At 66.5% G+C, this 55,704-nt stretch carries 55 protein-coding genes and 1 pseudogene; 30 read left to right on the top strand and 26 right to left on the bottom strand.

All coding sequences use genetic code 11. The features are described from left to right. Nucleotides 1-143 precede the first annotated feature (143 nt). Complete coding sequence (gene pncB / locus BMX16_RS14145; RefSeq protein ID WP_089904941.1) at nt 144-1,436, bottom strand: nicotinate phosphoribosyltransferase; 1,293 nt, start codon at nt 1,434-1,436, stop codon at nt 144-146. A 184-nt stretch (nt 1,437-1,620) separates the two neighbouring features. On the opposite strand from pncB, the gene BMX16_RS14140 reads away from it, so the two are divergent. The 3 genes from BMX16_RS14140 to BMX16_RS14130 are packed head-to-tail and all read left to right on the top strand — an operon-like array spanning nt 1,621 to nt 2,935. Continuing rightward, nucleotides 1,621-1,884, top strand: coding sequence for a PepSY domain-containing protein (locus tag BMX16_RS14140; RefSeq protein ID WP_089904939.1), 264 nt, complete (start codon nt 1,621-1,623; stop codon nt 1,882-1,884). 3 nt (nt 1,885-1,887) lie between these two features. Further along, complete coding sequence (locus BMX16_RS14135) at nt 1,888-2,457, top strand: cytochrome b/b6 domain-containing protein (RefSeq protein WP_089904937.1); 570 nt, start codon at nt 1,888-1,890, stop codon at nt 2,455-2,457. Continuing rightward, the gene (locus tag BMX16_RS14130) at nt 2,426-2,935 is read left to right on the top strand and encodes a helix-turn-helix transcriptional regulator (protein WP_089904935.1); all 510 of its coding nucleotides are present in this window, start codon (nt 2,426-2,428) and stop codon (nt 2,933-2,935) included. The genes BMX16_RS14135 and BMX16_RS14130 overlap by 32 nt, the downstream gene beginning before the upstream one ends. Before the next feature lie 6 nt (nt 2,936-2,941). On the opposite strand, the gene BMX16_RS14125 is transcribed toward BMX16_RS14130, so the two are convergent. From BMX16_RS14125 to BMX16_RS14110, 4 genes are all read right to left on the bottom strand, one after another. Further along, nucleotides 2,942-3,394 (bottom strand): tellurite resistance TerB family protein, encoded by a 453-nt coding sequence (locus BMX16_RS14125; protein WP_089904933.1) that lies wholly within the window; start codon nt 3,392-3,394, stop codon nt 2,942-2,944. A gap of 70 nt (nt 3,395-3,464) precedes the next feature. Beyond that, on the bottom strand, nt 3,465-4,520 hold the full coding sequence (locus BMX16_RS14120; protein WP_245731577.1) for an AbrB family transcriptional regulator: 1,056 nt from the start codon (nt 4,518-4,520) through the stop codon (nt 3,465-3,467). Further along, nucleotides 4,517-5,422 (bottom strand): oxygen-dependent tRNA uridine(34) hydroxylase TrhO, encoded by a 906-nt coding sequence (gene trhO, locus BMX16_RS14115; protein ID WP_089904931.1) that lies wholly within the window; start codon nt 5,420-5,422, stop codon nt 4,517-4,519. Before trhO ends, BMX16_RS14120 begins: the two co-directional genes overlap by 4 nt. Before the next feature lie 33 nt (nt 5,423-5,455). After that, nucleotides 5,456-6,682, bottom strand: coding sequence for an Hsp70 family protein (locus tag BMX16_RS14110; RefSeq protein WP_089904929.1), 1,227 nt, complete (start codon nt 6,680-6,682; stop codon nt 5,456-5,458). A 128-nt stretch (nt 6,683-6,810) separates the two neighbouring features. Here BMX16_RS14110 and pncA point away from each other — a divergent pair, with 128 nt between their 5' ends. From pncA to BMX16_RS14090, 4 genes are all read left to right on the top strand, one after another. Then, on the top strand, nt 6,811-7,416 hold the full coding sequence (gene pncA, locus BMX16_RS14105) for a bifunctional nicotinamidase/pyrazinamidase (protein WP_143058044.1): 606 nt from the start codon (nt 6,811-6,813) through the stop codon (nt 7,414-7,416). Continuing rightward, complete coding sequence (locus BMX16_RS14100) at nt 7,413-8,591, top strand: NAD(P)/FAD-dependent oxidoreductase (protein ID WP_089904927.1); 1,179 nt, start codon at nt 7,413-7,415, stop codon at nt 8,589-8,591. Before pncA ends, BMX16_RS14100 begins: the two co-directional genes overlap by 4 nt. Nucleotides 8,592-8,606: 15 nt before the next feature. Continuing rightward, nucleotides 8,607-9,440 (top strand): NAD-dependent epimerase/dehydratase family protein, encoded by an 834-nt coding sequence (locus BMX16_RS14095; protein ID WP_177174679.1) that lies wholly within the window; start codon nt 8,607-8,609, stop codon nt 9,438-9,440. A gap of 139 nt (nt 9,441-9,579) precedes the next feature. Further along, complete coding sequence (locus BMX16_RS14090) at nt 9,580-10,155, top strand: L,D-transpeptidase (protein ID WP_089904923.1); 576 nt, start codon at nt 9,580-9,582, stop codon at nt 10,153-10,155. A 39-nt stretch (nt 10,156-10,194) separates the two neighbouring features. On the opposite strand, the gene BMX16_RS14085 is transcribed toward BMX16_RS14090, so the two are convergent. Continuing rightward, nucleotides 10,195-10,845 carry a peroxiredoxin gene (locus BMX16_RS14085; protein ID WP_089904920.1) on the bottom strand — a complete coding sequence of 217 codons (651 nt, stop codon included), beginning with the start codon at nt 10,843-10,845 and terminating at the stop codon, nt 10,195-10,197. 136 nt (nt 10,846-10,981) lie between these two features. Between BMX16_RS14085 and BMX16_RS14080 the strand changes: the two genes are divergently transcribed. Then, a complete protein-coding gene (locus BMX16_RS14080) occupies nt 10,982-12,421 on the top strand; it encodes an aldehyde dehydrogenase family protein (protein ID WP_089904918.1) in 1,440 nt (479 codons plus the stop codon). Nucleotides 12,422-12,430: 9 nt separating this feature from the next. Here the strand turns inward: BMX16_RS14080 and BMX16_RS14075 are convergent, their stop codons facing one another. Then, complete coding sequence (locus BMX16_RS14075; protein WP_089904916.1) at nt 12,431-13,078, bottom strand: pseudouridine synthase; 648 nt, start codon at nt 13,076-13,078, stop codon at nt 12,431-12,433. After that, on the bottom strand, nt 13,075-13,728 hold the full coding sequence (locus BMX16_RS14070; protein ID WP_089904949.1) for a YggS family pyridoxal phosphate-dependent enzyme: 654 nt from the start codon (nt 13,726-13,728) through the stop codon (nt 13,075-13,077). Before BMX16_RS14070 ends, BMX16_RS14075 begins: the two co-directional genes overlap by 4 nt. Nucleotides 13,729-13,872: 144 nt before the next feature. On the opposite strand from BMX16_RS14070, the gene BMX16_RS14065 reads away from it, so the two are divergent. The 5 genes from BMX16_RS14065 to BMX16_RS14045 all read left to right on the top strand — a co-directional run bounded on the left by BMX16_RS14065 (nt 13,873) and on the right by BMX16_RS14045 (nt 19,890). Further along, complete coding sequence (locus BMX16_RS14065) at nt 13,873-15,225, top strand: porin (protein WP_143058043.1); 1,353 nt, start codon at nt 13,873-13,875, stop codon at nt 15,223-15,225. Nucleotides 15,226-15,375: 150 nt separating this feature from the next. Next, nucleotides 15,376-15,768 carry a DUF3576 domain-containing protein gene (locus BMX16_RS14060; protein ID WP_089904912.1) on the top strand — a complete coding sequence of 131 codons (393 nt, stop codon included), beginning with the start codon at nt 15,376-15,378 and terminating at the stop codon, nt 15,766-15,768. 63 nt (nt 15,769-15,831) lie between these two features. Next, nucleotides 15,832-18,390 (top strand): leucine--tRNA ligase, encoded by a 2,559-nt coding sequence (gene leuS / locus BMX16_RS14055; RefSeq protein ID WP_089904910.1) that lies wholly within the window; start codon nt 15,832-15,834, stop codon nt 18,388-18,390. Beyond that, nucleotides 18,380-18,871 (top strand): LPS assembly lipoprotein LptE, encoded by a 492-nt coding sequence (gene lptE, locus BMX16_RS14050; protein WP_143058041.1) that lies wholly within the window; start codon nt 18,380-18,382, stop codon nt 18,869-18,871. Before leuS ends, lptE begins: the two co-directional genes overlap by 11 nt. Next, on the top strand, nt 18,868-19,890 hold the full coding sequence (locus tag BMX16_RS14045) for a DNA polymerase III subunit delta (protein WP_089904904.1): 1,023 nt from the start codon (nt 18,868-18,870) through the stop codon (nt 19,888-19,890). Before lptE ends, BMX16_RS14045 begins: the two co-directional genes overlap by 4 nt. Before the next feature lie 105 nt (nt 19,891-19,995). Here BMX16_RS14045 and BMX16_RS14040 read toward each other — a convergent pair whose 3' ends face one another. Further along, nucleotides 19,996-20,199 carry a hypothetical protein gene (locus BMX16_RS14040; RefSeq protein ID WP_089904902.1) on the bottom strand — a complete coding sequence of 68 codons (204 nt, stop codon included), beginning with the start codon at nt 20,197-20,199 and terminating at the stop codon, nt 19,996-19,998. Nucleotides 20,200-20,667: 468 nt separating this feature from the next. Continuing rightward, nucleotides 20,668-21,867, bottom strand: a complete 1,200-nt coding sequence (locus tag BMX16_RS14035) for a TIGR03862 family flavoprotein (protein ID WP_089904947.1) — start codon at nt 21,865-21,867, stop codon at nt 20,668-20,670. 70 nt (nt 21,868-21,937) lie between these two features. On the opposite strand from BMX16_RS14035, the gene BMX16_RS14030 reads away from it, so the two are divergent. After that, nucleotides 21,938-22,234, top strand: a complete 297-nt coding sequence (locus BMX16_RS14030; protein ID WP_089904900.1) for an HNH endonuclease family protein — start codon at nt 21,938-21,940, stop codon at nt 22,232-22,234. Here BMX16_RS14030 and BMX16_RS14025 read toward each other — a convergent pair. Both BMX16_RS14025 and BMX16_RS14020 read right to left on the bottom strand, forming a co-directional pair. Then, nucleotides 22,231-22,845, bottom strand: a complete 615-nt coding sequence (locus tag BMX16_RS14025; RefSeq protein WP_089904898.1) for an enoyl-CoA hydratase/isomerase family protein — start codon at nt 22,843-22,845, stop codon at nt 22,231-22,233. The genes BMX16_RS14030 and BMX16_RS14025 overlap by 4 nt on opposite strands. Next, the gene (locus tag BMX16_RS14020) at nt 22,842-23,600 is read right to left on the bottom strand and encodes an SDR family oxidoreductase (RefSeq protein WP_089904896.1); all 759 of its coding nucleotides are present in this window, start codon (nt 23,598-23,600) and stop codon (nt 22,842-22,844) included. Before BMX16_RS14020 ends, BMX16_RS14025 begins: the two co-directional genes overlap by 4 nt. 117 nt (nt 23,601-23,717) lie before the next feature. On the opposite strand from BMX16_RS14020, the gene BMX16_RS14015 reads away from it, so the two are divergent. The 6 genes from BMX16_RS14015 to lpxK all read left to right on the top strand — a co-directional run bounded on the left by BMX16_RS14015 (nt 23,718) and on the right by lpxK (nt 29,836). Then, complete coding sequence (locus BMX16_RS14015) at nt 23,718-25,256, top strand: DUF2125 domain-containing protein (RefSeq protein WP_089904895.1); 1,539 nt, start codon at nt 23,718-23,720, stop codon at nt 25,254-25,256. Nucleotides 25,257-25,350: 94 nt separating this feature from the next. Continuing rightward, on the top strand, nt 25,351-26,694 hold the full coding sequence (locus BMX16_RS14010; protein ID WP_089904893.1) for a TldD/PmbA family protein: 1,344 nt from the start codon (nt 25,351-25,353) through the stop codon (nt 26,692-26,694). Then, nucleotides 26,681-27,454: a 3'(2'),5'-bisphosphate nucleotidase CysQ gene (locus BMX16_RS14005; protein ID WP_089904891.1), complete on the top strand. Its 774-nt coding sequence runs from the start codon at nt 26,681-26,683 to the stop codon at nt 27,452-27,454. The genes BMX16_RS14010 and BMX16_RS14005 overlap by 14 nt, the downstream gene beginning before the upstream one ends. 73 nt (nt 27,455-27,527) lie before the next feature. Continuing rightward, a complete protein-coding gene (locus BMX16_RS14000) occupies nt 27,528-27,773 on the top strand; it encodes a DUF4170 domain-containing protein (RefSeq protein WP_089904890.1) in 246 nt (81 codons plus the stop codon). A 9-nt stretch (nt 27,774-27,782) separates the two neighbouring features. Beyond that, a complete protein-coding gene (locus BMX16_RS13995) occupies nt 27,783-28,859 on the top strand; it encodes a hypothetical protein (protein WP_089904888.1) in 1,077 nt (358 codons plus the stop codon). After that, a complete protein-coding gene (gene lpxK, locus BMX16_RS13990; protein ID WP_089904886.1) occupies nt 28,859-29,836 on the top strand; it encodes a tetraacyldisaccharide 4'-kinase in 978 nt (325 codons plus the stop codon). The genes BMX16_RS13995 and lpxK overlap by 1 nt, the downstream gene beginning before the upstream one ends. 48 nt (nt 29,837-29,884) lie before the next feature. Here the strand turns inward: lpxK and BMX16_RS13985 are convergent, their stop codons facing one another. From BMX16_RS13985 to BMX16_RS13975, 3 genes are read right to left on the bottom strand one after another with little or no spacing between them, the layout of a single operon-like run. Beyond that, nucleotides 29,885-31,012 (bottom strand): CaiB/BaiF CoA transferase family protein, encoded by a 1,128-nt coding sequence (locus tag BMX16_RS13985; RefSeq protein WP_089904885.1) that lies wholly within the window; start codon nt 31,010-31,012, stop codon nt 29,885-29,887. Beyond that, the gene (locus tag BMX16_RS13980; protein ID WP_089904883.1) at nt 31,009-31,674 is read right to left on the bottom strand and encodes a DsbA family protein; all 666 of its coding nucleotides are present in this window, start codon (nt 31,672-31,674) and stop codon (nt 31,009-31,011) included. Before BMX16_RS13980 ends, BMX16_RS13985 begins: the two co-directional genes overlap by 4 nt. 11 nt (nt 31,675-31,685) lie before the next feature. Beyond that, on the bottom strand, nt 31,686-32,201 hold the full coding sequence (locus tag BMX16_RS13975; protein ID WP_089904945.1) for a DUF721 domain-containing protein: 516 nt from the start codon (nt 32,199-32,201) through the stop codon (nt 31,686-31,688). Nucleotides 32,202-32,259: 58 nt separating this feature from the next. Between BMX16_RS13975 and mutY the strand changes: the two genes are divergently transcribed. Next, a complete protein-coding gene (gene mutY / locus BMX16_RS13970; RefSeq protein WP_089904881.1) occupies nt 32,260-33,315 on the top strand; it encodes an A/G-specific adenine glycosylase in 1,056 nt (351 codons plus the stop codon). 41 nt (nt 33,316-33,356) lie between these two features. After that, nucleotides 33,357-34,502: an alkane 1-monooxygenase gene (locus BMX16_RS13965; protein ID WP_089904879.1), complete on the top strand. Its 1,146-nt coding sequence runs from the start codon at nt 33,357-33,359 to the stop codon at nt 34,500-34,502. Between the two features lie 313 nt (nt 34,503-34,815). Here BMX16_RS13965 and BMX16_RS13960 read toward each other — a convergent pair whose 3' ends face one another. The 3 genes from BMX16_RS13960 to BMX16_RS13950 form a co-directional block, all read right to left on the bottom strand. Continuing rightward, entirely contained in the window at nt 34,816-35,847 is a 1,032-nt protein-coding gene (locus BMX16_RS13960; protein WP_089904877.1) for an NADP-dependent oxidoreductase, read from the bottom strand. Between the two features lie 232 nt (nt 35,848-36,079). Beyond that, complete coding sequence (locus BMX16_RS13955) at nt 36,080-37,192, bottom strand: site-specific DNA-methyltransferase (RefSeq protein WP_089904875.1); 1,113 nt, start codon at nt 37,190-37,192, stop codon at nt 36,080-36,082. A gap of 98 nt (nt 37,193-37,290) precedes the next feature. Continuing rightward, nucleotides 37,291-37,920 (bottom strand): ribonuclease HII, encoded by a 630-nt coding sequence (locus tag BMX16_RS13950; RefSeq protein ID WP_089904872.1) that lies wholly within the window; start codon nt 37,918-37,920, stop codon nt 37,291-37,293. Nucleotides 37,921-38,039: 119 nt separating this feature from the next. Here BMX16_RS13950 and BMX16_RS13945 point away from each other — a divergent pair, with 119 nt between their 5' ends. From BMX16_RS13945 to arsJ, 5 genes are all read left to right on the top strand, one after another. Next, nucleotides 38,040-38,324 (top strand): hypothetical protein, encoded by a 285-nt coding sequence (locus BMX16_RS13945; protein ID WP_089904869.1) that lies wholly within the window; start codon nt 38,040-38,042, stop codon nt 38,322-38,324. Then, nucleotides 38,302-39,000: a winged helix-turn-helix domain-containing protein gene (locus tag BMX16_RS13940; RefSeq protein WP_425434038.1), complete on the top strand. Its 699-nt coding sequence runs from the start codon at nt 38,302-38,304 to the stop codon at nt 38,998-39,000. Before BMX16_RS13945 ends, BMX16_RS13940 begins: the two co-directional genes overlap by 23 nt. 69 nt (nt 39,001-39,069) lie before the next feature. Continuing rightward, nucleotides 39,070-39,894: an arsenate reductase/protein-tyrosine-phosphatase family protein gene (locus BMX16_RS13935; protein WP_089904864.1), complete on the top strand. Its 825-nt coding sequence runs from the start codon at nt 39,070-39,072 to the stop codon at nt 39,892-39,894. Then, entirely contained in the window at nt 39,891-40,889 is a 999-nt protein-coding gene (locus BMX16_RS13930) for an ArsJ-associated glyceraldehyde-3-phosphate dehydrogenase (RefSeq protein ID WP_089904861.1), read from the top strand. Before BMX16_RS13935 ends, BMX16_RS13930 begins: the two co-directional genes overlap by 4 nt. After that, nucleotides 40,886-42,154 (top strand): organoarsenical effux MFS transporter ArsJ, encoded by a 1,269-nt coding sequence (gene arsJ / locus BMX16_RS13925; protein WP_281242611.1) that lies wholly within the window; start codon nt 40,886-40,888, stop codon nt 42,152-42,154. The genes BMX16_RS13930 and arsJ overlap by 4 nt, the downstream gene beginning before the upstream one ends. A 3-nt stretch (nt 42,155-42,157) precedes the next feature. On the opposite strand, the gene BMX16_RS13920 is transcribed toward arsJ, so the two are convergent. The 7 genes from BMX16_RS13920 to bglB all read right to left on the bottom strand — a co-directional run bounded on the left by BMX16_RS13920 (nt 42,158) and on the right by bglB (nt 51,075). Beyond that, complete coding sequence (locus tag BMX16_RS13920; RefSeq protein WP_089904855.1) at nt 42,158-43,204, bottom strand: ABC transporter ATP-binding protein; 1,047 nt, start codon at nt 43,202-43,204, stop codon at nt 42,158-42,160. A 28-nt stretch (nt 43,205-43,232) separates the two neighbouring features. Then, entirely contained in the window at nt 43,233-44,288 is a 1,056-nt protein-coding gene (locus BMX16_RS13915; RefSeq protein WP_089904852.1) for a carbohydrate ABC transporter permease, read from the bottom strand. Continuing rightward, nucleotides 44,285-45,295: a carbohydrate ABC transporter permease gene (locus BMX16_RS13910; protein WP_089904849.1), complete on the bottom strand. Its 1,011-nt coding sequence runs from the start codon at nt 45,293-45,295 to the stop codon at nt 44,285-44,287. The genes BMX16_RS13915 and BMX16_RS13910 overlap by 4 nt, the downstream gene beginning before the upstream one ends. Nucleotides 45,296-45,298: 3 nt before the next feature. Further along, the gene (locus BMX16_RS13905) at nt 45,299-46,576 is read right to left on the bottom strand and encodes an ABC transporter substrate-binding protein (RefSeq protein ID WP_089904846.1); all 1,278 of its coding nucleotides are present in this window, start codon (nt 46,574-46,576) and stop codon (nt 45,299-45,301) included. A 64-nt stretch (nt 46,577-46,640) separates the two neighbouring features. Continuing rightward, nucleotides 46,641-49,142, bottom strand: coding sequence for a hypothetical protein (locus BMX16_RS13900; protein ID WP_089904843.1), 2,502 nt, complete (start codon nt 49,140-49,142; stop codon nt 46,641-46,643). After that, nucleotides 49,139-49,981 carry a 5-dehydro-4-deoxy-D-glucuronate isomerase gene (gene kduI, locus BMX16_RS13895; protein WP_089904840.1) on the bottom strand — a complete coding sequence of 281 codons (843 nt, stop codon included), beginning with the start codon at nt 49,979-49,981 and terminating at the stop codon, nt 49,139-49,141. The genes BMX16_RS13900 and kduI overlap by 4 nt, the downstream gene beginning before the upstream one ends. Next, the gene (gene bglB, locus BMX16_RS13890; RefSeq protein WP_089904837.1) at nt 49,978-51,075 is read right to left on the bottom strand and encodes a beta-galactosidase BglB; all 1,098 of its coding nucleotides are present in this window, start codon (nt 51,073-51,075) and stop codon (nt 49,978-49,980) included. The genes kduI and bglB overlap by 4 nt, the downstream gene beginning before the upstream one ends. Nucleotides 51,076-51,173: 98 nt before the next feature. Between bglB and BMX16_RS13885 the strand changes: the two genes are divergently transcribed. The 3 genes from BMX16_RS13885 to BMX16_RS13875 all read left to right on the top strand — a co-directional run bounded on the left by BMX16_RS13885 (nt 51,174) and on the right by BMX16_RS13875 (nt 55,211). Continuing rightward, on the top strand, nt 51,174-52,193 hold the full coding sequence (locus tag BMX16_RS13885; protein WP_218139908.1) for a LacI family DNA-binding transcriptional regulator: 1,020 nt from the start codon (nt 51,174-51,176) through the stop codon (nt 52,191-52,193). A 187-nt stretch (nt 52,194-52,380) separates the two neighbouring features. Continuing rightward, nucleotides 52,381-52,929, top strand: coding sequence for a YaeQ family protein (locus BMX16_RS13880; RefSeq protein ID WP_089904834.1), 549 nt, complete (start codon nt 52,381-52,383; stop codon nt 52,927-52,929). Nucleotides 52,930-53,045: 116 nt separating this feature from the next. Next, nucleotides 53,046-55,211 carry an esterase-like activity of phytase family protein gene (locus BMX16_RS13875; RefSeq protein ID WP_089904829.1) on the top strand — a complete coding sequence of 722 codons (2,166 nt, stop codon included), beginning with the start codon at nt 53,046-53,048 and terminating at the stop codon, nt 55,209-55,211. Between the two features lie 277 nt (nt 55,212-55,488). Here the strand turns inward: BMX16_RS13875 and BMX16_RS13870 are convergent. Next, a pseudogene (locus BMX16_RS13870) lies at nt 55,489-55,704 on the bottom strand (IS5/IS1182 family transposase); the annotation flags it as partial.

Genomic DNA, 55,704 nt, shown 5'->3' with positions numbered 1-55,704 from the left:
ATCAAGGCAGAACGAGCTTGGCGACATTGAAAAATGGTATGGTGATAAGATGGAGCCGCGCCTTGGGAGTGTTGCAGTTGGCGCCATTGCGAGGGAGTTGTTCGCGCTGATGGAGAACCTTTACGCGAAAACTAAAGATTAGACTAAACCACGACCTCCACGCCCGCCTGCGCGCCCACCCCGAACACCCGCTTGTACCGCGCAACCTCCTCCACAGGCCCCATCGCCTTGTTGGGATTGTCGCTCAGCTTCACCGTGGGGCGACCGTCCGCAGCCACGGCCTTGCACACCAAGGAGAACGGCGCGAGCGCGTCGTCGGGCACCAGACCGATGAAGTCGTTGGTCAGCATCGTGCCCCAGCCGAAGCTGACGCGGACGCGGCCGCGGAATTGGGCGTGCAGCTCGATGATCTTGTCCACGTTCAGCCCGTCCGAGAAGATCACCAGCTTGTCGCGCGGGTCCTCGCCACGGGACTGCCACCAGGCGATGGCGTTTTCGGCTCCGGTCGCAGGATCGCCGCTGTCGATGCGGATGCCGGTCCAGCCGGCCAGCCAGTTGGGCGCGCCCGCAAGGAACCCCGGCGTGCCGAAGGTGTCGGGCAGGATGATGCGCAGGTTGCCGTCGTGTTCCGCCTGCCAGCCCGCCAGCACGTCGTAGGGGGCCTGCCGCAAGGCGGCGTCCGTGTCGGTCAGCGCCGCATAGACCATCGGCAGCTCGTGCGCGTTGGTGCCGATCGCCTCCATGTCGCGATTCTTGGCGATCAGGCAGTTCGAGGTGCCGGTAAAGGCGCCGCCCAGCCCCTCCTCCAGCGCCTGCACGCACCAGTCCTGCCACAGGAACGAATGCCGGCGCCGGGTGCCGAAGTCGGCGAGGCGCAGCCCGTCGAGGGTGCGCAGGCATTCGACCTTTTCCCAGACCTTCGTCATGGCGCGGGCATAGAGAACCTGCAGTTCGAACCGCCCCATGTCGCGTAACACGGCGCGGGACCGCAGTTCCATCAGGATCGACAGGGCGGGGATTTCCCACAGCATGACCTCGGGCCAGGACCCCTCGAACGTCAGCTCGTACTGGCCGTCGCGTTTTTCCAGATGATAGGGCGGCAGGCGCAACTGCTCGAACCAGTCCATGAACTCGGCCCCGAACATCTGGCGCTTGCCGTAGAACGTGTTGCCGCGCATCCACGTCGATTCGCCGCGCGACAGGGACAGGGACCGGACGTGATCCAGCTGCTCGCGCAACTCGCCCTCGTCCACCAGATCGGCAAGGCGGACCTGCGTGCTGCGGTTGATGAGCGAGAAGGTGACCTGCACATGGGGTCGCTGGCGGAACACGGACTGGCACATCAGCAGCTTGTAGAAATCCGTGTCGATCAGGGACCGGACGATCGGATCGATCTTCCATTTGTGGTTCCAGACACGGGTGGCGATATCGACCATGGCGGGGGTCCTTGCAGGCGTTTTTGCGGTTAGACCAAGGCATACGGGCGCTGGCAAGCGCATAAGCCCGGGTTTAGGGGACGCCATGTAAGCCGTGGGTCAATGGTGAGGTCTGTTGGAATGGATCAGATCGGGGTCAGCGCAGGGTCATCCCGATCCGGCCTCAACCGACAGGATCACTCTTATGAAGATCGCAACACTCGCCGCCCTGATGACGCTGACCGCAGGCGCCGCATTCGCCGAACCCGCCTGCACAGTCCCGGCAGAGGGCGCAGCCGCCCCCGTGTGGGAAGCGCTGAAGGCGTTCGAGACCGAGGGCGGTGCCGTCATCGCGTTCAAGATCAACGATGGTGCCTGCTACGAGATCTACGGCACGCTGGTCGGGACGAAGATGGAAGTGTTCTACGATCCCACCACAGGTGTAGAGCTTGAGCGGATCGCGGACTGATCCATGACCGCAGTGCACGCAACGCGGCACAGCCCGCGCGTCAGGGTCTGGGACGCGGGCGTGCGGCTGTTCCACTGGGGGCTGGTGACATGCGTCGCCAGCGCCTGGCTGCTGGTCGATCCCCGGTGGTTGCACCGGCGGATCGGCTATGTCGTGATCGGGCTGATCGCGTTCCGGCTGGTCTGGGGTGTGATCGGCACGCGGTACGCGCGCTGGGGTGACTTCATCCCCGGCCCGCGCCGTCTGATCGCCTACCTGGCCGCCATGCGGCAGGGGAGGGAGGCGCGGACGCTGGGGCATAATCCCGCGGGGGCCGCGATGATCGTGGCGCTGCTTGCGGTGCTGTCCGGCATCTGTGCCACCGGCATCATGATGGGGATGGACCGCTACTTCGGTCAGGACTGGGTCGAACACTGGCACGAAGGGATGGTGAACGGTCTGCTGGCGCTGATCGCCCTGCATCTGGGGGGCGTCATTCTGGCCAGCCTGCGGCACAGGGAAAACCTTGTGGCCGCGATGATCAGCGGTCAGAAGGATCTGCATGATCCCACAGGCCCTCACGACGCGACATGAGAGATTGCGCGGCCCCCTCGTGCTGGGGGCCGCGGTCATGCAGGGGCTGTGCCTGATCCTGCTGGCCATCGACGTCGGGTCAGAGCTGTCAGCGTTCGATCCCCTCACCATCCTCGAGGCATTTGCCTTGATCGGACTGCTGGCCAGCGTCGCGCTGACGCTGGCCGAATATCGTGCGCTGATGCGGCGCACCAACCGGGTTGAACGCAATCTGGCCGCCGCCACCGGGGCCTTTGCCGCCTTGATGGACGATCAGTTCACCCGCTGGGGGCTGACGGCGGCGGAACGCGACGTGGCGCTGATGTCGGTCAAGGGGGTGTCTGTGGCCGACATCGCCATGCTGCGGCACACGGCGGCGGGCACGGTCAAGGCGCAGAGCGCCGCGATCTATCGCAAGGCGGGTGTGTCGAACCGGGCCGAGATGATTTCCGTCCTGATCGAGGATCTGATCGACGGCGTGCCTCTGCCGACCCCGTGAAGGGGCTTACAATTGACCCGCCTGCATCGCGGCGGCGGCGTGGATCTGCATCGCGCGTTTCGGCGATACGCCCAGCGTGCGTTCGATCTGGTGCAGCAATTCGCCTTCCTCCGGGCGTTCACCGCCGTCGGACAGCACGACCATCCACAGCGATTTCACCGCCGCCTCACGCTCGCCCAGCGGGATGGCGTCGTGCAGCACGCGGGCAAGGGTGTCGGTGTCCGGCATCGCCTCTTCCAGCTTTTCGCAGCGGGCGCGCATCTTGGCGGCCTCGACGGCGTTCAGGCCGTACATGTGCGACAGCACGTGGTCGATCTCCTCCACCTCTTCGAACAGGTAGGCGCGATCGACCTTGGCCGCGCGGACCATCAGGGCCCCCAGCGCGTGGCGCGCGTCCGCGTCCGGCAGGGGGGTGACGGACCGGTCCGGGTGGAACAGGGACAGCAGGCGTTCGAACATGAGGCGTTCCGATCGGATCAGGGTGCATCCCGACGCTAACGCAAACCACCGGGCGCGCAAGGGGCGGTCGCTAGCGGCGGATCAGGCGAAACACGGTGGACGCGACAGCCACGATCAGCGCGATGCGGATGATGTGCGTGACCGAGACATAGGCGATGTCCTGTCCCAGCGTCAGGGTCAGCAACGACATCTCGGTCAGGCCCCCCGGCGCATAGGCGAGGAAGGCCTGCGCGAGCGGCATGTCCATGGTCGCCGCGATCACGGCGGCAAAGGCGATCCCGATGGCCAGCATCCCGCCAGAGGCAATGACGGCGATCCCCAGATCGCGGGCGGTGTCGCGCAGGGTCGCGCCGACGAACCGCGCGCCGATCACGGTGCCGATCACGATCTGTGCGGCGATCACGATGATGGACGGCGGCGCGACTGTGACCCAGCCCAGCGCATGCACCAGCCCCGACAGGATCATCGGCCCGAACACCGGGGCGGCGGGCAACCCGATCCGCTGGCCCACGACCGCGCCCACCGCAGCGCAGGCACCAAGGATCAGGTAATCCGTCACCGACAGCGCGGACAGCGCGATCATCCCCGGCCCGGTCCCGGTGGCCCTGACGTCAAGGACGAGGCCGAACCACAGCACCACCAGCAGCACGACGATCAGGATGCGGGCCGCATGGGCCAGCGCAATCTGGCGGTGGTTGCCACCCGCCGCCACGCCAAGGATCAGCATCTCGTTCACGCCGCCCGGCATCGCGGCGTAATAGGCCGTCACCGGATCATAGCCGCCGATCCGGCGATAGACGACATAGGCCCACCCGGCGGCCACGCACAAAAACAGCGGCAGCAGCACCAGCGTCAGCGCCCAGCCGCCCAACTGACCGAGGATTTCCGGCGTGATGCCGAACCCCAGCAGCACGCCGATCACCGGGATGACGATGGGGCGCAGCCTGTCAGGCCCGCGCACGGGCAGCCGCATCAGGGCGGCGATGGTGTTGCCGATCATCGGCCCCAGCATCCACGGCAGCGGCATGCCGATGGCAAAGCCCAGCAGACCCGACGCCACGCCGATCCCCAGCGCCAGTGGCGTGTCCCGCTGTCTGTGCAGCCCCCTGAGGTGCAGCCCCGTCACACGCTGCCGACGTGGCGCGTGCCGCGCGCGCGGGCGAGGGCCGTCTGCCGCTGGCGTTCGCGGAACCCGGCCTTGTCCGCGTCCGTCGTCGTGGCGGCGCAGTGGTGGCAGGCGACGCCTTCCTCATATGCGGGATGGTCGCGGTCGGCGGGCAGCAGGGGGTGGCCGCAGGCGTGACACAGGATATGCGGGCCCTGCACCAGACCGTGGCCCACGCTGACCCGTCCGTCGAAGACGAAGCAGTCGCCCTGCCAGGTGCTGCGCTCCTGCGGCACCTCCTCCAGATACTTCAGAATGCCGCCCTGCAGGTGATAGACCTCGTCCACGCCCTGACCGCGCAGGTAGTTGGTGGATTTCTCGCACCGGATGCCGCCGGTGCAGAACATGGCGATGCGCTTGCCTTTGAGCCGCTCCTTGTTCGCCTCCCACCACGCTGGAAATTCGCCGAAGCTGCGGGTTTGCGGGTCGATGGCGCCGGCGAAGGTGCCGATGGCGACCTCGAACGCGTTGCGGGTGTCGATCACGGCCACATCGGGGTTGGCGATCAGCGCGTTCCAGTCGGCGGGGGCGACGTAATGCCCGGTGCCCTGCAGCGGGTCCACGTCGGGCTGGCCCATCGTCACGATCTCGCGTCTGATACGGACCTTCATCCGGTTGAACGGCTGTTCGGCGGCGTGGCTTTCCTTGTGCACCAGAGCCGCGCAGCCGGGCAGGGCGCGCAGATGTGCCAGCACCGCGTCGATACCTGTGCGGCTGCCCGCGATGGTGCCGTTCACGCCTTCGCCCGCCAGCAGCAGGGTGCCGCTGATCCGATGCGCCCGGCACAGGTCCAGCAGCGGCTGGCGCAGGGCGGTCGGGTCCGGGAACCGTGAAAAGTGATAGAGGGCGGCGATGGTGAACATGGGGTCAGGCCATACGCCTGTGGCGCGCAGCGTTCAAGCGGTGCGGGCGGCGGCCATCGCAAGCCCGTCGCTGACGGCGGTGAACGCCTGCGCGCGCACCTGACGTGCGTGCGGGAACAGGTCGGTCATCGCGTGCGTCACCGTCCCCATCAGGCTGGACCCGCCGACGAAGACGACGGCGGCCACGTCGCCCGGTGCCGTGTCGCCCAGCGTGTCCCGTGCCGCCTGACCGATCTGCGCGGTCAGGTCCGACAGGGTGTGGCCCAGCGCGTCGCGCGACAGCGGAACGGTCAGGGCGCGGTCCAGCACGCCAAGGTCGATCAGCCCTTCTGGCGTGTCGTTGGCCGCGATCTTGCCCGCCTCGACCGCAAAGGCGATGTCGTGGCCCAACTCCATCCCGATGGCGGTGTCGAGCCGGGCGAACGCCGCACGGTCCACGCCCATCTGCAACAGGTCCGCGACCCGCCGCCGCGTTTCGGCGGTGTAGAGGAAGGCGATCTTCTCCCACGTGGCCAGATCGTTGTAGATCGCATTGGGCGCGGTGGTGGTCCCGGTGCCGAACGCGTTGCGGATGTCGCCGCCACGCCCCAGCAGCGGCATCACATGCGCCAGTGACAGCAGCCGGTCGAAATCGGTGCCGCCGATCCGCACGCCGTGGCTGTTCAACACGGCGATGCGGCCCGCGTCCTGCCGGTAGAGGGTGAAATCCGACGTGCCGCCGCCGATGTCCACGACCAGACCCAGCTGGCCTTGCCCCAGCGGTCCTGCGGTCAATGCCGCTGCCTCCGGCTCCGGCAGGAAGTCCACGTGGGCGAAGCCTGCGATGTGATAGGCTTCGGTCAGATCGGCCAGCGCCTGCGCATGGCGGGCGGGATCGGGGTGGAACCGCACGGGGCGACCGGACAGGGCCGTGTCGAAATCGAGCCGTGTGGCGTCATGGGCGCGGGTCCGCACGGTAGAAAGGAACCGCGCGACCACGTCGAGCAGCGTCATCCGTTCGTATCCGATCTGGCGCATCTCGCGCATCAGGGGCGTGCCGAGGACCGATTTCAGCGCCCGCATGAACCGCCCTTCGCGTCCCGCGATCAGGGCGGCATTGGCGGCGGACCCGATCAGGGTGCGCTTGCGCTCTTGGTCGAAGAAAACCGAGGTGGGCAGCGTTTCCCGCCCCGGCTCCACCGGGATGCGGAACACGGTGTCGCCCGCCATGACCGCGGCTGCGGTGTTCGATGTGCCGAAATCGATGCCGAGGGTGGCCATGGGTCGCGCGCCTTTGCCTGTGCGGAACGCGGCGCTTAGCCGATGCGGGCGGGCGCGGCAACCGGGGGCGATTGACCACGGGCGGCGGGGGTTCTAGGCCTGTGCCTGTCCGTTCCGAAAGGCCCGTCATGCAGCCCGTCACACATGCCCTGATCGTCATCGACATGCAGAACGACTTCTGCCCCAGCGGCGCGCTGGCCGTGGCGGGTGGCGATGCACTGGTGCCGGGGATCAACGCGCTGATGGCGCAGTTTCGCACGGTGATCCTGACGCAGGACTGGCACCCGGCGGGACACGCGTCATTCGCCAGCAGCCAGCCGGGTGCGGCCCCGATGGACGTGATCCGGATGCCCTACGGCCCACAGGTGCTGTGGCCCGACCACTGCATTCAAGGCACCATGGGTGCTGCGTTTCACGCCGCCCTGCGCACCGATGGCGATCTGATCCTGCGCAAGGGCTGCAATCCGGCCATCGACAGCTATTCCGCGTTCTTCGAGAACGACCACAGAACCCCGACGGGGTTGGAGGGGTATCTGCGCACGCGGGGCATCACGCATCTGACGCTTGTGGGCCTGGCGCTGGATTTCTGCGTGAACTACTCGGCGGTCGATGCGGCGACGCTGGGGTTCGACGTGACCGTGCGGACCGACCTGTGCCGGGCCATCGACGCGGGTGGATCGCTGGATGCGGCCATGGCGGGGATGCGGGACGCAGGCGTGGCGTTGACCGCATGACTGCCAGCGATGTCGTGATCGTCGGAGGAGCGATGTACGGGGCCAGCATCGCGTTCCATCTGGCAAGCGATCCCGACTTCGACGGTCGTGTCACGGTGATCGAACGCGACCCGACCTATGCATTCGCCGCGACCTCTCACACCAACTCCTGCATCCGACAGCAGTTTTCGGACCCGCTGAACGTGCAGATCTCGCAGTACGGGGCGGAATATATCCTGAACTTCCGTGCCCGCAGCGGGCTGGCGGATGCGCCTGATCTGCGGTTGCACAGTTTCGGATACCTCTATCTCGCGGACACGCCCGACTTTGCAGCCGCGTTGCGCGACAGCCAGCAGGTGCAGGCCGGTCTCGGTGCGGCCACACGGCACATGACCCGCGATCAGATCGCCGAGGCTTATCCGTTCTATGCCCTCGACGACATCGTGGCGGGCAACCACAACACGGTGAACGAAGGCTACTTCGATGGCGGCACCCTGTTCGACTGGTGGAAGCGCGGGGCGAAACGCCTCGGCGTGACGTTCGTCCATGACGAGGTCGTGGACGTGATCCAAGAGGCTGACCGTGTGACCGGCGTGCGGTTGGCCAGCGGCGAGATCATCGCCTGCTGCTGGCTGGTGAATGCGGCTGGCACCCGTGCGGCGCAGGTCGCCGGCATGGCCGGCATCGCGCTCCCGGTCGAGGCACGAAAACGCTACACCTATGTTTTTCAGGCGGAAACGCCGCTGGATCGCGACCTGCCACTGACCATCGATCCCAGCGGCGTGCATGTGCGCAGCGACGGGCGCTATTACATGGCAGGCTCCCCGCCGGGTGACGACCCCGCCGTGGACCCCGCCGATTTCGCATTCGACCACGCGCTGTGGCAGGACAAGGTCTGGCCCGCCATCGCCACCCGCATCCCCGCGTTCGAACGGGTCCGCGTGATCAACGAATGGGTCGGTCATTACGACTACAACACGCTGGACCAGAATGCGGTCGTTGGACCGAACCCGGATATTGCGAACTTCATCCACGTCAACGGCTTTTCGGGGCATGGGTTGCAGCAGTCGCCCGCCATCGGGCGCGGCATGGCGGAATGGATCGTGCATGGCGCGTATCGTACGCTCGATCTGACACCGCTGGGCTATGCCCGGATCGCCGCCGGGCGGCCCATCGTCGAAAAAGCCATCATCTGAAGGATCATCCCCATGCTGAACAAGATCGTGCTGACCGGTGCCGCCGGCAAACTGGGTGGTCTCCTGCGCGCCCCGCTGGCCGCCCTGTGCCGCGAGCTGGTGACGACCGATCTGGCGCCGGGTCTGGCGAACCTGCTGCCCAACGAGACCTATGTGGCGGCCGACCTGTCGCAGCTCGATCAGGTGATGGGCGTGATGGAGGGGGCTGACATGGTCGTGCATTTCGGTGCCATCGGTGACGAGGCGCCGTGGGATGCGATTCTGCAATCGAACATCGTCGGCGCCTATACCGTGTGGGAAGCCGCCTATCGTCAGGGCGTGCGCCGCGTCGTCTATGCGTCCTCGATCCATGCGGTGGGCATGCACCCCAAGACCGATTTCATCGACACCACGGCACGGCACCGGCCCGACACCTATTATGGCCTGTCCAAGTGCTTTGCCGAGGATCTGGCCAGCCTCTATTGGGACAAGCGCGGGATCGAATCGGTCTGCATGCGGATCTATTCCTGCGAGGAGTCCGTGAACAACGCCCGCGCGCTGGGCACATGGCTGAGCCATCCCGACCTGATCCGGCTGGTCACGGCGGCGATCACGACGCCGACCACCGGATTTTCCATCGTCTGGGGCGTGTCCGCCAACGACCGGGTGCCAGTGGACAACGCCCGTGCGTCGTTCCTCGGCTATCGCCCGCAGGACAACGCCGAGGTGCATGCCCCCCGCGTGCTGGCGCAGGCGGCAGCCATGGACCCGCAGAACCCCGAGGACATGTGCCACGGCGGCCCCTTCGCCGTCGTGCCGCTGGGCGAAAGCGGCGTGGCGATGATCAAGGCCCGCAGCGTCAAGGCATAGGCGCTGCGCTGTGCCCTGACGGCTGCACCCCGACGGGGAATTGTGATCTGGCGCAAAGTTTCCGGCTGAAATTTACGCGCCGTTGTGAGATGCTGATCACAATGGCCCGGTCAGCGGGCAGCAGCAGTCAGGCAGTTCCATGATCTCACGTCGTACATTCGCGGCTGGCGCAGCCCTGTCGCTTGCCGCATCGCCCGCACTCGCCAACCCGCTGTCGCGGTTGTTCGGTCGTCCGAAGGTCGATCGCGAACGTTTCCTGCCGCAAGAGGTGGACGTCAGCCCAGATCTGCCCGCAGGCGAGATCCACGTCGTGAAGGAGGATTTCTTCCTTTACTGGACGTTGGGAAACGGTCGCGCGCGCCGCTATGGCATCGCGCTGGGGGACGAGGACCGCAACTATACCGGTGTGCTGACCGTGCGGCGCAAGCGCGAATGGCCGAGCTGGATCCCCACCCCCGAAATGGTGCGCCTGGAACCGGAGGTCTATGGCCCCTATGCCAAGGGTCTGCCGGGGGGGCATCCCAAGAACGCGTTGGGCGCACGGGCGCTGTATCTGTATGACGGTGGTGTCGACACCTATTACCGCATCCACGGCACGCCACAGCCGGAAACCATCGGCACCGGATTCTCGTCCGGCTGCGTGCGTCTGACGAACGACCACGTGAGCGAGCTTTACGACCTCGTGCCCGTCGGCACCCACGTCTATCTGTTCTGACGGCTGCGGGGCGGACCGGTCAGGACCGCCCCACGGCACTCACTTCAACGTCGTCAGCCGCAGATACGGCAGGACGGTGCGGAAATCGCCAAACTTTTCCTTTGCATCCGCGTCGGACAACGTGGCCGGGATCACCACGTCATCGCCCACGTTCCAGTTGGCAGGCGTCGCCACACCGCGACCCGTTGTCGTCTGCAGACCGTCCAGCGCGCGCAGCACCTCGGCGAAATTGCGGCCGACATTCATCGGATAGACCATCGACAGCTTCAGCTTCTTGTCCGGGCCGATGATGAACACGGCCCGCACCGTCGCCGTGTCGTTGGGCGTGCGGCCATCGGGCAGATACGCCTCGGCGGGCAGCATGTCGAACGCCTTGGAGATGGCGAGATCCTGATCCGCGGCGATCGGAAAATGCGGGGTCGCACCGCCCGCCGTCTCGATGTCGACCTTCCACTTCTTGTGTTCCTCGACGCCATCGACGGAAATGCCCAGCACCTTGGTGCCGCGCTTGTCCCACTCGGCGGCCAGTTGCGCCACAGCACCGAATTCCGTTGTGCAGACGGGGGTGAAATCCTTGGGGTGCGAAAACAGGATCGCCCAGTCGTCGCCGATCCACTCGTACAGCTTGATCTCGCCCTGATCGGTCTGGATCGTCAGGTCGGGAACGGTGTCGTTGATGCGCAAGGCCATGGCTGGCTCCTTTGTCGATGATCTGATCCCTTACATAGGGGCCACGGGTGGCGACACCAATGCTTGACCGCGTGCGGGTTGTGCAGGGGCTGCCCCGCTGGCAGTCTGCGCGCCAATGCAGTCAAGGGAGACGACCATGATGGACAAGCGCAATTTCTACATCGGCGGCGGTTGGGTGGCCCCGGCTGCGGCCCGCGACTGCGACGTGATCGACCCCGCGACGGAAGAGGCTTGCGCCGTCATCTCGCTTGGCGATCAGGCCGACACCGACCGCGCCGTGGCAGCCGCCAAGGCCGCGTTCCCGGCATGGGCCGCGCTGACCCCGCAGGACCGCGCGGGCTATTGTGCAGGCATCCTCGATCAGTATCGTCGTCGCGAAGGCGAGATGGCCGAGGCGATCCGTGCCGAGATGGGTGCCCCGATCAAGCTGGCGCGCGAAAGTCAGGCCACCAGCCTTGCATGGCACCTGAAGAACTTTCTGACGGCGGTGGATCAGATCGAATGGATCAGGCCCTTGGGCGATCATGCGCCCAATGACCGCATTGCGCTGGAACCGATCGGTGTCGTGGGCCTGATCACGCCGTGGAACTGGCCGATGAACCAGGTCACGCTCAAGGTGATTCCTGCCCTGCTGGCAGGCTGCACCGTGGTCCTGAAACCCAGCGAGGAAGCACCGCTGTCGTCGCTGCTGTTCGCGGAATTCGTGCATGACGCGGGAGTGCCGGCGGGCGTGTTCAATCTGGTGAACGGCGACGGACAGGGGGTCGGCACGCAGCTTTCGGCACACAAGGACGTGTCGATGATCTCCTTTACCGGATCGACGCGGGCGGGCATCGCCATTTCGCGCACCGCCGCCGAAACGTTGAAGCGCGTCACGCTGGAACTGGGCGGCAAGGGTGCGAACGTGATCTTTGCCGACGCCGACGACAAGGCGGTGAAGCGTGGGGTGCTGCATTGCATGCAGAACTCTGGCCAGTCCTGCAACGCACCGACGCGGATGCTGGTGGAACGGAGCCGCTATGACGCGGCCGTCGCCGAGGCGGCAGAGGTCGCGCAGGCGATCACCGTGGGACCGACGACCGAGGAGGGTCGCCACATCGGCCCCGTGGTGAACAAGAGCCAGTGGGACAAGATCCAGGGCATGATCGAGAAGGGCATCGACGAAGGCGCGCGTCTGGTCGCCGGCGGTCCCGGCCTGCCGGAAGGGGTCAATCGCGGCTATTACGTGCGGCCCACCGTCTTTGCCGACGTGAACAACGACATGGCCATCGCGCAGCAGGAAATCTTTGGTCCCGTCCTGTCGATCATCCCGTTCGAGGACGAGGCCGACGCCGTGCGAATCGCCAACGACACGTCATACGGCCTGACCAACTACGTCCAGTCGCAGGATGGCGCGCGACGCAACCGCATGGCGCTGGCGCTGAAGGCGGGCATGATCGAGATGAACGGCCAGAGCCGCGGCGCAGGCGCGCCGTTCGGCGGCATGAAGATGTCGGGCCGCGCCCGCGAGGGCGGCGTGTGGGGCATCGAGGAGTTCCTCGAGGTGAAGGCGATCAGCGGCTGGTCGAACGACTGACGTAGGCCGTCAGAAGGGCGCGGGTGCTACGATCTTGATCGGCGCCCCCCCGTCCGGGTGGCGGAACTGCAGCACTTCCGAATGCAGCATCAGGCGCGGGAAATCCCGCGCCGCCCCCGTCGCATAGAACGGATCGCCAAGGATCGGGTGCCCCAGCGCCAGCATGTGCACCCGCAGCTGGTGCGACCGCCCGGTCTGCGGCATCAGGCGCATCCGCGTCTCGCTCTCCGACCGCTTCAGCCTGCGCCAGTCGGTGACGGCGGACCGGCCATTGACGTGATCGACCATCTGGCGGGGCCGGTTGGGCCAGTCGACGATCAGGGGCAGATCGACGGTGCCTGTCGCCTCCTCGACCTTGCCCCAGACGCGGGCGACGTAGGTTTTCTTCGTCTGGCGTTTCTCGAACTGCAGACCCAGATGGCGCTGGGCGTGGGGCGTCAGCGCAAAGATCATCACGCCAGACGTGTCCCGGTCCAGTCGGTGCACCAGCAGGGCCGTGGGAAACACCGACTGTACCCGCGCGATCAGGCAGTCGGTCAGCAGCGGCCCCTTGCCCGGCACCGACAGCAGTCCCGACGGCTTGTCCACCAGCACCACCTGATGATCGTCGTGCAGGATCACCAGCGGATCCTGCGGCGGGGCGTAATCGTCGCTCATCCGGTGGTTCGCGCGCCGAAGATAGCTGAACCCACGCGAATGTGCGTGGCGCCGTGCGCGATCGCCACCTCGAAATCGTCGCTCATCCCCATGGACAGGCCCGACAGGCCGTTGCGCGCGGCCATGTCGGCCAGCATGGCGAAATGCGGGGCGGGGTCTGCGTCCACGGGCGGAATGCACATCAGGCCGCGCACCGGCAGGTCTGCGGCGCGGGCGGATGCGATCAGGGAATCGGTCTCTTCGGGCAGGGCGCCCGCCTTTTGCGGCTCTGCCCCGGTGTTCACCTGAATGAACAGGTCCGGGCAGCGGCCCATGTCCTGCGCCAGACGGGCCATCGTGTGCACCAGCTTGGGCCGGTCCACCGTGTGGATAGCGTCGAACAGGTCCATCGCGGCGCGGGCCTTGTTGGTCTGCAAAGGGCCGATCAAATGCACTGCGACGTGGCCGAAGTCTGCGCGGAACCCCGGCCACTTGCCCTGCGCCTCCTGCACCTTGTTTTCGCCGAAGGTGCGGTGCCCCGAATCCAGCACGGCACGCACGCGGTCGTCGGGCTGGACCTTGGATACCGCGATCACGGTCACGTCCTGCACGGCGCGCCCCGCCTTTGTTGCGGCCTGTGCGGCGCGCGCGGCAATCGCTTCGAGTGACATGCCTTTCATCCCCTTCCGATACGCTTGTTGCCAACGCCTTAACGGGAATGGCGGACGAAGTCATTCCAAGGCCAGCAAAAACCCTGTGTGGCCCGGTTGCATCATTTTGCCGTGACCGGGTAACCCCCCGGGCAATTCACTTGAGTGAACGGCCGTTCGGGCGCAATTACTGCCCCAATGCTGGTTCAACTGGCATATCCGGGAATGCACAACACGAGGGAATATTCCATGAAACGCATCCTTCTTACCACGACCGCGCTGGTGGCCTTCGCTGGCATGGCGCAGGCCCAGCAGGGCGACGTAATGCCCGTCCTCGACGGCGCGATCGTGTCCGACACCGGCATGGTGATGGCTGACGGCGATACGCAGCCCAGCGACATCGCGATGGCACCCGTCAGCGACACCGCGCCCGCCGGCGTGGCACTGGGTGCAGACGGCGAGTTCGGTTACAACGAAGAAGTCGAAGGCGGCTTCTACTTCGAAGGCGGCCTGGGTATCACCACCAACGCCGGCATGAACATGGGCCTGACCGCAGGCATCACCGCCGACGTCGACATCGACTTCAGCGACAACGAGCTTGATGCTGAGGGCAACGGCATCAATGACGGCGGAACGTTCGACAACGCCGATGTCAGCATCTCCGACTTCGTGATCTTCGTCGAAGGTCAGGGCGCTGGCCTGTACATCGGTGATACCGAAACCGCCGCTGCGACCCGCTGGTCCGGCACGACCAACATGGAGCGTGATGGCTTCCTGGAAGTCGGCGACATCGACGATGGCGCAGTCGATGGCGATTCCGTGGACGGCGTGATCCGTGCCGACCTCGACTACAACAACTTCTCGGGCTCTGTCGGCTTCCTGCTGACCCAAGACGGCGACAACGCCGACCTGGACGGCATCGACGGCTTCTCGATGGGCATCAACGGCACGTTCGGCAACTTCAACGCCGGTGTCGCCTATCAGGAAGAAGTCGACGCAGTCATCTTCGACAATGGCCCGATCGACGAGATCGTTGCCGTGTCTGCCGGCACGACCTTCTCCGGCGCTGACGTCAAGCTGGCATACGCCCGCAACCTGACGATCGAAGAAGACTCGCTCGGCTTCCAGGTCGACTATCCGTTCGGTCCGGTCACGGCATCTGCCTTCTACTCCTTCGAGTCGCTCGGCGATGACAACTACGGCTTCGGCGTTGCATACGCCAGCGGTGCAGTCTCCGTCGGTGCCTACTACCATGACGGTCAGGACGAAGAGATCGGCATCGAAGGTTCGTACGATGCCGGCAACGGTCTGATCGGTTATGCCGGTTACATCCAGAACGACGGCGACAGCGACGCCTACGAAGCCTACGTCGCAGCAGCCTACGAACTGGGCGGCGGCGCCAGCCTGATCGCGTCCTACGGCGACACCGGCGATGCATACACCGGTGCCAACGACGAGATCGGCAACACCTTCGAAGTCAACGAAGGCACCACGGTCGCCGTGTCCTTCCAGTTCTGATCGAACTGAACACATCTGTGGAAAGGGCGGCCCGTCGGGTCGCCCTTTTCGTTTGTGGCGGCCGGATTGCACGAATCCATCGCACTTGTGACGGCGCGCCCGCTTCGCTACACCCGTGCCAGTGGAACGGCATAGCTTTGGGGTAGGACGATGCAGATGAACCGGACCTCGCGCGCGACCCTCGGTATCGCGCTGGCGCTGGCCCTGTCCGCCTGCGGCATCATCGGTGGTTCGAGCGCGCCCGCGCCGGTCGGACCCAATCCCATCCTCTATGCCGCGGCCCTCGATACGCTGAACTTCCTTCCCGTGACCCGCGCAGACCCCGCCGCCGGCGTCATCACCACCGGCTTCGCCACGCCGCCGGGTGGCCGCACCTCCTATGCTGCGACGATCCAGATCACCGGACCGGTGCTGGATGCCCGCACCCTGCGCGTCAGTCTGCGCACCCCGTCGGGGCCCGCCACCTTCGACGCGCAGCGCGGTGTCGAGGATGCGATCTTGGCCCGTGCCCGTCAGATCCGCATCGCACAGACCCAACCCTGATCCCCTTGCCAGACCGTGCTGGGCAGAACCTGCCCCCGGTCGTCCGCTGAAAGCCATGCGCCCATGACCACCTATTCCCCGTCCGACATCGAGGCCCGCTGGCAGGCCGCCTGGACTGCGGCCGACGCGTTCAAGGCGGTGCCGAGCCGCGACAAGCCCAAGTATTACGTGCTGGAGATGTTTCCCTATCCGTCGGGCCGCATCCACATCGGCCATGTGCGCAACTACACGATGGGCGACGTGATCGCGCGCTACAAGATCGCGACGGGCCACAACGTCCTGCATCCGATGGGCTGGGATGCCTTCGGGATGCCGGCCGAGAATGCGGCGATGGCCAGCGGCGGTCACCCGCGCGACTGGACCTACAAGAACATCGCGGACATGCGCGACCAGATGAAACCGCTGGGGCTGTCCATCGACTGGTCCCGCGAGTTGGCGACCTGCGATCCGGAATACTATGGCCAGCAACAGGCGCTGTTCCTCGATTTCCTCGAGAAGGGTCTGATCTATCGCAAGAAGGCGGTGGTGAACTGGGACCCGGTCGACATGACCGTGCTGGCCAACGAACAGGTCGAGGATGGCCGTGGCTGGCGGTCCGGTGCGCTGGTCGAACGACGCGAGCTGACGCAGTGGTTCTTCAAGATCTCCGACCACTCGGAGGCGTTGCTGGCGGGCCTGGACGGGTTGGACAACTGGCCGGCCAAGGTCAAGCTGATGCAGTCGAACTGGATCGGCAAGTCGCGCGGCCTTCAGTTCAGTTTCGGTCTGGTGAACGGGCCCGAAGGGCACGACCGTGTCGAGGTGTATACCACCCGCCCCGACACGCTGCTGGGGGCCAGTTTCGTCGGCATCTCTCCCGATCATCCGCTGGCAAAGGCGCTGGAGCGTGACGATCCGGAGGTTGCTGCCTTTTGTGCCGACGTGCGCAAGGGCGGCACGACCGAAGAGGCGCTGGAGAAGGCCGAGAAGCGCGGGTTCGACACCGGGCTGCGAGTGCGGCATCCGTTCGATACGGCGTGGGAACTGCCGGTCTATATCGCCAACTTCATCCTGATGGACTACGGCACGGGTGCTGTCTTTGGCTGCCCGGCGCATGACGCGCGCGACTTCGAGTTCGCGACGAAATACGAGCTGCCGATCATCGCGACCTTCCTGCCCTCGGAGGAGGCCGAGGAGCATCTGACCGACGCCTATGTACCCACCAAGGCCGAGCGCGTGTTCTACAACCGCGGCTTCGCGGGCGAGGCGTGGCAGACCGGCGCAGAGGCCGTCGATGCGGCCATCGCCTTCTGCGAGGCGAACGGCGTGGGCCACGGCGTGACCAAGTTCCGCCTGCGCGACTGGGGCCTGTCGCGGCAACGCTACTGGGGCTGCCCCATTCCCGTCGTGCATTGCGATACCTGCGGCGTGGTGCCGGAGGACAAGGCGAACCTGCCGATCGAGCTGCCCTACGACGTCAGTTTCGACGTGCCCGGCAACCCGCTGGACCGCCATCCGACATGGCGCGACTGCGCCTGCCCGCGCTGTGGTGCACAGGCGCGGCGCGAGACGGACACGATGGACACGTTTGTCGATTCGTCGTGGTATTACGCCCGTTTCACCGCGCCCCGTGCCGACACGCCGACGGTAGCCGAGGATGCGGCCTACTGGATGAACGTCGACCAGTATATCGGCGGTATCGAGCATGCGATCCTGCACCTGCTGTATTCCCGCTTCTTCGCGCGTGCGATGCACATGACCGGTCACCTGCCGGCCAGTGCGTCGGAACCCTTCGACGCGCTGTTCACGCAGGGCATGGTGACCCACGCGATCTACACCACGCAACGCGGCGATGGCCGACCCGTCTATCACTACCCCGAGGAGGTGACGCTGCGCGACGGCGGGGCCTACCTTGCCGACGGGACGCAGGTGACGGTGATCCCGTCCGCCAAGATGTCGAAGTCCAAGAACAACGTGGTCGATCCCGTGAACATCGTGCAGCAGTATGGTGCAGATACCGCGCGTTGGTTCGTGCTGTCCGACAGCCCGCCGGAACGTGACGTGGAATGGACCGCCGCCGGGGCAGAGGCCACGTCGAAGCATCTGGCCCGCGTGTGGCGCATCGTCGACGAGATCACGCGCAGCGACGCGGTGGGCGACGCGGCGGCGGATCAGGCGCTGCTGCGCGACATGCACCGCGCCATCCGCGACGTGACGCTGGGGATCGAAAGCTTCGGCTTCAACGCGGCCATCGCGCGGCTTTACGCCTTTACCAACACGCTGCAGCGGTCGCAGGCCAGCGTGGCCGTGCGGCGTCAGGCGGCGATGGTGCTGGCGCAGCTCATGTCGCCCATGACACCGCATCTCGCCGAGGAGGTCTGGGCGATGCTGGGTGGCAGCGGCCTGATCCTGAATGCGCCGTGGCCGCAGGCTGACGCCGCGATGCTGGTCGATGCCGAAGTCACGCTGCCGATCCAGATCAACGGCAAGCGCAAGGCCGAGATCACGGTCGCCGCCGATGCTGATGCGGGCACTGTCGAGGCGCTGGTGCTGGCGCTGGAGGCTGTGCAGCGCAACCTGGACGGGGCCACACCGAAGAAGATCATCGTGGTCGCCGGCCGGATCGTGAACATTGTCGTCTAGGGGCATCACCACGCGCCGTGCCGTTCTGGCGCTGATGCTGACCGGCGTTGCCGCCTGCGGTTTCACGCCCGCGTTCGCCCCCGGCGCACCGACGCTGGCCCTGCGGAACGATGTGGCCGTCGTCGCACCGCAGACCATCCCCGGCTTTGCCATCCGCAGCCACCTGATCGACCGGCTGGGACGGGCCGACCCGGCGGCCTATACCCTGACTGTTGCCCTTGATCAGGCACTGGACGTGGCAGCCCTGTCGCGAGAGGGGGACGAATTGCGTTACAACGTCGTGGGGGCGGCGGGATGGACGCTGACCGATGCCGCGGGCACGATCCTGGGCAACGGTCAGGTGGACGGGTTCACCAGCTACTCCGCCACCGGGTCCACCGTGGCGACGCAGGCGGCAGCCACGGATGCGGTCGGGCGGCTGATGGTCGTGCTGGGCGACAGCATCGTGGCTGATCTGTTGCTGCTGGATCTGACCCCGTGAAAATGACCGGCCGGGATGCCACCGCGTTCCTGCGCAAGCCGGATCCGGGGCGTCCGGGCATCCTGCTGTTCGGGGCAGATCCGATGCGCGTGGCAACGGCCCGCACCGGGATCGTCGGTCATCTGATCGGGCCCGAGGGCGTGGCCGAGATGCGCCTGACGCGCATCCCGGCGAGCGATCTGCGCAAGGATCCTGCACTGGTAAACGATGCGATCAAGGCGCAGGGGTTCTTTCCGGGGCCGCGCGTCGCGCTGGTCGAGGATGCGACCGATGGCTTGTCCGGCCTGCTGAACGCTGTGTTGGAGGACTGGCGACAGGGCGACGCGCAGCTTGTCGTCGCCGCTGGTGCCCTGACGGCGAAGTCCCCCTTGCGCAAGGTGTTCGAGGGGCACCGCAACGCGGTCGCCATCGGTCTGTACGACGACCCGCCCAACGCCGAGGATGTGCAGACCCTGCTGGACGCCGCCGGGATCGAGGTTCCGAACCGCGACGTGATGGACGCGATCATGGCACTGGCGCACGCGGTCACGCCGGGCGATTTTCGGCAGACCGTCGAAAAACTGGGGTTGTACAAGCGTGGGGATCCGGAACCGCTGACCGTGGCGGAACTGGCCCTTCTGTCCCCGCAGGCGGCGGACGTGGATGTCGTCGACATCCTCGACGTAGTGGCTGGCGGACATGCCGAGCGAATCGGCCCTGTGTTGCGCGACCTCTATGCGCAGGGCGTGTTGCCGGTCACCCTGTGCATCGGCACGATGCGGCATTTCCGGCAACTGCATGTTGTTGCCTCCGACCCCGGTGGGGCAGGGCAGGGGATCGGGCGCTTGCGCCCCCCCGTCTTCGGCCCGCGCCGGGACAAGGTCATGCGGCAGGCGTCGCAATGGGGGCGTGACCGGCTGGAACGCGCGCTTGTCGCGCTGACCGACACGGATCTGACGATGCGCTCTGCCAGTCATGCGCCGCAGCAGGCGTTGATGGAACGCACGCTGATCCGGCTGGCGATGATGGCGCGGGGCTGACGGTCAGCACGCCTGTCGTCCCGCAGTGGACGTCAATTGCCGCAGGTCATGAAAAAAGGGCTGGCACGAGGCCAGCCCTTTCAAATAGCTTGGATCCGAAAAGGATCAGAACGAGCCGGAAGCTGCGACCAGAGCGGCCAGCAGACCCAGGACGATGTAGCCCGAGTTCACCGAACCAGCGGGAGCCATCGGGGTGTCGACGACGACAACCGGAGCTTCCATGACTTCGGGGGCCAGGCCGCCAGCGGATGCTGCGGCACCGGTCACTGCGATTGCGGCAGCGGCTGCGAGAGTAGTGGTGATGCGCATTGTGGGTACTCCAATAAGATGCACGTGGTGGACGATCACAGGTTTACTACTCACATAATTTCTTCAAAACAAGTTGCTTGTGGAAAACGGACAGCACTGTTGCCGCAGTTTGTGACATTCGTGGGATCCGTTTCGTGCGCGGCTGGCGGTGTTGCCCCGCACCGTCTTGGTGTGAGGATGAGAATGCTGGGCCAAAGCATTGATTTTCAAATACAATATCTGTTCGATTTTCGTGCTTTCGCTTTTCCATGGCCGGGTTTCGTTTGCAGGCGCAGCATTGCGGTGCCGATGGACAGGTGCCAAGCTGCAACAGTTCCTGCGATTTCCGCCCGCAACCGGGTATGAGCCACGCGTTGCCAAGTCCGGTGCGGGAACCTGTGCGACACAATCCAGAGCAAGACAGGGGGCGTATCCGCCCGCAATGAGCGTTGCGAATCCCGTCGCCTGTGCGCCGTGAATCGCCCGTCGCTAGCGCGTCTGCAGGCCGCCTTGGTGGTGAGCCAGCGCCGCCAGCGCTGCGGCGCGCCCCGTCGCGAGGCAGGCGGTCAGCAGATAGCCTCCCGTCGGTGCCTCCCAGTCCAGCATCTCTCCGGCGGCGAAGGTGCCGGGACGCCCACGGATCATCAACCCGTCGAGGGCGCTGAACCGCAATCCACCGGCGGTCGAGATCGCGCTGTCGAGCGCGGCTGGCCCCGCATGAACGATCGGCAACGCTTTCAGCAGGTGTGGCAAGGTCGCGGGACTGACGGACAGCCGCGCCGCGCGGGTCATCTCCTGAAACAGGGCGACCTTGACCGGGGGCAGACGCAGGGCTGATTTCAGCAGCTGGCCGATGGTCGCCTTGGTCCCTCTGGCGGTGATCCGCGCGGTGATCTGATCGCGGCTTAGATCGGGCATCAGATCGACCGTCAGTGCGGCACCATCGCGGATGGCGGACGACACTTCGTAGATACCGCCCCCTTCGATCCCTTCGCGCGTCAGCACCCATTCGCCGCGTGATGTCAGTGCCCCGGCCGACAGCCGCGTCGCCTTGACCGGCTGGCCGAGGGAGGGCGCCATGAACGTGGACCAGGCGACCCTGAAAGCGCAGTTGGCCGGCGCAAAGGGTGCCACATCGTCCAGCAGGCTGGTCCACGCGCCATCGGACCCCAGCCTGCGCCAGCTGCCGCCGCCCACGGCGAGGATCGTGATGTCCGGCGCGGCCCTTTGCGTCCCATTCGGCGTGTCGAAGGTCAGCGCGCCGTCCAGCCATCCCGTCCAGGTCCAGCGTGTGTTGAACGTCACGCCCGCCGACGCGAGTCGCGCCAGCCATGCGCGCAGCAGCGGCGACGCCTTCATCGCAACGGGAAAGACGCGGCCCGTCGATCCCGTGAACACCGGCTGATCCAGCGATTGCGCCCAGGCGATGACCTCTGCCGGGCCGAAATCGGCCAGCGCTTGCGTCAGGGCGGGTGACGCGGTGCCGAAGGCATCCCGAAACTGTGCCGCACCTTCGGCCTTGGTCAGGTTCAGGCCGGATTTGCCGGCCATCAGGAACTTGCGCCCGACCGACGGCATCCGGTCGGCAACCGTCACGGCGATGCCGGCCTGCGACAGCACGTCGGCGGCCATCAGTCCGGCAGGACCCGCGCCGATGACGACGGCAGTGCGTCCGATGGTCCCGGTCATGTCGCGGCCCTGTTCCGATCCCATATGCACCCCACCTTGTGCCCAAAGATCATGCGCGAGGGCAACCCGAATGACCGACGGCGATCCGATCTGCCCGCTGTGCCTGCGTCCGATCCCGCGCGGCGTGCCGCAAAGCCTGCATCACCTGATCCCCAAGCTGAAGGGCGGCAAGGGCGGACCCACGGTGTTGTTGCACCACATCTGCCACAAGGAAATCCACGCCACCCTGTCGGAGGCGGAGCTGGCCCGCGTCTATAACACGCCTGACATCCTGCGCGCGCATCCCCGGCTGGCGACCTTTGCCGCGTGGGTGGCAAAGCGTCCGCCGGATTTCATGTCGAAGGTGCCCAAGCGCAGGCGCGGCTAGGTGACGGAGAGCGGGGCCAGCATCCCCTTGATCGCCGCCACATGCGACAGGTCGGCGGCCAGCGCATCGGCGCACATCGCACGCGCGGCCGAGAGGGCGTCATCGGCGATCCGGTCGATCAGGCCGCAGGCCAGCGCCTGATCCGCGGTCAGCCTTTCCCCCGCCAGCAGGATGCGCCGCGCGGGCCCCGGCCCCGCCAGCCGCAACAGGCGCGCGGGGTCCGAGGGTTGCGGCAGCACGCCCAGCCGCATGACCGGATAAAAGACGCGCGCCCCGGGCACGGCCACGCGCAGGTCGCAGGCCAGCGCCATGCCGCAGGCCCCGCCCGCCAACGTGCCGTTCAACGCGGCGACCGTCAGGCCGGGCAGGGCGGCGATGGCGGCGGACACGTCTTCCCACAAGGGCGAGCTTTTGAGAGTGGCCACATCCGCCAGATCGGCCCCGGCACTGAACACGGTCCCCGCGCCGGTCAGGATCACCGCATGGGCGTCGCGGGCGGCCTGCACCTGCGTCAGCAGGTCCGCCAGCATCGCCGCGGTCAGGGCGTTGGCCTTGTCCGCGCGGTCGAGCGTGATGACGGACAACCGCCCGTCGCGGTCGTGGCGGATCATGCCACGCCGACCTGAGCGCGGATGCCTTCGTCGCGCAGGGAGACATCCTTGCCCAGCCACGCATCCGCGTCTGACGTACACATCCACACCAGCGCCTGTGCCGCCCAGTCGGGCGGGATATGCGCCGACCAGTCCAGTTGGGCCACGGGGCCGATCCGCGATGCCTTGATCTCGCGCTGCATGTCGGTGGCGACGGTACCGGGCGACAAGCCCATGATGCGCAGCCCCTTGCCGCGATTTTCGTGGTCGGCGACCTGCGTCAGCATATAGGCACCCGCCTTGCTGGCGCAGTAGGCGGACCAGCCTTCGACCGGGTTGTGCGCCGCGCCCGACGACACGGTGATGATCGTGCCGGACCCCTGCGCGATCATCGGCCCAAGTGCCGCGCGCATCCCGTGCATCACGCCTTTCAGATTGATGTCGATGGCCTTGGTCCAGGCGTCCGGGTCGATCTGCGACAGCGCACCCATGGGGTCGATGATGCCCGCGCTGTTCACGATCACGTCCAGACGGCCGAACGTGTTGATCGTGGCCCCGACGGCCTGCTCCATTTCCCAGTACCGGGTCACGTCGCAGGGGATCGCCAGCGCGGACGTCCCGATTCGCCCGGCCAGGTCGCCGATCGCCTCGCGCGATCGCGCCACGAGGGCCACGTTCGCGCCCGCAGCGGCAAAGGCATGGACCGCCGCCGCGCCGATCCCGCGACTGGCCCCGGTGATGAGCACGGTCTTGCCGGTCAGGTCAAAGTTTTTCATCGAACTCCCTTTCGATCCAATGCCGGACCCTTTAGCGTCACGCACAGAATTCCCCACTTGGGGTGGAACGGCAAGGTCCGCGCCGCGCGCACCCGGGTTTGCAAAAGGAAGCTTCCGATGATCTCCCGTATCACATTGCGTGCCGGCGTCTGTCTGACGGCACTGACCCTTGCCCCTGCCGCATGGGCCGACGTGACCGCGCAACAGGTCTGGACGGCGTGGCAGGAGGCCGTGACCGGCTATGCGACCGATGTCACGCTGACCTCCGATCCGGTGGTCGAGGATGGCGACACCGTAACCGTGACCAACCTTGTCGTGTCCAGCGCACAGGATGGCGACACGCTGACCCTGACGATCCCTGAACTGGTGTTCACCGGCGCCGGTGACGGCACCGTCGACGTCACCGGGTCCGACAGGGTTCCGGTCGTCATCGCGTCCGCCGACGGCGGCGAGATCGCAATGACGCTGAGCGAGACCAACGGCACGCTGAAGGTCAGCGGCACGCCGGAGGCGCTGTCCTATGCGATGGCTGCCGACCAGTATGCGTTGACGATGGACAGCCTGACCACGCCGGAAGGGCCGGTGACGGGCGAGATGCGGTTGGCGGCCAACGGCGTCAGCGCCACCACCACGACCGCGACGGGTGCCACGGTGGACGGGACGCTGGATCTGACGGCCACTTCGGTCGATCTGCTGCTGGACATCACATCGCCCGATGCGACACCCGTGATGGTGTCCGGCAAGATTGACGGCATCGCCGCGACAGGGACCAGCAGCATGCCTGCCGATCTGGACACCAGCGATCCATCGGCCATGTTTGGCGGCGACTATGTGGCGGACGGCACGTTCAGCAACGGGCCTTCGGCCTATATCATCGACGTGGGCGGCGTCAGCCCGGTCAATGGCACGGTGACCACCGGACCGGGGACGCTGTCCTATGGCATCGGCCCCGACGGTCTGCGCTATGCGACAGAGGCGACGGACCTGGTCGCCGACCTGACCAGCGGCGACATGCCGTTCCCGCTGCGCTTGACCGCGGCCTCCTATGGCACCAGCCTGACGACGCCCGTGGGGCCCACCGACGCCGCCGTGCCGTTCGGCCTGACTCTGGATCTGTCGGAGCTGACCGTGAACGACGAGGTGTGGGCCATGCTCGACCCCGCCGCCAGTCTGCCGCGCGATCCGGCGACGGTGCAGTTGGATATCTCCGGTATGGCGCGTCTGGACGAGAGCATGATGGACCCGGCGGCGATGACACCCGATGCGGGGACTGCCGACGCGACGGACCTGACCGCCGTCCCGCCGATGGGGCCGGATGCGTTTCCCGGCGAGGTCGAGAGCCTGACCCTGAACGCGCTGACGGTGGATGCGCTGGGTGTGAGCATCGACGGCACGGGTGATTTCACCTTCGACAACGCCGACACCACGACCTTTCCGGGCTTTCCCGCGCCCACCGGACAGATCACGCTGGATCTGACGGGTGCGAACGGGTTGATCGACACGCTGATCGCCATGGGGCTGGTGCCAGAGGATCAGGCGATGATGGGGCGCATGATGATGGGCATGTTCGCCACGTCGGTGGGCGATGACGCGCTGCAATCCGTGATCGAGGTGCGCGACGGTCAGGTGCTGGCCAACGGACAGCGCATCCGCTGAACCATCGCGGTGCAAGGTCGCGCCAGTTCGGCGCGACCTTGCGGCTGCGGGCGGCGCCGATTACCTCTGGTCCAACCCAGCAGGACAACGCGCCATGACCGACCTTGCCGATCTGACCCACCGCATCCTCGACGCCGCACGACGCGCGGGTGCGCATGACGCCGATGCGGTGGCGGTGCAGGGCACGTCAATCGCCATCGACGTGCGTCAGGGACAGTTGGAAAAGGCGGAACGGTCCGAAGGCATCGACGTGGGCCTGCGCGTGCTGCTGGGGCAGCGGCAGGCTTGCGTGTCCTCCTCGGACAGCAGGCCAGAGGCGCTGGCCGCGATGGCGGAACGCGCCGTCGCCATGGCGCGCGAGGCCCCCGCAGATCCGACCGTGGGGTTGGCAGAGGCTGCACAACTGGCGCAGGTCACCGACACCACCGATCTGGAGCTTTACGATCCGTCCCCCGAACCCGATCCCGCCGCGTTGCAGGATGCCGCCCTGCGGGCGGAAGCGGCCGCATTGCAGAACCCCGGCCTGAGCCAGGTGTCCGAGACCAGCGCCGGTTATGGTCGCAGACAGGTCCACATGGCCGCGACCAACGGCTTTTCCGGCGGCTACGCCCGGTCCGACATCGGCCTGTCCTGTGTCGCGATCAGCGGCACCGGCACGGGGATGGAACGGGATTACGATTACGACAGCCGCATCTTTCAGACGGACATGCGCAGCCCCGAAGAGATCGGCCGCACCGCCGCCGCGCGTGCCGTCGAACGCGCCGGGTCGCGCAGGCCCAGGACAGGCGCCTATCCGGTGCTGTTCGACGAACGCATCGCGTCGTCGCTGATCGGGCATCTGGTGCAGGCGATCAACGGCAGCGCCATCGCGCGTGGCGCGTCGTTCCTGCGCGACGCGTCGGGCACGCAGGTCCTGCCAGCTGGCATGAACCTGACCGAGGATCCACATCGCCCGCGTGCCTTCGGGTCCCGCCGCTTCGACGCGGAAGGCCTGCCCACGCAGACCCGCGCGTGGGTGCAGGACGGCGTGCTGACCGGCTGGGTGCTGGATCTGGCCACCGGGCGCAAGCTGGGGATGCCGTCCACCGCCAATGCCAGTCGTGGCACCGGTGCGCCGCCATCGCCGTCGGTCACGAACCTCGCGCTGACCCAAGGCACCGCCAGCCGCGATGACCTGATCGCTCAGATGGGCACGGGCCTGCTGGTCACGTCGATGATCGGATCTACGATCAACCCCAATACCGGCGACTACAGCCGGGGGGCGGCCGGGTTCTGGGTGCAGAACGGCGAAATCGCCTATCCCGTGAACGAATGCACCATCGCGGGCAACCTGCGCGACATGTGGCGCGGCATGATCGCCGCCAATGACGCCCGCCCGCACCTGAGCCGTGTGGTGCCGTCCCTGTTGGTCGAAGGGTTGACCCTTGCCGGCGACTGATCTGACGCTGCTGCTGTCGGCGGCACAGGCGGCGGGGGACGTCGCCATGCGCCACTTCAAGACCGATCCGCAGGTCTGGGACAAGGCCGACGACCAGGGCCCCGTGACCGAAGCGGATTTTGCGGTGAACGCCCTGCTGGCCGACCGGCTGCGCAGTGCGCGTCCCGCCTATGGCTGGCTGTCGGAGGAATCCCCCGACGACGGCGCGCGGCTGGGCACGCAGCGGCAGTTCGTCGTTGATCCCATCGACGGCACCCGCGCCTTCATTGCGCACAGCCTGGACTGGGCCATCGCCCTTGCGGTGATCGAGGATCGTCGCGTGATCGCCGGTGTGGTGACGCTGCCTGCAAGGGGGCTCACCTATGCCGCAGCTTACGGGCAGGGGGCCACGCTGAACGGCCAACTGCTGTGTGTGACGCAGACGCGCGATCCCGCAACGGCGCAGGTGCTGACCACGCGTCCCAACCTTGCGGCACGGCATTGGCAGGGCGGTGCGCCGCCCGCGTTCGCCACGGCGTTCCGGTCCTCGCTCGCCTATCGGATGTGCCTCGTGGCCGAGGGGCGCTATGACGCCATGCTGACCCTGCGCCCGTCATGGGAATGGGACATCGCCGCAGGTGCGCTGATCGTGACAGAGGCGGGAGGACACGCCACCGACCGCACCGGCGCGGACCTGCTGTTCAACGCGGCGCACCCGCAGGTGAACGGCGTGATCGCGGGCGGTGGCGTTCATCCGGCCCTGCGCGCGGCCCTGAGCTGACGCAAGCGGTTGTCACGCAAGGCCGCCCTCAATAGGTTGCGCGCAACCTGACCCTGTCCCCGTGGAGTATCCCATGACCCAGCGCCTGCACCTCGTCTTCGGCGGCGAATTGATCGACCCGACCAAGACGGCGTTCCGCGACGTGAACGACATCCACATCGTCGGCATGTTCCCCGACTACGCCAGCGCCTTTGCCGCGTGGAAGGCGAACGCCCAGCGCACCGTGGACGACGCGCATACCCGCTACTTCATCGCGCATATCCACCGCCTGCGGGACGAAGCCGTCGCCGCCTCTCCGACCGAAGAACTCGGGCTCTGATCCACAGTCATGGTGGAACCGGTCGTCTGGGCGCGCTGTGCGACGCCGGCCCATGCGGCGGCGGTCGCCGCCCTTGACGCCCGCCTGCGCGCCGACGGCGAGGATGTGACGTTCGCGGTCACGCATGATCCGCAGCCCGAGGGGCGCAGAACCGTCACGGCCCATCTGGACCGGTTGTCGCCGATGATGATGCTGTGGGTCGGTGGGGCGCTGGATGCCGCCGTCCTTGCGACCGTGACAGAGGCGAAGGTTCCGGTGATCGTGATCGACGCGGACGCGAGCGCCCTGGACGGGTTCGTGAACCGTTGGTTCCCGTCGCGCAGCCGGGCCATCCTGTCGCGCCTGCGCGCCGTCTATACCCGCGATCCGATGGCCGCTGCCGCCTTCGTCGCGGCGGGTGCGGCCCCGAACCGTACCCATGCCGTCGGCCTGCTGGAAGATCCACCGGCCGTCCTGCCCCATGTGGAGGCCGACCGCCGTGCGCTGGCCGATATCCTGCGCAGCCGTCCGCTGTGGCTTGCGACCCAGGCAGAACTTGGCGATGTTGCAACGCTGGCCGCGGCGCAGCGTCATGCGGCCCGTCGGTCGCACCGCCTGCTGCTGGCCGTCACGACCGCCGTGCCGGGTGCGGGCTCCGCCTTTGTCGCGGGCTTCGAGGCGCTGGGCCTGCCCGCCAGCCTGCGGTCAGAGAGCTGCGCGCCCGACGAAAACGTCCAGGTGCATGTGATCGACGCCGCGGAGGAGATCGGACTGTGGCTAAGGCTGGCCACCGTGACGCTTGCGGTAGGCACCCTGACACAGTCGGCGGCACAGGACCCGTTCGAGGCGGCAGCCCTCGGGTCCGTCCTGATCCACGGTCCCCGGACGGCCCCCTTTGCCGAGCGCTATGACCGACTTGCGCGGGCCGGAGCCACGCTGCAGGTCGACAACGCTGCCGGCGTGGGTCGCGCGGTCGAGGCGTTGCTGGCCGCCGACCGCGTCGCCGCCATGGCGATGGCGGGCTGGGACGTCACCTCGCGCGGGGCAGAGGCGACGGACAGGATCGTCACGATGATCCGCCAGCGGCTGGACGAGGCGGGATTGTGATGCAGGCACCGCAGTTCTGGTTCACCCCCCCCGACCGCCCCGACTGGCGTGCCCGCCTGTTGCAGCCGCTGGGCGCCGCCTATGCCGCAGCCACCGCCCGGCGCCTGCGGCAGCCCGGTCTGCGCGTGTCGGTCCCGGTGATCTGCGTCGGCAACATCAACGCCGGCGGGACGGGCAAGACGCCGACGGTCATGGCGCTGGTGCAGATGTTGTCCGCGCGCGGACAGGTGCCGCATGTCGTCAGCCGGGGGCATGGCAGCAGTCTGACCGGACCGGTGCAGGTCGACGCCCGAAGCCACACCGCTGACCAGACGGGGGACGAACCGCTGCTGCTGTCCGCCTTTGCGCCCGCGTGGGTGGCGCGCGACCGTGCACAGGGGGTGCAGGCGGCCATCGCGGCAGGTGCGACGGTCGTGGTGCTGGACGACGGGTTCCAGAACCCGAGTGTGGTGCAGGACCTGTCCATCGTGGTGGTGGATGCGGCGCGCGGGTTCGGCAACGGTCGCGTCCTGCCCGCCGGTCCCCTGCGCGAACCCGTGGCCGTGGGCCTCGCCCGTGCCGACCTGTTGCTGGCGATCGGCGATGCTGCGGCGCAGGCGGACTTTGCAGCCCGCTGGCAGGCGCCCGACCTGTCCGGCGCGTTGCGCCCGCTGCCGACGGGCATGCCGTGGGCGGGGATGCGGGTCTTCGCCTTTGCGGGGATCGGGCATCCGGCCAAGTTCTTTGCCACCCTGCGCGGCCTTGGCTGCGAGGTGATCCATGCGGAACCGCTGAGCGATCATCAACCGCTGACGTCAGCCTTGATGACGCGCCTGACCCACGACGCGCAGGTCGCCAATGCGCAGCTTGTGACGACCGAAAAGGATGCCGTCCGCCTGACGCAGACCTTCCGCACGCAGGTCCTGACCCTGCCCGTGCGCCTGCACATCGCTGATCCGACCCCGTTGGAAACCCGCCTGACCGCGCTGGGGCTCTAGCCCATCATCTTGCCGCAAATACTCCGGGGGGCTGGCCCCCCAGCAGCATCACCCTGCGTCAGGCGTCCCGATGGCACTCAACGTCGGTGCGGGTCCGCGCGGGCTCAGGTCGGCATCCGACATGCGGATCGGCGTCCGCATCCCCGGCACGCCGTCCAGATCGACCTGCAACCCGCGATGAACGATCTGGGGGTCGGCAAAGACCTGTGCCAGATCGTTGATCGGCCCGGCTGGTATGCCCTGCGCCTCGCAGGCGGCCAGCAGGGCATCGCGCGACCAACCGGCGATGGCCGCCGCCAGCAGCGCCGTCAGCACCTCGCGCCGCGACAGACGGTCGGCATTGGTGGCATAGGCGGGGTCCTGCGCCAGATGCACCACGTCGAGGACGTCGCACAGCCGCCGGTACTGCGCATCGTTGCCGACGGCCACGATCAGGTGCCCGTCGGCACAGTCGAAGACCTGATAGGGCATCAGGTTCGGATGCGTGTTGCCGATCCGTGCAGGGGCACCGCCGGTCGTCAGATAGTTCATCGCCTGATTGGCCATGACGGCGACGGCCACGTCGAACAGCGCCATGTCGATCTGCTGACCGCGCCCCGTGACCTGCCGCTGCTGGACTGCGGCCAGAATTGCCGTACTGGCATAAAGTCCGGTGAACAGATCGACGACGGCCACGCCGACGCGCTGCGGCTGCCCGTCGGGCGCGCCCGTCACCGACATCAGCCCCGACATGCCCTGAATGATATAGTCGTAACCCGCCCGTTGCGCATAGGGACCGTCCTGTCCGAAGCCGGTGATCGAACACCAGATCAGTCGCGGGTTGATCGCCGCCAAACTGGCATAGTCGAGCCCGTATTGCGCAAGGCCACCGACCTTGAAGTTCTCGATCACCACATCCGCATCGGCGATCAGGGCGCGCACGTGGTCCTGCCCCTGCGCCGTGCGGAAATCGGCGGTGACCGATGTCTTGCCACGGTTGGTGCCATGGAAATACGCCGCCGCCCGCTGTCCGTCGTGATCGACGAACGGCGGACCCCAGCGACGGGTATCGTCGCCTTCAGGGCTTTCGACCTTGACGACATCGGCCCCCAGATCGGCCAGAGTCTGACCGGCCCATGGGCCGGCCAGGATTCGCGCCAGTTCGACGACGCGCAGCCCTTCCAGCGGGCGCATCAGCCGGCTGCGGCTTCGTCCAGAATCACCTTCATCTCGTCATAGGACATGTTGGAATACTTGGTCCCGTTGATGAGGAAGCTCGGGGTGCCGGTCACATCGTCGGCTTCGGCATTCGCCTCGAACCACGTCACCAGGTTCTGCGCCATCTCCGCGTCGTTCAGGCACTCGTCCAGCATCGCGTCGGTCAGACCTGCGGTCTTGCCCAGCTTGCGCAGCTCTGCCGCGATCGTTGCCGGATCGCCACTGGCCGTCCACGTGCGCTGCGTGTCATAGACCAAGTCGGTGATGCCGAAGAACCGCATCTCTCCGCCACAGCGCGCGATCATCGACGCCCACAGGCCGAAGCGGTCGAAATACACCTCGCGGTAGGTGAAGCGCACCTTGCCGGTGTCGATATAGTCGGCCTTCAGCTGCGGCCAGACCGTGGCGTGGAAGTCGGCGCAATGCGGGCAGGTGAAGCTGGCGTATTCGGTCATCTGCACCGGTGCATCCGCGGCACCGATGACCATATCGGGGATCATCCCGGCATCGGCGGGCGCCGCATCGGTTGTCGCGGCATCTGCAGGGGCCGCATCCTGCGCCCAGGCGCTGCCGGTCAGGGTCAGGCTGCTGCCAAGGACGACGGCGGCGCCGCCTGCGGTCAAGAGGGTTCTGCGTTGCATGGGAGGTTCCTTCAGGTTCGGGTCTTGGGTTTCGACAGCACCTTGGCTGCCAGCGCCTCGAGTGCGGCCCTCAGATCGTCGTTGGCGACTCCAGACGCGACCGCCCGGGCGCGGTCCTGCGTGGCGGGGTCGGGCAGTGGCGGGGCCTTCGGGGCCGCCGCAAAGGCGACGCGACCTTCGGCAAAGCCCGTGGGTGCGGTCTGGGTGATGCGGATGCGCGCGATCGCGCGGTAGCCGTAGCAGCCATTCACCCGGTCCAGAATCTGGGGCTTCTGCATTTCCAGCATCGGCGCATTCGCGCCTGTCGTCAGGATCGTCAGCGTCGCGCCCATGCCGCCGCGGCCATAGCCCACGTTGACGGGCGTTGCGACAGCCGCCACATCCTCGCCCACGAAGGCCGCCCAATGGGTCAGCAACCGCGTCTCGGCAAAGCCACGCCCTTCGCTGCCGGCGCGGATGCGCGACTGCATCAGCGTGACGGCGCGGGAAAAACCGCGGGTCGATGAGGTGCGGTAAGGCTGTTTCATGATCAAGGTTTAATCTATGTCGCACCGCAGGCCAAGTCAGGGTGGGAGGCCATGAACAATGCGTGACCGGCCGTTGCAACTGCTGGACTGGTACGACGTGCATGCGCGGTCGATGCCATGGCGTGTGCCACCCGCCGACCGCAAGGCGGGCCGTCTGCCAGACCCCTACGGTATCTGGCTGTCGGAGGTGATGTTGCAGCAGACGACCGTGGCCGCCGTGCGCGATTACTGGCGCAAGTTCACGGCGCGATGGCCCACGGTCTCCGATCTGGCGGCGGCGGACGATGCCGACGTGATGGCTGCGTGGGCTGGGCTTGGATATTACGCCCGCGCCCGCAATCTGCTGAAATGCGCCCGTGTGGTCGTGGCCGATCATGGCGGCGTGTTCCCGTCAGACCGCGACGTATTGCTGACCCTGCCAGGGATCGGCCCCTATACCGCCGCTGCCGTCGCGGCCATCGCCTTCGACAGGCCGGAAACGGTGCTGGACGGCAATGTGGAGCGTGTCATGGCGCGTATCCATGACGTGCACACGCCGCTGCCCACAGCCAAGCCGCACCTGATGGCGCTGGCCGCCGCCCTGACGCCGCAGGACCGCCCCGGCGACTATGCGCAGGCGGTCATGGATCTGGGCGCCACGATCTGCACGCCCAAATCGCCGGCCTGCGGGATCTGTCCGTGGCGCGATGGCTGCGCCGGGCGGATCGCGGGAACGGCGGCCAGCCTGCCGCGCAAGACCCCGAAAAAGGCCGTGCCGGTGCGCCACGGTTTCGTCTATGTCGTGCGCCGCAGCGACGGCGCGTGGCTGGTCGAGACGCGGCCGGACACGGGTCTGCTGGGCGGGATGCTCGGGTTTCCGGGGTCAGACTGGTCCGACGACCCGCGACCAGCGCCGCCCGTGGGTGCCGATTGGCGGCGGTTGGATGCGACCGCGCGTCACACCTTCACGCATTTCCATCTGGAGCTGACGATCCTGTGGGCTGTCGTAGGGTCGGATTCCATGCCGGAAAAGGGGTTTTTTCAGCGTCGCGGCGTCTTTACCCCCGCAGCCTTGCCGACGGTGATGCGCAAGGTCCATGACCTGGTGGCAGAATCTTTACCGTTTGGCGGCTAGATCGCCATATTGGGCACATATTCGCCGCGCAAGAGGACCCGATGACCGCCACCGCCGCCACCACACCCGCCATCGGCCGCCTGTCCGCGGCCCTGCCGTTCTGGCTGTCGCTGCTGCTGGTGCCGATTGCCTGGGTCAGCGCAATCTGGGGCGGCTGGGCCGTGCTGCTGGTGCCGTTCTGTACCTGGTATCTGTTCGGGATCATCGACATCTTCGCCGGCTTGAACGAAGCGAATGCAGACACCGAAACACCCGACGATCAGCTGTGGTGGTATCGCATCATCACCATCGTCTGGGCACCGCTGCAGGCCGCGACCCTGTTCGGCATCATATACTATGCGACCCGCGCGGATCATCTGGGCGGATGGGAACTGGTCGGGCTGTTCTTCGGCATGGGGGTGATCACCGGGACCATCGGCATCAACTACAGCCACGAATTGATGCACCAGCGGCCCCGGATCGAACGCCGGATGGCCGACATCCTGCTGGCGATGGCGATGTATTCGCATTTCCGGTCGGAACACCTGCTGGTGCATCACCGCTATGTCGCCACACCGCGCGATCCCGTCACGGCCCGCTACAACGAAGGGTTCCATCGGTATTTCCCGCGCGTCCTGCGGCAATGCTATGGCTCTGCCCTGCGGGCCGAGGCGGCGATGCTGGCACGCAAGGGCAAGCCATGGCACGACCGCAGCAACCCGTTCTGGACCTATTGGGCCATGCAGGCGGGGTTTCTGGCGCTGTCGCTGCTGATCGGTGGATGGCTGGGGCTGGCGCTGTTCCTGTGGCAGGCGTTCATCGCCGCGTGGCATCTGGAACTGGTGAACTACATCGAACATTACGGCCTGACGCGAGAGCATCTGGGTGATGGCAAATACGAACACGTCAAGCCGCACCATTCGTGGAATGCCGCGCATAAGGCGTCCAACTGGTTGCTTATCAACCTGCAGCGGCACTCGGATCACCATTACAAGCCCGACCGGCGGTTTCCCTTGTTGCAGACCTACGCCCCGGACGAGGCGCCGCAACTGCCCTATGGCTATTCGATCATGGGAATCGCGGCGATGGTTCCACCGCTGTGGCGCCGGATGATGAACCCGCAGGTCAAGGCATGGCGCCGCGCCCATTACCCGCACATCAAGGACTGGTCCGCATACAAGGCCGCGACAAACCCATGGCCCCGCTGACATGCGTGCACTCCGCATCTTCGATGACAGATTGCGCATTAGCGGCGCGATGATTGGGCGGCTAGTGACCTGTCGCGGGCACATCGCGTGATCCAAGGGTCCATACGGTGCAGGCCATCAGACACTCGACGGCGGGATGTCCCGGATGATACGGCAAGGCCGTGTCGGTGGATCGCGCGGCGGGCGTATCCGGGCGGCCGGGCGCGCGACCTTTCGCATCATGCGCAAACGCTTGGCCGCTCCGGTCGGTGTGCGGAGTGCCACGATGTCCGCGGCACCGTGCAGACCGACTGGTGCGATATGTCTGCCTCAGTCAGGCCGGATCGGCGCCGACACGCACCAACTGCTTGCCGAAATTGCCCCCCGACAGCATCCGCAGGAAAGCGTCGGGGGCATTCTCCAGTCCTTCGGCGATATCTTCGCGGTAGGTGATGCGGCCGTCGCGGACCATCGGGCCGACCTCTGCCAGGAACGCGTCGAACTTGTGGAAGTGATCGAAGCTGATGAACCCCTCGACCAGCAGTCGCCGTGTCAGGATGTGTCTCCAGACGGTCGGCAAAGGCTGTGCATCGCCGATGCCGTGACCGGAATACCATGCGATCATGCCGCACAGGGCGATGCGGCCATGCGTGTTCATGTGGGGCAGGACTGCCTCCAGCGTCTTGCCACCGACGCTTTCGAAATAGACGTCGACGCCGTCGGGTGCCGCATCGGCGATGGCCTGCGACAGGGATTTGGCATCGTGGGCGTGGTGGTCGAGGCAGGCGTGATAGCCCAGATCCTGCACCGCATGGGCACACTTGTCCGCCCCGCCGGCGACGCCGATCACGCGCATGTTCCGCGCGCGGGCCAATTGCCCGACGATGGCACCCACCGCCCCGGTCGCGGCGGACACCACGATCGTCTCGCCGTCCTGTGCGCGGCCGATGTCGTTCAACCCGACCCAGGCCGTGATGCCGGGCATCCCCAGCACACCCTGCGCGGTCGAAATGGGGGCCACGGCGGGATCGACGATCCGCACGCTGGTCCCGTCGCTGACCGCGTGGGTGGTCCAGCCGAAGGCGCCGGCCACGATGGCGCCCTTGGGATAGTCCGCATTGCGGCTGTTCATGACCTCGCCCACGGCGCCGCCTTCCATCGTGTCGCCGATGGCGACGGGCTTCGCATAGGATTTGGCGTCGTCCATCCGGCCCCGCATGTAGGGGTCCAGCGACAGCCAGATCACCCGGACGAGGAACGTGCCATCGGTCAGGGCGGGCAGCGTGACCTCCTCCTTGCGGAAATTGTCAGGCACGGGTTTGCCCTGCGGGCGGCTGGCGAGGACCATGCGGGTGGCGTCGGTCATGGGGCGTCTCCTTCAAGTTGCGTCATGACCTAGCCCCCCGACGCCCGTTGCCAAATCCGACCCCGGGACAGCGCCTCGCAAAAAAAACCCCGCATGTTCCAAGCGGGAACAGCGGGGCAAAGGTAGTGCCCGCGTGGCAGCCCATGCAGGGCTGCCACGGTGAAGGCACCGGCGGTAACGGTGAAATCGGTGGGGTGGCGGGCGCGCGGCCCGCGGGATCGGGGCTTGGCCGTCAGGCGAGCCGGGCCATTTCGGCGCGCACCTGCTGGCGCAGCAGGTCGATGGGCACGTGTTGCCCGTCGCGCCTGAACTGCCAGTAGGTCCAGCCGTTGCAGCTGGGCGCCCCTTCCAGATGGGCGCCGACCTGATGGATGGATCCCTTCACGTCATCGCCGATCAGCGTGCCATCGGCACGGACCTTGGCCTTGTGGCGACCGTTCAGCGACCACAGCTCCTCGCCCGGGCGCAGCATGCCGCGTTCGACCAGCACGCCGAAGGCGACGCGCGGTTCCGCCCGCTTGGAGGTGCTGACGGCCAGCGCCTCGCTGTCGAACTTGCGGACCTTCGCGATGCGCTTTTCGGCCACGGCGCGGTAGGCGTCCTCACGCTCGATCCCGACAAAGTCGCGGCCGAGCATCTTGGCGACTGCGCCGGTGGTGCCGGTGCCGAAGAACGGGTCGAGCACGACATCGCCGGGGTTGGTGGTGCCCAACAGGACGCGGTGCAGCAGGCTTTCGGGCTTTTGCGTCGGATGCGCCTTGTCGCCGTTCTCGTCCTTGATGCGCTCGTGTCCCGTGCAGATCGGCAGCATCCAGTCGCTGCGCATCTGCACGCCTTCGTTCAGTGCCTTCAGCGCCTCGTAGTTGAAGGTATACTTGCTGGTCTCCGACTTGCCGGCCCAGATCAGTGTTTCATGGGCGTTGGTCAGCCGCTTGCCGCGAAAGTTCGGCATCGGGTTCGACTTGCGCCAGACCACGTCGTTCAGGATCCAGAAGCCCTGATTCTGCAGCTCTGCCCCCATGCGGAACACGTTGTGATAGCTGCCGATGACCCAGATGGCGCCGTTGGGTTTCAGCAGACGGCGGGCAGCGGCCAGCCAGTCGCGGGTGAACCGGTCATAGGCCGCGAAACTGTCGAACTGGTCCCAATGGTCGTCCACCGCATCGACCTTTGAGTTGTCGGGGCGGTGCAAGTCGCCTCGCAACTGCAGGTTGTACGGGGGGTCTGCAAAGATCAGATCGACCGATCCTGCTGGCAGACTGTTCATCACGTCGATGCAATCGCCGCCCAAAATTTGGTTGAGCGGTAGTGTCAGGCCCTTTTGGGCCTTTGTTTTTATCGTCATGCTCTGCCTCTATCCCGGTGGATTGTTTCCACTCGTTGATTGAGGACAGGATGACCTTTGCCGCCACCGACAGGCAATGGATTAATTGAAAGCGCCGTTCAGGTTTTTTCTTGCCACAACATCTTGTGGATTGGGGCAAAAGTTCGCCGGTGATGTGGTGAGACACCGTGACATTTCAGCCCTGCGTGATGTTCCGGCGTCGGATAGCCTGCGTTGCGGTCCCAGCCATAGCCGGGATGCTGTTGCGCCAATCCCACCATGACATTGTCCCGCCACACTTTTGCCATGATTGAGGCCGCGGCGATGGACAGCGACAGGGTGTCGCCGCGCACGATGGTGCGCCCCGCACAGGGCAGGGCGGGGGGCATACGATTGCCGTCGATCAGGGCGAAATCCGCCGCAACCGGCAAGTCCGCCAAGGCCCGCTGCATCGCAAGATGACTGGCGGCAAGGATGTTCAGCGCCTCGATCTCGTCCACGCTGGCCTGACCGTAGCCGACCAGCGCCATCTGCGGAATCAGTGTGAAAAGTGCATCGCGGCGCATGGCGCTGATCGTCTTGCTGTCGGCCAGACCGGGCGGAATTGCGGCGGGATCGAGAATCACTGCGCAGGCCATCACGGGCCCGGCCAGCGGCCCGCGCCCCACCTCGTCCACACCCGCGATGCGGGCGTAACCGTGGGCGCGGGCGGCGTCCTCGAACGCAAGGTCAGGCGGAGTGCGTGTCATGCCCCGGTTGTGCCGCAGGGACGGCCTGCAGGAAAGGGTGTTGCGGGCACTGGCATGATACGGCCTGTGCCGATACGGTGGTTATTGCATATCATGACGCCACGGGGTCGTATCGTCCCATGTTGAAACGGCTTTTCCCTTTGATCTGTGCAGCCCTGCTGGCTGCGACCGCCGCACAGGCGGACTGCTATGCCGACTACAAGGCAAAGCGCGACGACCCGTTGCGCCTGCATTACGGTGTATCCCAGATCGAGGGCGACTGTTCGCCCGCCAATGCCGCCGCGTCCCTTGGGCCACGGTTGCAGGCGGACGGCTGGTCGCTGCTGACCATCGTGGGCGTCTTCGATGCAAACGGTCTGGACAGCAGAAGGGGCAGTGCAGGTGAGTATTTCCTCCGCTATTGAGGCGCGCGAAATCGGCAACCGGATCGTGGTCGGCGGCATCGCGGCCATCGTCGTGATTCTGGCGCTGGCGGCGGTGCTGCTGTTCCTGAACCTGCCGGATGCCAATGCCTTCAACGCGCGCGTCGAACGGCTGTTCGTGGACAACGCCAACCTGACCGAGTTTGCCGAGATCAAACTGCTGGAGATCCTTGCCGAATCGGGCACGGCATTTTCCGACACGCTGTCGTCCTATCGGTTCGTGATCTTCGTGCTGCTGGTGTTCGCCACGGCGCTGCTGGTGGCGGCCATCGCGTTCCTTGTCATGTTGATCGGTCTGACCCGCCGCATGGGCCAGATCGAGCGCAAGGGGATCGAGGTGAACAGCCTGCTGATCAGCCGCGACGAGGGGTCGGTCTATCTCAACAACTTCGAGTTCAAGCTGACCGCCGCCGCGATCGAGACGCTGTCCGTGCTGGCCGAAGCGCGGATGGACGACGAGGTGCTGTCGGGTGCAGAGATCGAGGGCGTGATTTCCGGTCGCGACCCGTCCGACTGCGACGAGGCGGCGGGGGCCACGCGGATCAAGCGCCTGCGCGACACGCTGGGCAACCAGATGGTCAGCGAACTGCTGGTCAAGAACATCGCGCGCAAGGGCTACATGCTGGCGATCGACAAGGACGTGATCCGCATGGTCTGACGCCCTGCGGGCACTGTCATAAAACCTTCACTGGTCGCTGTGCGATATTTCATAAATACATGAAATAACATGACCCAGTTTGCAGATCAGTTGACGACCCTTGGCCACCCGCAGCGGCTGGCTGTGTTCCGCCTGTTGATGCGGCGCTATCCCGACCATGTTCCTGCGGGCGAGGTGGCGGCGGCGCTGGGTATCAAGGCCAGCACCATGTCCACCTATCTTTCATCGCTGACGCAGGCGGGGCTGATCGTGCAGGACCGCGCCGGCACGTCGTTGCGTTATGTCGTCGATCTGGCCGCCGCACAGGCGATGGCGGATCACCTGTGGGGCGACTGCTGCCGTGGTCGCCTGACCGTCTGTGCCCCCACTCTCAAAGGGGTATCCCCCGTGACCGACCGCACCTTCGACGTGTTGTTCATCTGTACCGGCAACTCGGCCCGCTCGATCTTTGCCGAAACGATCCTGCGGGATCTGGGTGCTGGCAGGTTCCGCGCCCATTCCGCAGGCACCCGGCCCGCGTCGGAATTGAATCCCTTCGCCGTGCAGGTGCTGCGCGACAGGGGGCACGACGTGTCGCACCTGCGGCCCAAGAACACGGCCGAGTTCACCGGACCCGATGCGCCGCAATTCGATTTCGTGTTCACCGTCTGCAACCAGGCCGCGAACGAGGAGTGTCCGTCCTGGGACGGCCAGCCGGTCAGCGGCCACTGGGGCATGCCCGACCCGGTCAAGGTGCAGGGCACCGACGCGGAAAAGGCGCTGGCGTTCCAGCAGACCTATGGCGCGCTGAAGCGGCGCATCGAAGCGTTCGTGGCACTTCCCGTCGCGCGGCTGGACCGCATTGCGCTGCAATCGGAAGTGGACCGGATCGGCGCGATGGGTGCGAACGCATGACCACCTATGCGCTGAACGGTCTGGGTCGCATCGGCAAGCTGGCGTTGAAACCGCTGCTGGCGCGCGGTGCGCGGATTGCGTGGATCAACGATGCGGTGGGTGACCCGGCGATGCACGCGCACCTGCTGGAGTTCGATTCGGTGCACGGGCGCTGGGATGCGGCGTTTGCCCATGACGCCGACGGCGTGACGGTGGACGGCGTGCGGCTGCCCTTCATCGGGACGGGCGACCTGCGCGCGCTGCCGCTGGACGGTGTCGATGTCGTGATCGACTGCACCGGCGTCTACAAGACCGAGGCGGCCCTTGCGCCCTATTTCGATGCGGGCGTGAAGAAGGTCGTCGTGTCCGCACCCGTCAAGGATGGCGATGCGGCCAATATCGTCTATGGCGTCAACGACGCCACCTATGATGCGGCGCGGCACAGGATCGTCACGGCGGCGTCCTGCACGACCAATTGCCTCGCGCCGGTCGTCAAGGTGGTGCACGAATCCTTTGGCATCCGCCACGGGTCGATCACCACGATCCACGACGTGACCAACACGCAGACCATCGTGGACCGCCCGGCATCGGATCTGCGCCGCGCGCGGTCGGCGCTGAACTCGCTCATCCCGACGACGACCGGGTCTGCCACGGCGATCACGCTGATCTATCCCGAACTGGCGGGGCGGCTGAACGGCCATGCGGTGCGCGTGCCGCTGCTGAACGCCTCGCTGACCGATTGCGTGTTCGAGCTGGAGCGCGCGGTGACGGTCGAGGAGGCGAACGCCGCCTTTGCCGCCGCTGCCGCCGGGCCGCTGAGGGGAATCCTGGGGTACGAGACGCGTCCGCTGGTGTCGGCGGATTACACCAACGACACGCGGTCCGGCATCGTCGATGCGGGCTGCACGATGGTCGTGAACGGCACGCAGCTGAAGGTCTATGTCTGGTACGACAATGAGATGGGCTATGCCCACCGGCTGGTGGACGTCGCTTTGATGGTCGGGGCCGCGGTGTGACGGCGGCGGCCCGGCCAGAGGGGTTGTCGGCCTATGTCGCCGTGACGGCGGCCTATTGGGCGTTCATGCTGACGGACGGTGCGCTTCGGATGCTGGTGCTGCTGCACTTCCACACGCTGGGGTTCAGCGCGGTGCAACTGGCCTATCTCTTCGTCCTGTACGAAATCGCGGGGATGGTGACGAACCTGACCGCCGGCTGGATCGCCGCGCGGTTCGGACTGACCTCGACGCTGTATGCCGGGCTGGGGTTGCAGGTGGTGGCGCTGCTGGCGCTGGCGAACCTCGATCCGGGCTGGACGGTTCCGGCGTCGGTCGCTTTCGTCATGGTGGTGCAGGGGGCCAGCGGCGTGGCCAAGGATCTGGCCAAGATGTCGTCCAAGTCGGCGGTCAAGCTGTTGGCCCCCACCACCGGCGACGGTCTGTTCCGGTGGGTCGCCGTGCTGACCGGGTCCAAGAACGCGGTCAAGGGCGTGGGGTTCCTGCTGGGCGCGGGCCTGCTGGCGACGGTCGGGTTCGTGGGGGCGGTGCTGGCGATGGCGGCGGTGCTGGCGGTGATCCTGATCGCGGTCGTAGCCTTCATGCCGCGTGGCCTGCCACGCGGGCGCAAGGGCGCGAAGTTCACCGAGGTCTTTTCGGACTCCGCCAACGTCAACTGGCTGTCGGCGGCGCGGGTGTTCCTGTTTGCGGCGCGCGACGTGTGGTTCGTCGTGGGCATCCCGATCTATTTCTATGCGGTGCTGTCCGACGGCACGGTGGCGGGCAACCGCAACGCATTCTTCATGATCGGCACGTTCATGGCGGTGTGGACGATCCTGTACGGCATGGTGCAGGCAGCGGCGCCACGCATCCTGCGGGCCGGGATGCGGTCACCTGCGTCGCTGGTCGGCGCGACGCGCGGCTGGGCTGCGGCCCTTGCCGTGGTGCCTGCGCTCTTGACCATGGCCGTGCTGGCGGCGGATGGGCCGCAGAATTGGCTGACGGCGACGCTGGTGATCGGCTTGCTGGTGTTCGGCGCGGTGTTCGCCGTCAATTCGGCGCTGCATTCCTACCTGATCCTCGCCTTCACCACGTCCGACCGGGTGACGATGGACGTGGGGTTCTACTACATGGCGAACGCAGGCGGACGGCTGATCGGCACGCTGGCGTCCGGCCTGACCTATCAGATCGGGGGACTGCCGCTGGTGCTGGGCACGGCCAGCGTGCTGGCCGCACTCGCGGCCCTGACCGCCGTGCGCCTGCGCGGTGATGGGGTCGCGACGAGCTGAAGGTCAATCGAGTCGCTGGCCGTCCGCGCCGAAGACGTGCAGCGCATCCGGATCGAAGGCCAGACGGATCGTCTCGCCCGTGCGCAGCGCGGGTTGCCCCGACAGGACGACGACCATCGCTGTGCCATCCGCCGCCGCGGCATGGACGACGGTTTCTGCACCCAGCGCCTCGATCAGACGGATGGTGCCGGTCAGGGCGGGTGCGTCAGGGTCCGCAAGGTGCAGCATCTGCGGCCTGATGCCGATGGTGACGGGGCCGTTCCCCGGCACGGCCACACGCAGACCGCCGGGCAGTTCCGCCTGCCCATCCACCGCCACAGCATTAAAGAAGTTCATGTTGGGCGCCCCGATGAAGCCCGCGACGAACAGGTTCTGCGGCCGGTTGTACAGACCCAGCGGCGTGTCGACCTGTTCGATCACCCCTTTGCGCAGCACGACGATCTTGTCGGCCAGCGTCATCGCTTCGATCTGGTCGTGGGTGACGTAGATCATCGTCGTCTTCAGCCGGTCGTGCAGGCCCGCCAGTTCGGCCCGCATTGACCCGCGCAGTTCCGCATCCAGGTTCGACAGCGGCTCGTCCAGCAGAAAGGCCGTCGGGTTGCGCACGATGGCCCGCCCGATGGCGACGCGCTGCCGCTGCCCGCCGGACAGTTGCGTGGGGCGGCGGTCCATCAGATCCATGATCTCGAGCATCCGCCCCGCATCGTCGACGCGGGCCGTGATGTCGTTCTTGGGCATGCGGGTGTTTTCAAGACCGAACGACAGGTTCTGTCGGACCGTCATGTGCGGATAAAGGGCGTAGGACTGGAAAACCATAGCCAGCCCCCGCTCGGCCGCTGAAGTGCGCGTCACATCCTGCCCGTCGATCTCGATCGTGCCCGTGGTGGGCCGGTCCAGACCCGCGATCATGCGCAGCAACGTGGACTTGCCGCAGCCCGAGGGGCCCACGAAGACCGCGAGTTCGCCGTCCGCGATCGTCAGGTCGATGCCGTGGATGACGTCCACGCCGGAAAAGCTTTTCCTGATGCCGCGCAGGGTGATTTGTCCCATGTCCGTTCCTGTCTGTTTGATGCCGGACTTACTTGATTCCCGACCCGGCGATGCCGGTGGTGATGAAGCGCTGCAGGAACAGGAACACCAGCACGACCGGGATCATCGTCACCACGGTCATGGCAAGGATGTAATGCCACTGCACGTTCAGCTCGCCCGCATAGGTGTTCAGCCCGACCTGCAGCGTGTAAAGTTCCCGCCGCGACAGCACGATCAGCGGCCAGAGGAAATCGTTCCACCGCCACACGACCGAGAAGATCGCCAGCACCGCCAGCGCAGGCGCGGCCAGTGGCAGCACGATCCGCCAGTAGATCTGCCATTCGGAGGCGTGATCCATCCGCGCCGCCTCCAACAGCTCGTCCGGGATGGTCAGCATGTATTGCCGCAGCAGGAACACGCCGGTGGGCGTGGCGACCGTGGGCAGGATGACCCCCCACAGGCTGTTCAGCAGACCCGTCGCGTTCACCACGGAATAGAGCGGCACGAGGATCACCGACAGCGGCACCATCAGCGTGCCGACGATCAGCAGCATCACGGCATTGCGCCCGCGAAAGTCGTATTTCGACAGCGCGAAGGCCGCCATGGAGTTCGTGAGCAGCGTGATGATCGTGGCCATCATGGTGACGAAGACCGAATTCCACAGATACCGGACGAAGTCGTTGGCCACGAGCGGTGCGACGTAGTTGTCGGTCGCAAGACCGATCTGACGCACCGGCGTGCGGTCGGCGATGTTCACGTCGATGCGCGTCTCGGGGTTTGCGGGGTCGACCATCTGTGCGTTGGTGCCGACACGGCGCACCTCGGCCAGCACCTGCGTCGTGCCATCCTCCAGCGTGGCGGTGAACAGGGGCAGGGGATCGTCGTAGCCGTCGACGACGGCCAGTTCCTGCACATAAGGAAGCAGGGTGGGCGGAAATTCTGCCAGTTGCGCAGGCCCCTTGAACGAGGACGAGATCAGCCACAGCGCCGGGCCGAACATGATGATCGTGCCGCCGATCAGCCAGACCCATGTGACCACGTCGGTCCAGTGCCAGCGCCCGCCGTGGCCGCGCCGTGCGGTCAGGAACCCCATCACCTTGCTCATCGGACGCGGCCCCCCTCTGCCCGGCGCGACAGCCACAGTTGCAGCAGCGTCAGCACCACCAGCACCGCGCCCATCAGGATCGACGCCGCCGCCGCCAGCCCCGGATTGCGCAGGATGGACGCAAAGCCCGCCTCGTAGATGTATTGCGTCAGGAACAGGGTCGATGTACCCGGCCCGCCGCCTGTCAGCACATAGACCTCGTCGAAGATCTGCACGCCACGGATCAGCGCCAGCACCAGCACCACCGCCAGATTGGGCGCCAGCAGCGGCAGGGTGATGCGCCGGAACACGCGGGTGGGCGGGGTCGCGTCCATCTCTGCCGCTTCATACAGGTCGCGGGGGATGGCTTGCAGTCCGGCCAGCAGGATCAGCGTATAGAACCCCATATGCGCCCATGTGGACACGCCGATGGTCGCGGCAAAGGCATAGAAGCGGTCGTTCAGCCAGACCTGCGGATCAAGCCCGAGGTTCACCATGATCAGGTTCAGCAGGCCCTGCCGCTGCAGGATCCACCGCCAGATCAGACCCACGACCACCGGCGACAACAGCACCGGAAAGAAGAACACTGCACGAAAGAACCCGCGGCCCCGGATGTTGCGGTTCAGGATCAGCGCCGTGATCAGCGACACGGCGACCATCAGCGTCACCTGGAAGATGACGAAGACGCCGGTATTGCCGACGGCGGTCCAGAACTGATCCTCGCGGCAGGTCAGGCGGCGGGTGTAATCCTCGCACTCCAGCAGGCGACCGTATTGTTCGAAGCCCACGAAGGGCCGTTCGCCCAGCAGGATGCCTGTGCCGCCGGTCATGGCATAGGCAAAGTTCAGGCCCAGCGGCACCAGCACGAAGACACCAAAGATCAGGAGGGTCGGAGCCAAAAACACCGCCGCCATCCCCCCGATCCCGGTCCAGCGTTGCCAGACCCGGAGCGGCAGGTCGATCAACCTGGCCAGCAGGACGAACGGCCACAGGACCGCTCGCCCCAGAAGATCCCCGAGTCCGGCCATGACCTACTGCTGCGCCGCCGCGACCTGATCGGCGATGTCCTGATCCATCAGGGTCCGCGCCTCGTCCAGCGACAGTTCGCCAGCCATGACCTGTGAGATCCGCGTGACCAATGCGCCATAGTAGGCGTTGGCATAGATCCACGCGGGCAGCGCATCTGCGGTCGGCACGGTCTGGGTCGAGGCCGTGACGAAGGTGTCGAGAGCCGTCGGCACGTTCGGGTCCTCGGACTGGAACTCTAGACCACCTGCGGCCACCACGCCTGCGTGGGCGGGCAGGAACAGGGTGCGTTCGCTGAACTCGCGCACGATCTCTTCCGACGCGAGGAAATCCATGACGCGGGCGACCTCTTCGGGGTGCTGGGTGTATTTCACCGCGACCAGCGCCGCACCACCGGCCAGACCGGAACAGCCTGCGTCACCGCAAGGCGACCCGGTGGCGACCCAGTCGAAGGCGTCACCGATCTTGCTGGACAGGTTCGCGACCTGCCAAGACCCGGAATAGTAGAACGGGATCTGCGCGTTGATGAAATCGTCCGCTGCGGCGCGGTAGGTCGTGCCAGCGGCAGACACCCACACCTCTGGCAGCATCAGGCCCTGTGTGGTCCAGTCCACCAGCTTGCCCGCAAAGGCCATGGTGCCGTCGTCGATGGCCGCTGGCGCACCGTCCGCGCCGATGTAATTCGCGCCATAGGACGCGGCAGGGCCGGAAATGCGGTGGCCGGACCGGTCGATGGCAAAGGCGGCGGGCAGTTGCTGGCTTTCCATCACCTGCTGCGATGCCGCGATCCAGTCATCCCACGTGGCGTCCGCACCGGGCAGGGCGACGCCCGCCTGTTCGAACAGGGTGGCGTTGGCATAGCCGCCGGTCAGCGTCAGCTGCGTCAGAAAGCCGGGGATCGCGTCGGACCCGGTGTCGCGCATCCAGTCGAAGCGGTCACCGAAATTGGTGTCCCAATAGGCCGCATCAGCCACCAGCGGACGCAGGTCCAGCCAATGCTCGGCCTGCTCCTTGAGGTTCGTCACACGCGCGATGTCGGGGCCTTGGCCAGAGGCGAGCTGGATCGGCAGCTGTTCCTGAATGACCTGATAGGCCACGTTGTCGAACACGATGTCGATGTCGGGGTTCTGTTCCTCGAACCGCGTGACGAGGTCCTGCATCACCTCGCCCTCGATTCCGTCCGAATACCACATCATGCGGATTTCGGTCGGGTCCTGCGCCCAGGCGGCGGACCCGAGGCTTGCTGCGACCAGTGCGGCCAGCGATGTCATCGTGCGTGTCATGTAACGTCCTCCCTGACGTGTGCCCGGCGACGATGGTCGCTTGGGGCGAAAAAGCTGTTGTGTCCTAAACCCGGCCGCCCTCCCGCGACGGGGTGTCGTGCAGCATCTCGCGGTGTCCCCGCACCGTGAAATCCGATGGCACGATGCGACGGCCCTCTGCCTCCACACTGCCGTCGTCCTGAAAGACTACGCGGCCATAGTCCGGGTCGTCCACCGTGATCGTTGCGGCACCCATGTCGGGTCGCAGTTCGGCAAAGCGCGCGGCAAAGGCTGCCGCATCGCCATGTGCCGTATCGGACCCCAGCCGGATCAGCCACCAGTTCTGTCGACCGGTCAGCCGCAACTCGTTGCCCGTGGTGGGGCCCACGTCCGTCGTGTCCAGTTCGGCGGACCCGCGCAGCATCAGATGCGCCGCCCCGGACTGCGCCAGCGCCGTATCGCCCTGCACGTGGGCCGCGTCGAAGTCGGCCGCCGGAAACCATGCATGGGTCATGTCGGGCTGCGGGGCCACGCCGTCGAACACGACGATCGCAAGATCGCGGTACTGCTGCACGCGGGGGACAGAGGCGGACCCGCCCCAGTAGGACGGACGGCCATAGCCGGAATGGATCACCTCGCCCGGATGATTGATCCAGATCTGTGCGTTGGGATTGTCGCCCAGCCGCGCGTGGATCAGCGTTTCCTGATAGCCCCAGTCGCCCCAGCGATAGGCGACCGTGCTGCCCATCGCATGATCGGCGGTCTTGTGGTGATAGAGCTTGGCGATGCAGTCCTGCCCCTGGGCGAACCGCCATTCCTGCGCGCCCGGCCCGGTCATCACCGCGCGGTCGGTCAGATCCGGCAGCACCAGCCCGTGATCGCGCAGGCAGACGGCCAGTTGCGGTGTGGCATGGAACCGGGTGCCATAGCTGCCAGCGCCCCACAGCATCCGCGCCATCGCCGACAACTCCAGCGTGGTCGACGCCCGCAGCGTGTGTTCATAGCTGCGCCCCTGCGCCGCCGTCAACACGCCCTTGTGGGCGGAGTTTGCCACGATCTCGATCAGCCTTTCGATGCCTGCCTTCGCACGGGCGCGCAGGGTGGCGTCGGGGGACAGAGCATAAAGGGCAGTCAGCCCCTTGAGGTCGATTGGGAAGTAGGGGGCAGAGTTGAACTCGGCCATCTCCCATGCCTCGAAATGATCGAACCACGCCATCAGGCGGGCTTTTCCGGTGTCGGATTGATCCGCGCCGCTGCGACCGGACCGGACGAAGGTCGCGTCGGGCAGCAACGCGCCGCCCAGATGCGCCGCCGTGTGGAACAGCAGGGCGTGGTTTTCCGAGAAATACCACTGCACGTCGTTGCCGGGTTCGTCCATCCAGTAGCGGTAGCCGACGATCGTGGCGTCGATCCGAGCGCACAGGTCCGTTCCCAGCAGGTCGGGCCAGGCCTGGCGGCACCAGATCAGCGGCACCAGCGCGAAATCGGCGCAATCCCAGCAGGCGTCGATGCGGGGCAAGGCGGCCTCGATCATCGCGCGTGTCTCCTGCCCACCGTCGCCCAGCGCTAGACGTGCGATGGCGCGGACCGTGTCCGCCTCTCCGCCCGCGGCCACGGCTTGCAAGGCTTCCGCCACGCGGTGTGAAAGCGTGGCGGGGGCGGGTCCCTGTGCGCTGCGGCGGGTGATCTCGGTGCCGAAGACACGCTCTGCAGCGAAGTCATCGACGCTGAGGCGCACGACCACATGGCGGAAATCGGCAGGCAGGGCGGATGCGTCGCCGAGGTCGAGCACCGTCGCGCCCGCAGGCAGCGACAGGGTCATCGGCGGGAACGGATCGTGGGACATGAAGTCACCCTCGATCCGCACCTGTGCCTGCATCGCCACCGGCAGCGGCGTGCGCAGGGTCAGTGCGATGTTGCCGCCGTCATGGCTGGTGCGGGCGAAATGCAGGGTGCCCAACGCCGCCTCGACCGCCAGCGCGCTGTCGGGATCGGTCGCCACGGGAATTGCCTGTTCTGCAGCGGGGCCGTCCAGATAGTCGATCTGCGCATAGAACCGCGTGTCGCGTTCGGCCAGATCGTCGATGAACAGGTCGATGCGGTTTTGACCCGCCACCAGATCCACCGTGACCTCTGCCGCCGTCTCGTAGTTGCGCAGGTAGGCGGCGGTCCACAGCACCTCTGCCCCGTTTACCCGCAGGACGGCACCACCGCAGGTCGCCAGCCGCAGGCGGGCCGGACCAGCGGTGTCGGCGACGATCAGCGCCTCGGCCCGGGCGGCCAGTCGCGTGGCGCGAAACCAGAAGCCCGACAGATCGAGGCGCGGCGATCCGAACCCCAGCCAGACGCGGTCGGGTGCGGGCGTCGTCCGCTCGTCCGGCCTGCGGTCGCGGTATTGCGTGCCAAAGATCGTCCGGCAGGGGTATTCGTGCGGGATGAAGTTCTTCTCCTTGGTCAGGAAGAAGAACGGGTCCATCTCCCCCTCCATCGGCTGATCGGGGACGTCGAATGCCTCTTGCACGATGGCAGAGACGCGCCACAGCGTCAGCGGATGGCCGATGGCCAGCGGCCGGTTCAGCGTGTTCATGTCAGATCCTTCACCGGTACCGGGGTCACGTCGCGGTACACCTGATTCTCGCCGGTCATGCCCCAGACAAAGGCATAGGGCCCGGTCCCGGCCCCCATGTGGATCGACCACGACGGCGACAGGACACTGTCACCGGATGCCACGACCAGATGGCGCGTGTTCTCTGGCCGTCCCATCAGGTGGAACACGCGGTCCTCAGTGTCCATGTCGAAGTAGAGGTATGCTTCCATCCGGCGTTCGTGCAGGTGGGGTGGCATGGTGTTCCACACGCTGCCGGGGGCGGGATCGGTGATCCCCATCAGCAGCAGGCAGGACGGTGCGACCTCCGGGTGGATGTACATGCGCAGGGTGCGGGCGTTGGATTTTTCCGCGCTGCCCATGGTCAGGGGTTTCGCCTCTGATTGCGGGATCAGGCGGTGGGGGTGATCTGCCCCCGCCGGGACGGAGTTGAGGTAGAACAGCGCGGGATTAGCCCCGTCCGCGCTGGACAGCACCACATCCTGCGCACCGCGCCCGACATAGAGGATGTCGCGCGGCGCAAGGGTGAAGGCGGTACCATCGACCTGCACCGTCCCCGGCCCGCGCCCGAGGTTTGCGATGCCGCCTTCGCGCGCGTCGAACAGGTGCGGTGTGCCGACCGCGGCCCCTTCGCCGATGGCGATCGGCGTGTCCTGCGGCACGATGCCGGCCACGACCATGCGGTCGATGTGCGTATAGCAGAACCGCCCTTCGCCGGGGACGAAGATCTGCGGGATCAGAAATGCGTCGCGCAGGGCCTGCGTGCCCATCCCGTCGATGGCGGCTGGCGATGCGTCATAGCGGGTGGTCCAGGTGATCATGCGATGTCCGCCTTGTGGGTGGTGTCGTTCAGCGCCTCTGACAGGCACAAAATGGCGAGCGACTGGCCATAGGCCGTCGGTTGCACCGGGATGTCGCGGTAGAACTGCAGGTCGTGGCCCATGCGGGTACCATAGGACACTCCTCCCACGACGCCGTCCGCGCCGATCTGCCCCAGCACGTAATCCACGCCGCGCAGTCCCGCCGTCCGGGCGTCCGCACCGGCGCGCCCGATGCGGGCGGCCTTCAGCAAGCCGTATGCGATGCCGGCGGTGGCCGAGGTTTCGACATAGGACGCAGGGTCGTCCAGCAGCGTGTGCCAGCCGCCATCCGCTGCCTGCAGCGGCAGCAGCGCGTCGATCTGTGCCCCTAGCACACCGTCGAGGAACTGCGCCACGCTGGGATCAAGACGGCACAACTCCGGCAGGTCGGCCAGCCCCGCCGTGATCCATGCATTGCCGCGCGCCCAGCGTGCACGGGCGAAATTGTCGCGTCGTGCAAAGCTCCAGCCATGGAACCACAGCCCGGTCGCCGGATCGGCGAGGTAGCGGGTGTGCACGAGGAACTGGCGCTGCGCTTCGTCCACAAGCTCGCGTCGGCCCGATGCCTGACCGTAGGCCGCCAGGAACAGCGCCACCATGAACAGGGTGTCGTCCCACAATTCGCCGTCGTTGATGCGGTCGGACACGTCGTGCTGAAAGCCACCTTCGGCGGTGCGGGGGGCGTCGCGCATCACGCGGTCGGCCCAATCGTTCAGCAGCGGTTGCCAGCGCGGATCGCGGGTGCGGTCCCACAGCAGCGTCAGCGCCAGCATGGGGGCGGTCGTGTTCACGTTCAGGCCGGGCAGGCCACGGTCGGCATGGGTGGCGAACCACCCCTCCAGCACAACGCGCAGGGCATCGTCGCCGGTGTCCAGCCAGCGCCGCGCCAAGCCGTAGAGGCCCACGCCCTGCGGCCATTCCCACGCCGCGAAACTGATGTAGTCGCCCGCCGTGCCGTCGAGGTTCGGTTCATCGAAACGCCCGTCGTCGCGCAGGGTCGTCAACCCATCCACCAGCCGCGCCAATGCGCGGGTGATCGTCGTCCTGTCGTGCATTGCGGCCTCCACCTGCCATGACGATGGCGATTGCAAAATGATTGCACAACATGAAAGTTTTTTGCAGTCTGACGTGGAAGCAACGAGAGGGCCCCGGCATGGACCGACGCCGCATCCGGATGGAGGATCTGGCCGCCCGCTGCGGGGTGTCGGTGGCCACGGTCAGCCGGGTGCTGGCCGACCGCCCCGGCGTCAGGGCCGAACTGCGCGACCGGGTCCAGGCGGCGGCGGTGATGCTGGGCTATGCGGTGCCTGCGTCCATCGCGGGGCAGACGGCGGTCCTCGTGGCCAGTCAGGCGGCGATGGTGGATGTCCGTCGCAGCCAGTTCACGCTGCATGTGCTGGACGGCATGCGCGATCGCGCCACCGCGCTGGGCATGACGCTGCAGATCGGCACCACCGCCGGCGCGCGCGGGACCGCGCAGGGCGCGGATGCCGCTATCGCGGGTTACCTGCTGCTGTCGCCGGACGACGACGCGGACATCGCGGCGGCGGCGCTGCTGGACCGGCCCGTGATCCTCGTGAATGCGGACGATCCGATGATGCGGTTGTCGTCGGTCGCGCCCTGCAACCGCACCGCCGCCGCGCGCGCGACGGATGTGCTGCTGCGTCTGGGCCACCGGCGCATCCTGTTTCTGACCCGCCCCGGTCGGCGCACCATCGCGCGTCGCCGCGAAGGCTGGGCCGACCGGCTGACGACCGAAGGTCTGCACCCCGATCCCGCGCTGGTGCTGGAGGTCGACGATTGGCTGCCGGAGGTCGCCGCCGCCGCCGTCGCCCGCCGACTGGCGCAGGGGCCACGGGATTTCACGGCCATCCTGGCCGCCGGCGACAGTCTGGCGATCGGCGCGCTGATGGCGCTTGCGCAGGCGGGCATCGACGTGCCGGGGCAGGTCAGCGTCATGGGGTTCGACGGGTTGCCGCAATGCGCGTTGCAAAGCCCGCCGTTGTCGGCGGTCGAGATTCCGATGCAGGCCATCGGACGCCTTGCCATCGACCTGCTGCGCGAGGCGCATGGCGCGCCGGACCTGCCGGCACGGCGCATCGAACTCGCCTGTCGCATCATCGAGCGTGGCTCGACCGGGCCTGCGCCAGCGACCGGCACGAATAGGGCCTGACGAGCGTACACCGTTGCGTGGCCGCTGGGGGCGGTACCTTGCGACCGCAGGACAGAAGGGCTAGGCGCATGCCGGGGCATACGGTGAATGACGCCGCCCATCCCCTGACACCCGTCGCAGCGTCGATCCCGGTCAATCCCGGGCACGCTGCGCGGTCAACCGCAACATGACAGGCCGGAGCACACCCATGGCGCAGAACGCGACGATCCATAAGGTCGAACTCTCGGTGTCCGACATGGACCGGCACTATTACGAAACCCACAAGCTGACCGTCGCCAAACATCCCTCCGAGACGGACGCGCGGTTGATGCTGCGCATCGTGGCCTTTGCCCTGAACGCCCACGCGCAGCTGGAAATGACCAAGGGTCTGTCGTCCGACGACGAACCCGACATCTGGCAAAAGAGCCTGAGCGGCGAGATCGACGTGTGGGTCTCGCTTGGCCTGCCCAGTGAAAAGGTCCTGCGCCAGTCGTGCAGCAAGGCGGGGCAGGTGATCGTCTATCCCTACGGCGGGCGGACGGCGGACATGTGGTGGGACAAGGTCAAGGGCGGCACGACCCGGTTCGACAACCTGCACGTCGTGAACTTTTCCGAGGCCGACACGCAGGCCCTCGCCGGACTGGCCAGCCGCGCGATGAAGATGCAGGTGAGCATTCAGGATGGCGAGGTGATGGTCAGCGTCGACGATGCCATCGTCTATGTCACGCCGGTCCACTGGCTGGCACAGTCGGCCTGATCCGCAGGCAATAGGCTCCTCTGCGGCATCAACCGGGGCGGGACGACGGCGGCGCTGTCACACCGCTGTCACCTCTGTGCTTCATCCCATGCGGCGACATCCGAAGGAGCTCGCCGATGATCCGCCGCAATCCTACACTGATCCTGACCTCTGCCGTGGCGCTTGTCGCCGCAAACCCTGCGTTCGCGCAGGACATGAACTTCAACCGCATCGCCTCATTCCCGGTGGCGTCCAACGCACCGGACGCAGAGGTGTCGTCGGCCGAGATCATCGCGGCGACGGGCGACGGCATGACGCTGGTCTATTCCGACAGCCCCGCCGGGGTAATCGGCTTCATCGACATCACCGACCCGGCGAATCCCGTTGCCGCCGGCAATTTCGCCCTGCCGGAGGGAGAGCCGACCGCCGTCTCGACCCTGGGGCAGACGGTCTTCGTGGCCGAGAACACCAGTGAGAGCTTTACCGCGCCGTCCGGCATGCTGCATGCCGTCGGTGCGGACAGCCAGGACGTCCTTGCGTCCTGCGACCTGGGCGGGCAGCCGGACAGCACCGCCGTGGCACCCGACGGCTCCTTCATCGCGGTCGCGATCGAGAACGAGCGTGACGAAGACGCCGGCGACGGCCGCGTGCCGCAGATGCCCGCAGGCTATCTGGTAATCCAGCCCTTGGGCGAGGGCGGCACGATGGATTGCGCGGCCCAGATCCGCGTCGACGTGACGGGTCTGGCCGAGATCGCGCCGGAAGATCCCGAGCCGGAGTTCGTGGACGTGAACGCCAACGGCGAGATCGTCGTGACCCTGCAGGAAAACAACTACATCGTCATCGTGTCCGCCACCGGCGAGGTGCAAAGCCACTTCAGCGCCGGGTCCGTCGCACTGGAGGAGGTCGATCTGACCGAGGATGGCGCCCTGCGGTTCGTTGAAACCTCCGACGCGATCCCGCGCGAACCCGATGCGGTGCAGTGGATCGACACCGACACCATCGTCGTCGCCAACGAAGGCGACATGGACGGCGGCACCCGCGGTTTCACCGTGTTCGACCGCACCGGCACGGTCGTCCATGACGATGCGATGGGGTTCGAGCATGCCATCGCAGAGATTGGCCACTATCCCGAGGCCCGGTCCGATGCCAAGGGCGTCGAGGCGGAAGGGATGGAGTTCGCGACCTTCGGCGACGTGCCGATGATGTTCCTGCTGGCTGAACGCGCCTCGATCGCGGGCGTCTATGACATGACCGACCCGGCGGCACCGGTTCTGGCGCAGCTGCTGCCGTCTGGCATCTCGCCGGAAGGTGCGATGGCCATTCCCGCGCGCAACTTGCTGGTGACGGCGAACGAATACGATGGCCGCGAAGACGGGGCCGCCCCGTCCCACGTGATGATCTACGAATATCAGGCAGCACCCGCCGCCTATCCGCAGCTGACCAGTGCCGGGACAGACACGCTGATCGGCTGGGGTGCGATTTCGGGTCAGGTGATGGACGACGATGGCACGATGTTCGCCGTCAGCGACAGCTTCTACAGCATGGCCCCGACGATCTACCGGATCGACGTGGCCCAGACACCCGCCCGCATCGTCGCGGCGATCCCGGTCACCCGCAACGGCGCGCCCGCACAGCTGCTGGACATGGAAGGCATCGCGCTGGATGGCGAGGGTGGCTTCTGGGTCGCGTCCGAAGGCGACAGCGCAGCGCTGATCCCGCATGCCATCTATCAGGTGGATGCGGATGGCGCGATCACGGATGCCATCCCGCTGCCGGAAGCGCTGCTGGCCGTCGAGACGCGGTTCGGCTTCGAGGGGATCACACGGTCGGGCGACATGCTGTATCTGGCCGTGCAGCGGTCGTGGCGCGACGATGCAGAAGGCATGGCCAAGGTCCTCGGCTACGACCTGACGGACGAGACGTGGTCGGTGATCCACTATCCGTTGTCGGCCCCCACGAGCGGCTGGGTCGGCCTGTCCGAGATCGCAGCACACGGCGATCACGTCTATTTCGTCGAACGCGACAACCTGCTGGCCGGCGATGCTGTGACGAAACGCATCACGCGGGTGCCCGTGACGGCGTTGGCCGACATGGTCGAACCGGGGACGACCCCGGCGGTGCTGGCGCCCGAACTGGTCGTCGATCTGCTGCCCATGCTGACGGCGACAGGCGGCTACGTGCTGGACAAGGTCGAGGGGCTGGCGATCGCTGCGGATGGTACGATGTGGGTGTCGACCGACAACGACGGCGTCGACGACCATTCGGGCGAGACGATGCTGTTCGCGATCCCGCCGATGTAGGCGCTGCGGCGGCCCGGTCGTCAAAAGCGACCGGACCGGCGTGCAGTGTGATCCCGTCACGCGCCCCGTGTCATCACGGGGCATGTAGCGTTTCAGTCACAAGCATGGGCGGCGGCATGACACCGGCCACCGCAGTACGGCATGTGTGCAAAACCTGCCTGACAAAGCCTGCCCTATCCTGCAACAAGGCGACCACGTGACGTGTGGATTGGGACGTGGACTGGACTCTGTTGCGCAAATCAGCTGACGGACGGTTTTCCCCTTACCCCAGACGGATTTATGCCACTGCCTTTGTGACGGGGATGCCAAGGGCGGTGTAGCCATTCAGGATAGCGATGCGCACCTGGACCTCTGCGACCTGGCGGTCGAAGTCCCGAGCCATCAGCCGCTGGCCCAGCAGCTTTACACAATGCATCTTTGTCTCGACGCGGCTCCGGCGGTGGTATCCGCTCCAGTTCCGCCAGAGCGCCCGACCCAGACACTTCGATGCGCG

Source organism: Loktanella fryxellensis (assembly GCF_900110065.1).
GTDB classification, from domain to species: Bacteria; Pseudomonadota; Alphaproteobacteria; order Rhodobacterales; family Rhodobacteraceae; genus Loktanella; species Loktanella fryxellensis.
The sequence above is the reverse complement of the archived record's forward strand: the minus strand, read 5'-3'. Positions and strand labels throughout refer to the sequence as shown.

Excerpts from the sequence above, each read along its gene's own strand:
- BMX16_RS14140 (WP_089904939.1), top strand. The coding sequence starts at position 1,621 with ATGAAGATCGCAACACTCGCCGCCCTGATGACGCTGACCGCAGGCGCC.
- mutY (WP_089904881.1), top strand. The coding sequence starts at position 32,260 with ATGCGTGACCGGCCGTTGCAACTGCTGGACTGGTACGACGTGCATGCG.
- BMX16_RS13875 (WP_089904829.1), top strand. The coding sequence starts at position 53,046 with ATGATCCGCCGCAATCCTACACTGATCCTGACCTCTGCCGTGGCGCTT.
- BMX16_RS14075 (WP_089904916.1), bottom strand. The coding sequence starts at position 13,078 with ATGAGCGACGATTACGCCCCGCCGCAGGATCCGCTGGTGATCCTGCAC.
- BMX16_RS13980 (WP_089904883.1), bottom strand. The coding sequence starts at position 31,674 with ATGCAACGCAGAACCCTCTTGACCGCAGGCGGCGCCGCCGTCGTCCTT.
- BMX16_RS13920 (WP_089904855.1), bottom strand. The coding sequence starts at position 43,204 with ATGGGACAAATCACCCTGCGCGGCATCAGGAAAAGCTTTTCCGGCGTG.
- BMX16_RS13945 (WP_089904869.1), top strand. The coding sequence starts at position 38,040 with ATGTTGAAACGGCTTTTCCCTTTGATCTGTGCAGCCCTGCTGGCTGCG.
- BMX16_RS13910 (WP_089904849.1), bottom strand. The coding sequence starts at position 45,295 with ATGGCCGGACTCGGGGATCTTCTGGGGCGAGCGGTCCTGTGGCCGTTC.
- BMX16_RS14025 (WP_089904898.1), bottom strand. The coding sequence starts at position 22,845 with ATGATCCGCCACGACCGCGACGGGCGGTTGTCCGTCATCACGCTCGAC.
- BMX16_RS13960 (WP_089904877.1), bottom strand. The coding sequence starts at position 35,847 with ATGACCGACGCCACCCGCATGGTCCTCGCCAGCCGCCCGCAGGGCAAA.
- bglB (WP_089904837.1), bottom strand. The coding sequence starts at position 51,075 with ATGCACGACAGGACGACGATCACCCGCGCATTGGCGCGGCTGGTGGAT.
- BMX16_RS13900 (WP_089904843.1), bottom strand. The coding sequence starts at position 49,142 with ATGAACACGCTGAACCGGCCGCTGGCCATCGGCCATCCGCTGACGCTG.
- BMX16_RS14090 (WP_089904923.1), top strand. The coding sequence starts at position 9,580 with ATGATCTCACGTCGTACATTCGCGGCTGGCGCAGCCCTGTCGCTTGCC.
- leuS (WP_089904910.1), top strand. The coding sequence starts at position 15,832 with ATGACCACCTATTCCCCGTCCGACATCGAGGCCCGCTGGCAGGCCGCC.
- BMX16_RS13880 (WP_089904834.1), top strand. The coding sequence starts at position 52,381 with ATGGCGCAGAACGCGACGATCCATAAGGTCGAACTCTCGGTGTCCGAC.
- BMX16_RS14080 (WP_089904918.1), top strand. The coding sequence starts at position 10,982 with ATGATGGACAAGCGCAATTTCTACATCGGCGGCGGTTGGGTGGCCCCG.
- BMX16_RS14085 (WP_089904920.1), bottom strand. The coding sequence starts at position 10,845 with ATGGCCTTGCGCATCAACGACACCGTTCCCGACCTGACGATCCAGACC.
- BMX16_RS14000 (WP_089904890.1), top strand. The coding sequence starts at position 27,528 with ATGACCCAGCGCCTGCACCTCGTCTTCGGCGGCGAATTGATCGACCCG.
- BMX16_RS13975 (WP_089904945.1), bottom strand. The coding sequence starts at position 32,201 with ATGAAACAGCCTTACCGCACCTCATCGACCCGCGGTTTTTCCCGCGCC.
- BMX16_RS14070 (WP_089904949.1), bottom strand. The coding sequence starts at position 13,728 with ATGTCACTCGAAGCGATTGCCGCGCGCGCCGCACAGGCCGCAACAAAG.
- BMX16_RS13905 (WP_089904846.1), bottom strand. The coding sequence starts at position 46,576 with ATGACACGCACGATGACATCGCTGGCCGCACTGGTCGCAGCAAGCCTC.
- BMX16_RS14010 (WP_089904893.1), top strand. The coding sequence starts at position 25,351 with ATGACCGACCTTGCCGATCTGACCCACCGCATCCTCGACGCCGCACGA.
- BMX16_RS13935 (WP_089904864.1), top strand. The coding sequence starts at position 39,070 with ATGACCCAGTTTGCAGATCAGTTGACGACCCTTGGCCACCCGCAGCGG.
- lpxK (WP_089904886.1), top strand. The coding sequence starts at position 28,859 with ATGCAGGCACCGCAGTTCTGGTTCACCCCCCCCGACCGCCCCGACTGG.
- BMX16_RS14015 (WP_089904895.1), top strand. The coding sequence starts at position 23,718 with ATGATCTCCCGTATCACATTGCGTGCCGGCGTCTGTCTGACGGCACTG.
- BMX16_RS13950 (WP_089904872.1), bottom strand. The coding sequence starts at position 37,920 with ATGACACGCACTCCGCCTGACCTTGCGTTCGAGGACGCCGCCCGCGCC.
- BMX16_RS14040 (WP_089904902.1), bottom strand. The coding sequence starts at position 20,199 with ATGCGCATCACCACTACTCTCGCAGCCGCTGCCGCAATCGCAGTGACC.
- BMX16_RS14020 (WP_089904896.1), bottom strand. The coding sequence starts at position 23,600 with ATGAAAAACTTTGACCTGACCGGCAAGACCGTGCTCATCACCGGGGCC.
- BMX16_RS13955 (WP_089904875.1), bottom strand. The coding sequence starts at position 37,192 with ATGACGATAAAAACAAAGGCCCAAAAGGGCCTGACACTACCGCTCAAC.
- BMX16_RS13885 (WP_218139908.1), top strand. The coding sequence starts at position 51,174 with ATGGACCGACGCCGCATCCGGATGGAGGATCTGGCCGCCCGCTGCGGG.
- BMX16_RS13915 (WP_089904852.1), bottom strand. The coding sequence starts at position 44,288 with ATGAGCAAGGTGATGGGGTTCCTGACCGCACGGCGCGGCCACGGCGGG.
- BMX16_RS13965 (WP_089904879.1), top strand. The coding sequence starts at position 33,357 with ATGACCGCCACCGCCGCCACCACACCCGCCATCGGCCGCCTGTCCGCG.
- BMX16_RS13930 (WP_089904861.1), top strand. The coding sequence starts at position 39,891 with ATGACCACCTATGCGCTGAACGGTCTGGGTCGCATCGGCAAGCTGGCG.
- BMX16_RS14060 (WP_089904912.1), top strand. The coding sequence starts at position 15,376 with ATGCAGATGAACCGGACCTCGCGCGCGACCCTCGGTATCGCGCTGGCG.
- pncA (WP_143058044.1), top strand. The coding sequence starts at position 6,811 with ATGCAGCCCGTCACACATGCCCTGATCGTCATCGACATGCAGAACGAC.
- BMX16_RS14110 (WP_089904929.1), bottom strand. The coding sequence starts at position 6,682 with ATGGCCACCCTCGGCATCGATTTCGGCACATCGAACACCGCAGCCGCG.
- pncB (WP_089904941.1), bottom strand. The coding sequence starts at position 1,436 with ATGGTCGATATCGCCACCCGTGTCTGGAACCACAAATGGAAGATCGAT.
- BMX16_RS14100 (WP_089904927.1), top strand. The coding sequence starts at position 7,413 with ATGACTGCCAGCGATGTCGTGATCGTCGGAGGAGCGATGTACGGGGCC.
- BMX16_RS14125 (WP_089904933.1), bottom strand. The coding sequence starts at position 3,394 with ATGTTCGAACGCCTGCTGTCCCTGTTCCACCCGGACCGGTCCGTCACC.
- BMX16_RS14130 (WP_089904935.1), top strand. The coding sequence starts at position 2,426 with ATGATCCCACAGGCCCTCACGACGCGACATGAGAGATTGCGCGGCCCC.
- BMX16_RS14135 (WP_089904937.1), top strand. The coding sequence starts at position 1,888 with ATGACCGCAGTGCACGCAACGCGGCACAGCCCGCGCGTCAGGGTCTGG.
- BMX16_RS14030 (WP_089904900.1), top strand. The coding sequence starts at position 21,938 with ATGACCGACGGCGATCCGATCTGCCCGCTGTGCCTGCGTCCGATCCCG.
- trhO (WP_089904931.1), bottom strand. The coding sequence starts at position 5,422 with ATGTTCACCATCGCCGCCCTCTATCACTTTTCACGGTTCCCGGACCCG.
- kduI (WP_089904840.1), bottom strand. The coding sequence starts at position 49,981 with ATGATCACCTGGACCACCCGCTATGACGCATCGCCAGCCGCCATCGAC.
- BMX16_RS13995 (WP_089904888.1), top strand. The coding sequence starts at position 27,783 with ATGGTGGAACCGGTCGTCTGGGCGCGCTGTGCGACGCCGGCCCATGCG.
- BMX16_RS14035 (WP_089904947.1), bottom strand. The coding sequence starts at position 21,867 with ATGACCGGGACCATCGGACGCACTGCCGTCGTCATCGGCGCGGGTCCT.